This is a genomic window from Flavobacterium hibisci, from assembly GCF_020026925.1.
In the GTDB taxonomy this organism is placed as follows: domain Bacteria; phylum Bacteroidota; class Bacteroidia; order Flavobacteriales; family Flavobacteriaceae; genus Flavobacterium; species Flavobacterium hibisci.
On record NZ_JAIQDW010000002.1, the window covers coordinates 115,343 to 173,013 of the forward strand.

The 57,671-nt window shown below is 34.3% G+C and carries 44 protein-coding genes and 4 tRNA genes (2 of these 48 running past the window's edge); 13 read left to right on the forward strand and 35 right to left on the reverse strand.

All coding sequences use genetic code 11. The features are described 5' to 3' along the window. From tuf to K8B81_RS02980, 9 genes are all read right to left on the reverse strand, one after another. Positions 1-98, reverse strand: the beginning of a protein-coding gene (gene tuf / locus K8B81_RS02940) for an elongation factor Tu (protein ID WP_026730432.1). The gene continues 1,090 nt to the left of window position 1, outside the view; the window shows 98 of its 1,188 coding nt (coding positions 1-98); its start codon is at positions 96-98; its stop codon lies off the left edge, out of view. A 55-nt stretch (positions 99-153) separates the two neighbouring features. Next, positions 154-225: transfer RNA gene (locus K8B81_RS02945), tRNA-Thr, on the reverse strand. Positions 226-305: 80 nt separating this feature from the next. Further along, positions 306-386 (reverse strand) — tRNA-Tyr (locus K8B81_RS02950). Positions 387-446: 60 nt separating this feature from the next. Then, positions 447-520 (reverse strand) — tRNA-Thr (locus K8B81_RS02955). Positions 521-611: 91 nt separating this feature from the next. Continuing rightward, positions 612-914: a ribosome hibernation-promoting factor, HPF/YfiA family gene (gene hpf / locus K8B81_RS02960; protein ID WP_025571150.1), complete on the reverse strand. Its 303-nt coding sequence runs from the start codon at positions 912-914 to the stop codon at positions 612-614. 35 nt (positions 915-949) lie between these two features. Then, positions 950-1,843, reverse strand: coding sequence for a tyrosine-type recombinase/integrase (locus tag K8B81_RS02965; protein ID WP_223678713.1), 894 nt, complete (start codon positions 1,841-1,843; stop codon positions 950-952). A 121-nt stretch (positions 1,844-1,964) separates the two neighbouring features. Next, positions 1,965-2,159: a 30S ribosomal protein S21 gene (gene rpsU / locus K8B81_RS02970; RefSeq protein WP_025571153.1), complete on the reverse strand. Its 195-nt coding sequence runs from the start codon at positions 2,157-2,159 to the stop codon at positions 1,965-1,967. A gap of 134 nt (positions 2,160-2,293) precedes the next feature. Further along, positions 2,294-3,436 carry an acyl-CoA dehydrogenase family protein gene (locus K8B81_RS02975; RefSeq protein ID WP_025571154.1) on the reverse strand — a complete coding sequence of 381 codons (1,143 nt, stop codon included), beginning with the start codon at positions 3,434-3,436 and terminating at the stop codon, positions 2,294-2,296. A gap of 13 nt (positions 3,437-3,449) precedes the next feature. Beyond that, the gene (locus K8B81_RS02980; RefSeq protein ID WP_223678714.1) at positions 3,450-4,337 is read right to left on the reverse strand and encodes a ComEA family DNA-binding protein; all 888 of its coding nucleotides are present in this window, start codon (positions 4,335-4,337) and stop codon (positions 3,450-3,452) included. Positions 4,338-4,586: 249 nt separating this feature from the next. Here K8B81_RS02980 and K8B81_RS02985 point away from each other — a divergent pair, with 249 nt between their 5' ends. Then, positions 4,587-6,035, forward strand: a complete 1,449-nt coding sequence (locus tag K8B81_RS02985) for an amino acid permease (protein ID WP_025571257.1) — start codon at positions 4,587-4,589, stop codon at positions 6,033-6,035. A 76-nt stretch (positions 6,036-6,111) separates the two neighbouring features. On the opposite strand, the gene K8B81_RS02990 is transcribed toward K8B81_RS02985, so the two are convergent. The 6 genes from K8B81_RS02990 to K8B81_RS03015 form a co-directional block, all read right to left on the reverse strand. Next, positions 6,112-6,339 (reverse strand): PspC family transcriptional regulator, encoded by a 228-nt coding sequence (locus tag K8B81_RS02990; RefSeq protein ID WP_025571258.1) that lies wholly within the window; start codon positions 6,337-6,339, stop codon positions 6,112-6,114. Positions 6,340-6,397: 58 nt separating this feature from the next. Then, complete coding sequence (locus tag K8B81_RS02995; protein ID WP_025571259.1) at positions 6,398-7,669, reverse strand: DUF2851 family protein; 1,272 nt, start codon at positions 7,667-7,669, stop codon at positions 6,398-6,400. 200 nt (positions 7,670-7,869) lie between these two features. Further along, positions 7,870-10,188, reverse strand: coding sequence for a translocation and assembly module lipoprotein TamL (gene tamL / locus K8B81_RS03000; protein WP_223678715.1), 2,319 nt, complete (start codon positions 10,186-10,188; stop codon positions 7,870-7,872). Then, a complete protein-coding gene (locus K8B81_RS03005) occupies positions 10,172-15,274 on the reverse strand; it encodes a translocation/assembly module TamB domain-containing protein (protein WP_223678716.1) in 5,103 nt (1,700 codons plus the stop codon). Before K8B81_RS03005 ends, tamL begins: the two co-directional genes overlap by 17 nt. A 207-nt stretch (positions 15,275-15,481) precedes the next feature. After that, positions 15,482-16,432: a GSCFA domain-containing protein gene (locus K8B81_RS03010; RefSeq protein ID WP_223678717.1), complete on the reverse strand. Its 951-nt coding sequence runs from the start codon at positions 16,430-16,432 to the stop codon at positions 15,482-15,484. A 118-nt stretch (positions 16,433-16,550) separates the two neighbouring features. Continuing rightward, on the reverse strand, positions 16,551-17,288 hold the full coding sequence (locus tag K8B81_RS03015) for a hypothetical protein (protein WP_223678718.1): 738 nt from the start codon (positions 17,286-17,288) through the stop codon (positions 16,551-16,553). A gap of 299 nt (positions 17,289-17,587) precedes the next feature. Here K8B81_RS03015 and K8B81_RS03020 point away from each other — a divergent pair, with 299 nt between their 5' ends. Then, on the forward strand, positions 17,588-19,333 hold the full coding sequence (locus K8B81_RS03020; RefSeq protein ID WP_223678719.1) for an ABC transporter ATP-binding protein: 1,746 nt from the start codon (positions 17,588-17,590) through the stop codon (positions 19,331-19,333). A gap of 156 nt (positions 19,334-19,489) precedes the next feature. Here the strand turns inward: K8B81_RS03020 and K8B81_RS03025 are convergent, their stop codons facing one another. Together K8B81_RS03025 and alaS are read right to left on the reverse strand one after the other, a co-directional pair. Further along, on the reverse strand, positions 19,490-19,978 hold the full coding sequence (locus K8B81_RS03025; RefSeq protein ID WP_223678720.1) for a hypothetical protein: 489 nt from the start codon (positions 19,976-19,978) through the stop codon (positions 19,490-19,492). 84 nt (positions 19,979-20,062) lie between these two features. Beyond that, positions 20,063-22,699, reverse strand: a complete 2,637-nt coding sequence (alaS, locus tag K8B81_RS03030) for an alanine--tRNA ligase (protein ID WP_223678721.1) — start codon at positions 22,697-22,699, stop codon at positions 20,063-20,065. Between the two features lie 278 nt (positions 22,700-22,977). Between alaS and K8B81_RS03035 the strand changes: the two genes are divergently transcribed. The 8 genes from K8B81_RS03035 (at position 22,978) to K8B81_RS03070 (ending at position 30,486) form a co-directional block, all read left to right on the forward strand. Continuing rightward, positions 22,978-23,955, forward strand: a complete 978-nt coding sequence (locus K8B81_RS03035; protein WP_223678722.1) for a M23 family metallopeptidase — start codon at positions 22,978-22,980, stop codon at positions 23,953-23,955. Positions 23,956-24,001: 46 nt separating this feature from the next. After that, the gene (locus tag K8B81_RS03040) at positions 24,002-24,334 is read left to right on the forward strand and encodes a MerR family transcriptional regulator (RefSeq protein ID WP_223678723.1); all 333 of its coding nucleotides are present in this window, start codon (positions 24,002-24,004) and stop codon (positions 24,332-24,334) included. A 33-nt stretch (positions 24,335-24,367) separates the two neighbouring features. Further along, entirely contained in the window at positions 24,368-24,952 is a 585-nt protein-coding gene (locus K8B81_RS03045) for a LemA family protein (RefSeq protein WP_223678724.1), read from the forward strand. Between the two features lie 30 nt (positions 24,953-24,982). Continuing rightward, positions 24,983-25,420, forward strand: a complete 438-nt coding sequence (locus K8B81_RS03050) for a TPM domain-containing protein (RefSeq protein ID WP_223678725.1) — start codon at positions 24,983-24,985, stop codon at positions 25,418-25,420. A 3-nt stretch (positions 25,421-25,423) separates the two neighbouring features. Then, positions 25,424-26,257 carry a TPM domain-containing protein gene (locus tag K8B81_RS03055; RefSeq protein WP_223678726.1) on the forward strand — a complete coding sequence of 278 codons (834 nt, stop codon included), beginning with the start codon at positions 25,424-25,426 and terminating at the stop codon, positions 26,255-26,257. Positions 26,258-26,353: 96 nt separating this feature from the next. Next, positions 26,354-26,767 (forward strand): RrF2 family transcriptional regulator, encoded by a 414-nt coding sequence (locus K8B81_RS03060; protein WP_223678727.1) that lies wholly within the window; start codon positions 26,354-26,356, stop codon positions 26,765-26,767. Positions 26,768-27,016: 249 nt separating this feature from the next. Further along, positions 27,017-29,581 carry a TonB-dependent receptor gene (locus K8B81_RS03065; protein ID WP_223678728.1) on the forward strand — a complete coding sequence of 855 codons (2,565 nt, stop codon included), beginning with the start codon at positions 27,017-27,019 and terminating at the stop codon, positions 29,579-29,581. Positions 29,582-29,742: 161 nt separating this feature from the next. Further along, positions 29,743-30,486 carry a DUF2490 domain-containing protein gene (locus K8B81_RS03070; RefSeq protein ID WP_223678729.1) on the forward strand — a complete coding sequence of 248 codons (744 nt, stop codon included), beginning with the start codon at positions 29,743-29,745 and terminating at the stop codon, positions 30,484-30,486. A 162-nt stretch (positions 30,487-30,648) separates the two neighbouring features. On the opposite strand, the gene K8B81_RS03075 is transcribed toward K8B81_RS03070, so the two are convergent. From K8B81_RS03075 to era, 4 genes are all read right to left on the reverse strand, one after another. Further along, entirely contained in the window at positions 30,649-33,450 is a 2,802-nt protein-coding gene (locus K8B81_RS03075; RefSeq protein WP_223678730.1) for an outer membrane beta-barrel protein, read from the reverse strand. A gap of 154 nt (positions 33,451-33,604) precedes the next feature. Then, positions 33,605-34,915 carry a ribosome biogenesis GTPase Der gene (gene der / locus K8B81_RS03080; RefSeq protein ID WP_223678731.1) on the reverse strand — a complete coding sequence of 437 codons (1,311 nt, stop codon included), beginning with the start codon at positions 34,913-34,915 and terminating at the stop codon, positions 33,605-33,607. A 276-nt stretch (positions 34,916-35,191) separates the two neighbouring features. After that, on the reverse strand, positions 35,192-35,782 hold the full coding sequence (locus K8B81_RS03085) for a CHAP domain-containing protein (RefSeq protein ID WP_223678732.1): 591 nt from the start codon (positions 35,780-35,782) through the stop codon (positions 35,192-35,194). 127 nt (positions 35,783-35,909) lie between these two features. After that, positions 35,910-36,791 carry a GTPase Era gene (gene era, locus K8B81_RS03090; RefSeq protein WP_223678733.1) on the reverse strand — a complete coding sequence of 294 codons (882 nt, stop codon included), beginning with the start codon at positions 36,789-36,791 and terminating at the stop codon, positions 35,910-35,912. A gap of 117 nt (positions 36,792-36,908) precedes the next feature. Between era and K8B81_RS03095 the strand changes: the two genes are divergently transcribed. Continuing rightward, positions 36,909-36,981, forward strand: a tRNA-Met gene (locus tag K8B81_RS03095). Here the strand turns inward: K8B81_RS03095 and K8B81_RS21085 are convergent. Then, positions 36,941-38,131 carry a recombinase family protein gene (locus K8B81_RS21085; protein ID WP_394370715.1) on the reverse strand — a complete coding sequence of 397 codons (1,191 nt, stop codon included), beginning with the start codon at positions 38,129-38,131 and terminating at the stop codon, positions 36,941-36,943. The genes K8B81_RS03095 and K8B81_RS21085 overlap by 41 nt on opposite strands. A gap of 1,006 nt (positions 38,132-39,137) precedes the next feature. Between K8B81_RS21085 and K8B81_RS03105 the strand changes: the two genes are divergently transcribed. Next, positions 39,138-40,127, forward strand: a complete 990-nt coding sequence (locus K8B81_RS03105) for a PD-(D/E)XK nuclease family protein (protein WP_223678734.1) — start codon at positions 39,138-39,140, stop codon at positions 40,125-40,127. A gap of 419 nt (positions 40,128-40,546) precedes the next feature. Here the strand turns inward: K8B81_RS03105 and K8B81_RS03110 are convergent, their stop codons facing one another. The 3 genes from K8B81_RS03110 to K8B81_RS03120 form a co-directional block, all read right to left on the reverse strand. Continuing rightward, positions 40,547-41,017 (reverse strand): hypothetical protein, encoded by a 471-nt coding sequence (locus tag K8B81_RS03110; RefSeq protein ID WP_223678735.1) that lies wholly within the window; start codon positions 41,015-41,017, stop codon positions 40,547-40,549. Positions 41,018-41,530: 513 nt separating this feature from the next. Next, positions 41,531-41,722 (reverse strand): cold-shock protein, encoded by a 192-nt coding sequence (locus K8B81_RS03115; RefSeq protein ID WP_223678736.1) that lies wholly within the window; start codon positions 41,720-41,722, stop codon positions 41,531-41,533. Between the two features lie 239 nt (positions 41,723-41,961). Further along, a complete protein-coding gene (locus tag K8B81_RS03120) occupies positions 41,962-42,141 on the reverse strand; it encodes a hypothetical protein (protein ID WP_223678737.1) in 180 nt (59 codons plus the stop codon). 253 nt (positions 42,142-42,394) lie between these two features. Between K8B81_RS03120 and K8B81_RS03125 the strand changes: the two genes are divergently transcribed. Beyond that, positions 42,395-42,796, forward strand: coding sequence for a response regulator (locus tag K8B81_RS03125; RefSeq protein WP_223678738.1), 402 nt, complete (start codon positions 42,395-42,397; stop codon positions 42,794-42,796). 95 nt (positions 42,797-42,891) lie between these two features. Here K8B81_RS03125 and K8B81_RS03130 read toward each other — a convergent pair whose 3' ends face one another. The 10 genes from K8B81_RS03130 to xyl3A form a co-directional block, all read right to left on the reverse strand. Continuing rightward, the gene (locus K8B81_RS03130; RefSeq protein WP_223678739.1) at positions 42,892-43,401 is read right to left on the reverse strand and encodes a response regulator; all 510 of its coding nucleotides are present in this window, start codon (positions 43,399-43,401) and stop codon (positions 42,892-42,894) included. Positions 43,402-43,684: 283 nt separating this feature from the next. Continuing rightward, entirely contained in the window at positions 43,685-44,605 is a 921-nt protein-coding gene (locus K8B81_RS03135) for an alpha/beta hydrolase (RefSeq protein ID WP_223678740.1), read from the reverse strand. 112 nt (positions 44,606-44,717) lie between these two features. Beyond that, complete coding sequence (locus K8B81_RS03140) at positions 44,718-46,271, reverse strand: carboxylesterase/lipase family protein (RefSeq protein ID WP_223678741.1); 1,554 nt, start codon at positions 46,269-46,271, stop codon at positions 44,718-44,720. Positions 46,272-46,417: 146 nt separating this feature from the next. Beyond that, positions 46,418-48,151: a glycoside hydrolase family 43 protein gene (locus K8B81_RS03145; protein ID WP_223678742.1), complete on the reverse strand. Its 1,734-nt coding sequence runs from the start codon at positions 48,149-48,151 to the stop codon at positions 46,418-46,420. A gap of 75 nt (positions 48,152-48,226) precedes the next feature. Continuing rightward, positions 48,227-49,576: a family 43 glycosylhydrolase gene (locus K8B81_RS03150; protein WP_223678743.1), complete on the reverse strand. Its 1,350-nt coding sequence runs from the start codon at positions 49,574-49,576 to the stop codon at positions 48,227-48,229. A 35-nt stretch (positions 49,577-49,611) separates the two neighbouring features. Then, the gene (locus K8B81_RS03155) at positions 49,612-51,579 is read right to left on the reverse strand and encodes a glycoside hydrolase family 97 protein (RefSeq protein ID WP_223678744.1); all 1,968 of its coding nucleotides are present in this window, start codon (positions 51,577-51,579) and stop codon (positions 49,612-49,614) included. 72 nt (positions 51,580-51,651) lie between these two features. Further along, positions 51,652-53,007: a glycoside hydrolase family 43 protein gene (locus K8B81_RS03160; protein WP_223678745.1), complete on the reverse strand. Its 1,356-nt coding sequence runs from the start codon at positions 53,005-53,007 to the stop codon at positions 51,652-51,654. A 40-nt stretch (positions 53,008-53,047) separates the two neighbouring features. Further along, on the reverse strand, positions 53,048-54,379 hold the full coding sequence (locus K8B81_RS03165) for a glycoside hydrolase family 43 protein (RefSeq protein ID WP_223678746.1): 1,332 nt from the start codon (positions 54,377-54,379) through the stop codon (positions 53,048-53,050). A gap of 13 nt (positions 54,380-54,392) precedes the next feature. After that, complete coding sequence (locus K8B81_RS03170) at positions 54,393-56,867, reverse strand: glycoside hydrolase family 31 protein (RefSeq protein ID WP_223678747.1); 2,475 nt, start codon at positions 56,865-56,867, stop codon at positions 54,393-54,395. A gap of 56 nt (positions 56,868-56,923) precedes the next feature. Further along, a protein-coding gene (xyl3A, locus tag K8B81_RS03175; protein ID WP_223678748.1) for a xylan 1,4-beta-xylosidase crosses the window boundary here: on the reverse strand, positions 56,924-57,671 show its 3' portion. The gene runs 1,847 nt beyond the window's last position; the window shows 748 of its 2,595 coding nt (coding positions 1,848-2,595); its start codon lies off the right edge, out of view — the gene reads right to left on this strand; its stop codon occupies positions 56,924-56,926.

A 57,671-nucleotide genomic window follows, 5' to 3' on the forward strand; every position in this document is an offset into this window, starting at 1 on the left:
GTAATTGCAGCCGTTAATGTAGTTTTTCCGTGATCCACGTGTCCAATTGTACCTATGTTTAAGTGCGGTTTGGAACGATTAAAATTCTCCTTTGCCATTTTACTTAATTTTTAATCTTAGTTATATATTAATTTTCAATTTCCTACTTACTTGAGCCAATGTCGGGATTTGAACCCGAGACCTCTTCCTTACCAAGGAAGCACTCTACCCCTGAGCTACACCGGCAGAATCCTTGATTTAAAAGTTTCACTTCAGCATTTTGTTAACTACAATCAAAACGTGAAAAACCATCTAAAATTCATTTGTGGGGAGAGCAGGATTCGAACCTGCGAAGTTCACACAGCAGATTTACAGTCTGCCCTCGTTGGCCGCTTGAGTATCTCCCCTAATTTTTAAAATCTCATTATTTTAAAGAACTAATTTCAAATCGCATTTGAAATTTATTGAGCCGATAGAGGGACTCGAACCCACGACCTGCTGATTACAAATCAGCTGCTCTAGCCAGCTGAGCTACATCGGCGAATACAATAAAAAAGTCCGCTATTTCTAACGGACTGCAAATGTAGCTATTTTATCTTTGTATCAAAACATTTTTCGAAAAAAAATTTCAATTATATATGCGCTCTTATCTTTTCTTTCCTTTTTACCAGTAAACGCTCTAATGATTCTGCCGAAAGCTCAACCGCTTCCTCAAAAGTCTTACATTGCTTTTTAACCAAAAATTCATCTCCAGGAACATTGATCTTAATCTCAACAACTTTATTCTCTTTATCACTTGTTCTTTCAACTTTTAAAAAAACGTCTGCCGAGACAACCCGATCGTAATATTTTTCTAACTTATCCATTCTTTCCTGAATAAAATCTACCAACTTTCTGTCAACAGTAAAGTTAACGGCATGAACATCTACCTTCATAAATACTAATTTTAGGGTTAAACATTTCAGAACTATTATTTACTTCTCGGATGTGCGCCAGCATGTACTTTTTTAAGTTCTGCTAAACTATTATGAGTATAAACCTGCGTAGACGCCAAACTAGAATGCCCTAATAACTCTTTAACTGAATTTAAATCTGCTCCGTTATTCAGTAAATGAGTCGCAAATGTATGCCGAAGCACATGAGGACTCTTTTTTACCTTTTCAGAGACCCTACTAAAGTATGAATTTATTAGACGATACACAAAAGATTCGCTTAATTTTAACCCTTTTTTAGAAATAAAAAAATAATCATCATCTACTATTCCCTCAACAACAGAACGCTCACGGAGGTACGTCTTAAACTGCTCAGCAATGATTGGCAAAACCGGAATAATACGCTCTTTATTTCTCTTACCTAAAACCTTAACCACATTTGAAGACAAATCCACATTAACCATCATTAAATGTATCAATTCCGCCCTTCGCATCCCTGTTGTATAGAAAAGATCCACAATTAACTTATCCCTCACTTCTTCAAAACCAACCGGAACCCCAACTTCCTGTATCAAATCAGTTAATTCTTTTTCAGAAAATGGAATCTGAATAATTTTGGGAGTCTTCAGCGATTTATGCTTCAGCATTGGACTAACCTCTATTTGTTTTGTTTTTAAGAGAAATTTATAAAAAGACTTTAAGGAAGCCATTTTTCTGTTAACAGAAACGTTTGTCACCCCTTCATCCACCAAAGAAACAATCCAGCTTCTGATCTGACTGTAATTCACACCTTCAATACCATCCTGATCAAAGTGAGTTTTATTAAACACCTCAAAAAACGAAATATCATTCAAATAAGCATTAACAGTATGTGCCGAATATTTTTTCTCCAACTGAAGATAATCACGAAAAGCATCTTTATTTGACTTCATAAGAAACAGAATATCTTTTTCAAACAATTACAGAACTTAAAAAATTAAGCATAAAAAACCGTTAGCATCAAAGTTAATTTATTTTGATGACTAACGGTAATTATTTTACAAAAGCTATATACTAACTCTCTAAACTATCTTTCAAGTTTTGAATGTAAGCCGCTTTTTGAATTTGAGCTCTTTTGATAACAGAAGGCTTAATAAAAGCAGTACGTGCTCTTAGTTGACGAACAGTTCCTGTTTTATCAAATTTTCTTTTATAGCGCTTTAATGCTCTATCGATATTTTCTCCGTCTTTAATTGGTATAATTAACATAATATAGACACCTCCTTTCGTTAAGGGTGCAAAAGTATGTATTAATTATTAATTATGAGTTATAAATTATAAATTATTTTAAAAAGAAATAAAGAATACAGCTAAAGACAAAAGACTTTGACTTATCATCATCTTTATCCTTTCAACAAATTTCTGGAAATAACTAATTTTTGAATCTCAGTCGTACCTTCGCCAATAGTACACAACTTAGAATCCCTGTAAAACTTCTCCACTGGAAAGTCTTTGGTATAGCCGTATCCTCCGTGAATCTGAACTGCTTCATTTGCGATTTTCACACAAGCTTCTGAGGCATACATTTTTGCCATCGCTCCTAAGGTCGTAACTGGCTTATGTTTTTGTTTTAAGAAAGCTGCTTTATGCAACAACAATTCAGAAGCTTCAATTTCTGTTGCCATATCAGCAAGTTTGAATGAAATTCCCTGAAAACTACTAATTGGCTGTCCAAACTGATGTCTTTCTTTCGAATATTTAAGAGCGGCTTCGTAAGCCCCTTTTGCAATTCCGAGTGATAAAGCTCCAATTGAAATCCTTCCTCCGTCTAATATTTTCATAGCCTGCACAAATCCCTGCCCTACTTCACCTAATCTATTTGCATCTGGCACCCTACAATTATCAAAAACCAGTTCAGCTGTTTCGCTGGCACGCATTCCTAATTTATTTTCTTTTTTCCCTGAAGTAAATCCCGGCATCCCTTTTTCAAATACAAAAGCAGTCATTCCTTTTGAATCGCCTTTTTCTCCTGTACGAACCACTACAACAGCAATATCGCCTGAAATTGCATGAGTTATAAAGTTTTTTGCTCCGTTTACAATCCAAAAATCCCCATCTTTAACAGCTGTCGTATTCATTCCGCCTGCATCAGAACCTGTATTATGTTCTGTCAGTCCCCATGCGCCAATATGCTCTGCCGTGGCCAGTTTTGGCAACCATTTTTTCTTTTGCTCTTCATTACCAAAAGTCAAAATATGATTCGTACATAAAGAATTATGTGCCGCTACCGACAATCCGATTGAAGGATCAACTTTTGAAATTTCTTCCACTATTGTTACATATTCATGATATCCTAAACCAGATCCTCCATATTCTTCAGGAACCAAAACTCCCATAAATCCCATTTCTCCTAATTTCTTAAACAGTGGAACTGGAAAAACTTGTGCTTCATCCCACTCCATTATATAAGGTCTTATATTTTTTTCGGCAAAATCTTTTATAGACTGCGCAATCATGGATTGCGTTTCATTATAATCAAAATTCATTTGTGATCTGTTTTTAGAACTCCAAATATAAACCAATTATATTTGCTTTTTCAATAGGAAAGCCTTTAATATTTATCAAATCCTCAATATTTTTAATATTTCCGTTCATGCTCCTGTAGGTTACAATCTGTTTTGCCAATGCATATCTAAAGTACGGAAATTGAGCTAATTCTTTTAAAGAAGCATCGTTTACAGGGATTTTTTTAATTGGCGGGAAAGAAGAAACCCTAAAATACTTTTTTAATTCAGTTATAACTTCTGGAGAAAGCCCCCAGACATCATTTATCTGTTCCATAGAAACAAAAGCTTCCAGGCTTTCTTTTTGTTTTAAAATTCGGAGTGATAATGCTTCACCAATTCCCTTAATTTTCATTAAATCTTCCTGACTTGCCTGATTAATATCCAAAACAATTAGTTTTTCTTTTTTAGAGAATGTTTGTGATATAGTTTCTTTACTATTATGAATGAAAGTCTTTTTATTCTGCACCCAATCCGGAAATTTAAAATAAGGCGAAATAACATCTAATAAAGAATCTGAAACTTTAGTCACTTTCTGAAATTCTTCAGCAGAACTGACGTATTTATTTTGTTTTCTAAAAGCTAGAAGCCTGTCAATTTCCGCTAATGACATCCCAAGTTTGTATCCTTTATAATCTGAAATAAAATTTGGATTAAAAGGATAGATTTTAGGTTTATAACATTGCTTAATCTGTTTTAATGAATCAACTTCTGATTGCAAAGCCAGCCAATTCTGTTCTTCTGCATTTACTTTTTCAGGCTGACTGAAATCAGAAAAAAAATAAAACAATTGTAAAACAATAATCAAAATAAAAAGAAAAAAAATCCCTTTTCGTTGTTGGCTTGTATAATTTAACTCTTTTATAATACTTCTAAAGTTCATTTTTATAATATTTTATCAAACAAATATAATTTATAATTTTATAAGAAAAATACGATTATTTTTATTTTATAATAAAAGATTTTATTAATCAATTTGCTAATAATATAAAGCTTTGAAGATTTATAGGAACTTTTTATACAGTTTCTAACTAAAAATTAAATATTTTATAACTTAAAAGAATATAATTGTTTTTATTTTTTATAAAAAACAATACATTTGAAGCTTAATAACAATAAACCAATATTATATATGTCAATTTGGAAAACTAAACCTCTTTCGGTATTGCTTGGTGAAGCATCCGAATCTGAAAAAGGATTAAAAAGAACCTTATCTTCACGTTCGCTTGTTGCACTTGGAGTTGGAGCAATTATTGGAGCAGGGCTATTTTCACTAACAGGTATTGCAGCTGCTGACCATGCAGGTCCGGCGGTAACATTATCATTTATTTTAGCTGCGATAGGATGTGCATTTGCTGGATTGTGTTATGCTGAATTTGCTTCGATGATACCGGTTGCAGGTAGTGCCTATACCTATTCTTATGCCACGATGGGAGAATTTATGGCCTGGATAATTGGGTGGGACTTAGTTTTAGAGTACGCTTTAGGAGCGGCAACCGTAGGCGTTAGCTGGTCGAGATACCTGCTGGAACTATTGGCAAAATTTAACATTCATCTTCCTCCTGACTTAATTTGTTCACCATGGGAAACCCTTACATTAAGTAATGGTACAGTGATTGAAGGAGGAATTGTCAATTTACCCGCCATTTTTATTGTTTCATTACTTTCTTTATTATTAATTAAAGGAACAAAAGAATCAGCCACTTTAAATAATATATTAGTTGTGGTAAAAGTTGCAGTTGTTGTTATATTTATAGTATTAGGATGGAAATTTATTGACACAACTAATTATACTCCTTACATTCCTGAAAATACAGGTGTATTCGGAAAATTTGGATGGTCTGGAATTGCTGCAGGAGCCGGTACAGTTTTCTTTGCTTTTATTGGTTTTGATGCCGTTTCAACTGCTGCGCAAGAGGCTAAAGATCCTCAAAAAGGGATGCCGATTGGTATTTTGGGTTCATTAATAATCTGCACCTTGTTATATGTACTATTCTCTCATGTGATGACCGGACTTGTACCTTATTATAAATTTGCAGGTGATGCCAAACCTGCAGCTACTGCTTTTGCTGTAACTGGATATGACTTTTTGCAGACTGGTTTAATTATCGCTATCCTAGCTGGTTATACTTCTGTAATGTTAGTAATGTTAATGGGACAAAGCCGTGTATTTTACACGATGAGTAAAGACGGTTTACTCCCTCCATTTTTTAGCGAAATCCATTCAAAATTTCGTACTCCATGGAAAACAAATCTTTTCTTTTTAGTATTTGTTAGCTTATTTGCAGGTCTTGTTCCTGTTAGTGATTTGGGTCATATGGTAAGTATCGGAACTTTATTAGCATTCGTATTGGTTTGCATCGGTGTTATGGTTATGCGTAAAAAAATGCCTGATGCACCCAGAGCTTTTAGAACTCCGTGGGTTCCTTTTGTACCTATAGCTGGTATTGTTATTTGTTTTGCCTTAATGTATTCGTTGCCAAACGAAAGCTGGGCGAGGCTTGTCATATGGATGGCACTAGGAATTCTTGTTTACTTTATATATGGTAAGAAAAACAGTAAATTGAATAATCCCGGATAAGAATTATTATTCAGATATAAAAAAAGGATTATAAGCGCTGCTTATAATCCTTTTTTTATATCATAAATTTGATTGTTTATAAATCAAAAACCGATGTTCTTTTTGCTCGAATTAAATCTTTTAGTTTAATCCAGAATGCAAGGGTAAGATAAACTCCAAAGCCCAAACCAGCTGTAACAAACGAGATATAAATAAAAAACAGACGGACATTTGTAACACGCATTCCAAGTTTATCCGCTAATCTGGAAGAGACATGAAAACCGTATTTTTCGAAAAAGAATTTCAGTTTTAAAATCAGTGACATTTTTGAAGTAATAAGTTATGCAAAAATACAAAATTTTACAATTGACATATTTCTTATTCTAATTGCTTTTTAACAATTCCATACCGACAGCACATTTCATACAACCGTTAACATCACAATATTGACTTTTTAGCTGCAATAAAGATTGTGTTTCAAAGGCATTTTGAGATGTGATGCCAAATGAATTAAATTTTTCGATGATGGAATTTTTCTCAGGAGATATGCCATCCAAAATAGAAATTAAATCTTCTGCTACCGATTCATTCAGCGTTTTAGCATAAGCAAACTGTAAAGGAACAATGGTATTTATGACCAATAAATCTATAAATGAGTTAGATAATGATTTTGTTTTCTTCAGACTTTCTTTATCAAATTGATAATGATTTTTCCAGTACAAACTGGTCGAGACATCAAATAATTTATAAATACTATTGATAGATTTCAACTCTATTATTTTAGAGAACAAGTTTTGGTACTGATGGTATAAAGCAGCTAACTGCGAAAGACGAATTGTAGGGAAATTATCTGGCCTGTGCTTAAAAAACTGAACCGGTTCTACATACACTTTTTCGATTTGATATTTATGCAACAGATAAAAATACCTGAATTTCAAATCCTTAAAATAAACATCTTCTTTTTCTATATCCAGCAAACCAGTTGTACCAAAAAATAAAGCTTCAAGATTTTCAAGTTCAAAGCTTTCTTTTCGAATAATTGAAAAAGGAATTGATTTAGCTAATTGCAGAAATGCATTTCCATTTGTATTCAAACCAAAATTCTTCGCTAATAAACAAAACAAGACCGCTTCCCAATCCTGATTTTTTTCTTTGAGCAAATCATAAATAGCTTGTGATTTTCTTTCCAGACGTTCAAAAAACAAGCGTTCCTGCCAGTTTTTAAAAACAAATCCCGGTACATTTCCAATTTGTTTTTCACAATAAATCCAAGATTTCGGAGATTTAAGTTTGTTGTAATTTAAAATAGTTTCGGGAGATACGTAATCCTTTAAAACTAATACCGGGATTTCTGCATTATTTTGTCTGTAAATATCAGCATCATATTCCCAGACAACATGCAATATTACATTTTCATAAGCTTTGTCCTTTTCATGAAGATGCAAATACCAGTCAGAAGCTTTTAAATGTATTTCAACATTTCCAGCCCATTTTTGATCTCCTATTTTTATTTGCGCATTAAAAAAATCAGGCCCTGCAAGTTCTAAGTAATTTCCTGTATTGATAATTGTAACTTCTTCCTCGTTTACCGTTTTTAAATTCAGGGTATCAAATTTTTTAAACCTCCAGAGATAATGAAGAAAATCCTCTTTCATTTTTATTCGACTTTAATATTGTTTTACGATACTCTAAAAATACTAAAAATAGTACTAATATTACAATTTCAAAGTTTATTAAAAGAAAATTATTTCATTAAGCTGATTTTCGAACAAGTTTTTATATTTTTATAATACATTATTCCTTTGTATAAATTTCAATGTAAATAATTGTAAAAGGATCATATCCGATATTTTTATTAAAAAGGATAACCAATAGCAATATTCAAAATTAGGTTGTCTTTTCTCCAGGCACCGCTTCCAAAATCAATATCTTTAATTACCCAACGCTCTCCTTCAGGCAAATAGGGTTTTCTTAATGGAAGTGCCAAATCTGTTCTTAAAATAAAAAATGACACGTCAAATCGAAGACCAACACCTGCTCCTACCGCAATTTCTTTCATAAAATCTTTAGAAAACGCCGCACCTGGTTTATTTGGATCTGCATTGACAAGCCAAATATTTCCAGCATCAACAAATGCCGCTCCTCGCACAATACTAAAAAGCTTAGCACGATATTCTGTGCTAAACTCTAATTTTAAATCTCCTGACTGGTCCGGAAGATAATTATTTGTTGTTACTGTATTCAAATAACTTCCGGGACCAAGCGATCTCGCCCTGAAAGCCTTGATACTATTAGTTCCCCCAACTACAAACTGTTTTGAGGTTGGCAAAATAGTTGAGTTTCCGTATGGCAGTCCAAGCCCAACAATAACACGGCTGGCCAATTCACTTTCTTTACTCAATTTTAAATAATGCCTGAAATCAGCTTTGATTTTCGCATATTGGCTAAACGGAACATCAAAAATTTCTTTCGTATCGTTCTTTTTTGCATTTGCACCTGAAAGCAAACCTGTTATATTACCGGCTAAATCTAATTCTCCGTTAAAGTAAAAAGTATTTTTTTTACGTTTTTGCATCGTATTGGTGTACGTATACGAATAGGTTGGCCCAAAAATCAGTTGCTTTTCAATTACCCTTCCTAATGCTTCATCTTTCTGGATATCATCCAGATATTCCTGTGTTACATGATTTGGACTTACATAAGTAACATCAAGCAGATTTAGCTGATGTTCTTTACGGATGTTTTCTTTCCATAAATAACCAAATGAAGCTTTAAATGAATTCAAAGCATATAATTGCGTCCTGTTTTGATATTCATATCGTAAAGCAGCTTTTGTTCTTGGGATATATTCGCTTGAACCCTGAATAGGAAAGAATGGCACAATAAATCTTGGCCAGGTCAAACTGGTTTCTGTTCCTAATCTGTATATATTTTTACCATTATTAGCTCCGGAAAGCTGAAAATCAGCTCCGCCAAAAACAGAAACAGTCAATAATTCCGCGCCCCGGAATAAATTCCTGTTATTCCAGTTGACATTAATTTCACTTCCGGTATAACTTGCAGAATTTGTTTTTCCTAATACCTCAACACGAATGAATTTTTTTGGTAAAAGTGTTAAATAATAATAAGAGTCCAGAGTCTTTGGCAAACTATCCGAAACTTTAAATTCGTTTTTTACAAAACTAAAAGTTCCCAGATTTACAAATCGGTTTAAAGTAAGATTATGGTCTTTTCGATTGTATAAATCCCCCTTTTTAAATAATATCGTCCGGTCAAAAACCCTCGGTTCAAAAGTACGAGCTGTATCAATAATTGTAAAATCTTTGTACTGCACGATATCTTCAGACTTATATTTGACACTGTCTTTGGAGATAGAAAAATTAGGATAAACAAAAATCTTATCAATTTTATAAGAAGTAAGTGCCTTTGGCGGCGCATCATCTTTTATCACTAATCTGATTTTTACTTCGTGATCTCCTTTACTGCTGTCTACTTTAGCCAGGATATAATCCGGATTAAAATAATAATATCCTCGTTCTTTAAGCCTTGCATCGATTCGTTCTCTTTCTGCTTTTATAACATCCAGATCATATGGATTCCCAACTTTCAATAAACTTCTTCGGCTTGATCTTCCAATGATTCTTGACATTGGTAAAGAATCATCAGGAAAAGTAACACTTTTAATTATATATCTTTTTTTTGGGACTACAATATATTCTGCAGTAGCTCTTTTATTTCGAACCGTAGAATCTGCACTTACCCGGGTTTTGAAATAGCCTTTATTTTCAGCAAAATTTCTTAAAACTGAAGCATTGTAATCCAAATCTACTTTACTAAAAAGTACAGGTTCTTCCCCGACTTTTGTTCGAAGCCAATATCTAAACCCTTTCTCTTTTTTAGGTTCTCCTGCAATATTGTAGAGCCATAGTTTAGGTCGAAGGCCCAGCAATTGCTTGTTGGGTTTTGGACGAAGCAATCCTTCTAACTCCTTTTCTAATGCTTTTCTGTCTTTCTTTTTAATAACAGAATCTTTTACTTTCACAGAACCGCCTGTGTACAACAATTCGCCTTCCGGCAGATATTTGGTGTTGCTGCATCCGAAAACAAAAAACAGGGACAACACAACAAAATATTCCGCATACCTGTTCCGCATATTTTTATGTTTTAATTTCATTCCCTTCAATTTTATTTTCTTCGTCCAGATTCTCTTTTTCTTTTGCTTCTTGGTCTTTTTGCTTTTTTCTTTCCTTACGAATTCTTTCTTCCTGTATTATTTCCTTCTCCTTAGCACTTCTGTGAAAAAGTTCACGGAATTTATTGTAGCTCATCGTAATGATAAAAGCAATTCCTGTTTCAACCACCTGCCCTTCAACCGCTACCTGATATTCGTTTTTTCGATAAGCCCTGAGCATATACCGCCCATCTTTAGTAAGCTGATAATCCAAAGCAACGTCTCCGGCAATATTGGTACTTTCTTCGTTGGCACGTTCCTTTCCTTCAACGGCAAAACTACTGCCAACGGTAACTTTCAATCGGTCATCTAATAGTTTTTTAGAAACTCCAACATTCAGGTCAGTTCTGTTTTCCATACTTCCCGTTGTGTAATCTTCTGTAGATTCCAAATCAAATTCCAATTGAACACCACTGATTAATTCTCCGGCAAAATCATTTAATTGCTGCGAAAGGATTTTACTCACACTCTGTCTGGCTAATGATTCTGCATTTGTACCTCCACTTTCACTTGCAAACGGATTTTCACCAATAAATCTATTTAGTAATAAGAGTGCAAAAACCTGCTTATTTAATTCGGCCGGTTCTTGTCGTAATTGCTCCAGTTTTGCCTGCGAAGCCGTAACAATATCAGCTGATACATCATAATTTCCATCCGGAAGAATAATGTCAAATGTGATTTCCGGTTTCAATAATTCGCCCTTCATTTTCAATAAAGTCTGAAACGGAATTTTCTGTTTGTAGGTATTTTTAACTGTTTGGCTTGCTCCTCCTAACTGATTTCCGAGCAAATCAATTGGAGCTGTATTTACATTATAGATTGCCGTAATATTTAAAGTTGCCATCGTAGGCTCACCGTTCCAAATAATAGAACTTCCTTTTTGAATATTAAATTTTCTACGGATCATATTGAAATTCATTTCGTACGCACCATCGGTAAACTCATATTTCCCTGTTAAAGTTGTTTTTCCTGAAGGGTCAATTCCTCCTGTCAATTGCGCTTCGCCTTTTAAATTCAGATAATCACCGTTTCCTTTGTCAATAACAAGGGTAAGTTCAGCTTCTTTATCAATCGAAATATCAACACTAACATCCATTCCTAGCAATTCTGACTGATTTAGTTTTTGTTCCATTTCAGCAGTTTGTTTCAAATATTGATTGTCTTCATCAACAAACTCCACAATACCTTCTCTGTCAGCAATAGACGGATCTGATTGTGGCAAAACCACCGTAAACTTCGTCTCTTTATTCACTTTAATTGTACCGCCAATTACAGGGTTTTCGAGTGTCCCTTTTACATTCAGCTTTGTATCAAGGAACAAATCCCCGTAGAACAAATCATTGTCAGCAGCTTTAGAATTTATAGCTCTGAAATCATTAGCCGTAATATTTAATGCAAAATTATATTTCCTGAAATCAGGTGATTGGATAGTTCCGTCCAGTGATAATTCATTATCATTTTCGTCCTGAAATGTAAATTTATCAAAAGTGATGGTACCGTTATCAAAAGTGATTTTTTCCCGATCGGTTTTAAAATAAGAATTCAACTGTGTTACACGGAAAGCTGCGTCGTTAAAACTAAGTTCTCCGTTAATTTTAGGAGCAGCTGTAGTACCCTGAACCTTAAAATTTCCTGACAAATATCCTTTCCCTTCAGAAATATTATCCATGCTGAACCCCTGAATACTCTGTATATTAAGTTTGTTTATTGCTACATCAAAATCAAAAGTCCCTCCTTTAATGGCATAATCACCTGTAAGATTTAAATCATTGCCTTCATCACTCAACTGTACATTTGCAGCAAGGACATTAGCCGTTTTATTGTTTACTTTTATTTCTAAATCGCCTACTTTTTCACCTTTGAAAGTAAAATCATCAATTTTTAGATCAGAAGTAAAAATTGGATTTGTCATAACATTTTCGACAATAGCGTTTCCGTTAATAAGACCCTGCATCAGTAATTTGTCCTTTTTAACAATATTCATGATGGTTTCGATTTTGAAATTCACAAAATCAACTTCAATTGGAGCATTATTTTGAGTCCCCTGTGATTGAATCTTCAATTCATTTCCGGCATTTTCCAGAAAAAATTTATTAACATACAATTGATTTTTTCCAAATTCAATTGCATTTTCCGGATCAATATTCCATTTATCATAATTCAATACAAAATTTTCAGCATCTATTTTAAAGATGTTTTTAGAATTTTCGGCCTTAAATTCACCCCCAACAAAATATTGCTGTTTGTCTTTTGCATCTTTTACTTCAAGTGCATAATCCAGAATATTCTCTTCTACTTTTCCCGATAAACTCGTAAACGGAATTTTTAACGATCCGCTTTCTATCGTAGCTACAGAGACCGAATATTCTAAAGCATTTTCTTTTGCTTCAATATTTATTTTTCCGCCAGAAATAGTATTCTCTGCATAAACAATTCTCGGTATAGCTCCTTTAACCTGAAGGGAATCTGTTTGGTTATTGTAGTTTCCAGTAATGGTTAAAGGCTCTAAACCTGTAAGTTTCGGAATTAGTTTAAATAATACAGGATCATTATCTACTTTTAAGGTAAAAGCAAGACGTTGTTCGTCAGATTCTGCATTTACTTTCGGATTTTTAAGATCAATATATTTAGAAATTGACTTTTTAATTGCCGTAGTCAGGGTTGTCAGTTTATATTTTCCCACTACTTCGGCTTTTAAAAACTGGGATGAAATTTTTATCGAATTACTGTCTTTATCGGCAAAAGCCAAAACTCTGATGGAATCTAAAACAATTGGTTCCTCTTTTTGTAAGATCTGAATATTGGAAAGAAACACTTTCCCGTTTAGATAATCAGGATTGCTATTGGCAATATCAGCATCCACATTTCCACGGAGCTTCATCGGTCCGGCATGAAGATTCAGTTTTTCCAGATCGGCAATATCGAGATTAAGTTTTAGTTTTATGGTTGGGTATTTTTGTTTTGTATCACCGCTTGCTGTTAAATCAAAATTCAGATTTGGATCTTTCATGCCAGATTTCACAGCAAAAGATCCGTTTTCAACATTTCCTTTTAAAGCTAAATCTCTGTAAGTATATCTGTTAAAAACTGCTTTCTGTACTAAACCATCAATCGCTGCATTTGCTGTTTTTGGATTTAATCCATTACCTTTAACTTTTGCTTTAAGCGTAATTTTTCCGACAGAATCATTTTGGATTAATCTCCCCAAGTCAAATTCTGTAAGGCTTACAAAAGCATCGTATCGCTCTCGGTTTTTTACACGCTGATCAAACATACCGTCAACTTTTGCATTTCCGAAACTGCTGTTTAAAGCTAAATTGGTTTTGAAGTTCTGAACCGAACCTTTAAATTTTCCTTTTAAATTAATTTGTGATGGCAGCTGAATGTTTTTCGGAATTGTCCCGGCTGGTACAAACGTATTGATATCTTTTGATGTACTTGAAAGATTTTTAATATCCAAATCATAATACGATTTCTTAGCATCTGGAAGTCCTTTTATTTTCCCCGAAAGAGAAACTCTTGTAGTTCCGATTCCGCTCATTTCGAACTTTGGAATGTTCAGGTCTTTTATTTTTCCGTTTATATGTGTGTTCAGATACAAGATTGCATTTGGATTGCTTTTAAACGGATTTTGTTTTTGAAGATCCGGTACAAACAGTAAAATATCCTTAAATCCAATTTTGGACTGGCTTAAATTAGCGTCAACTGAAAGGTTTCCAAGGTCTTTTTTCAGCGAGGCAATTGATTTGTACTCCACTTTAATTTTATCTTTTACAAGGGTCTGCGGGGTTCTTACATATAAATTATTGAGGGAAGCATTTTTTGGACCGTAAAAGAAGTCTGTTTTTAAAGACTGAATAATTAAGCCACTTTTTTCTGTAACGGCCAATGCTTTAATATTTCCCGAAACCGTATCGTTTGCATAATATAATTTATCGGCTTTCAAACTGAATTTATCCAAATCCAAATGGCTGTAATCAATCCCTTTTTCAACAGGTTTTGACTGCATATCATCAAATTTAAAATCTATATTCTGTATGTCAACATCGGCCAGTTTTACTTTCCAGCCTGCTTGTTTTATTGCGGTTGTGTCGAGGCTTGGTGCCTGAATCTGCTTATCCTTTGCACCCAGTCGTAAATTTCCTTTAAGATTTTTAATTTCAAAAGCATCAAAATCCAAAAGCTGTTTATTAAGATCGATTTCATTAACTGTTAAATTTAAGGTTCCTAATCGGATTCCGGAATTTAATCTGGAATCTTTATTATCGTATAAAATATCAATTTTGGACAAACTGATTTTATCTAATTTTAATTTGAAATCTTTTCGTTTGGAAATCGTTTCAGCCGTCTTCACCGAAACTTCAGCCGCTTTTTCAACCGCTTCCTGATTTAAAACCAATTTTAATCCATTGAGATTAATTTTGGGAATATCAAAATTCATTTTGTCTAAATCGAAGGCATTGAATTTTGTGTCAAAATGTGAAACGTTTACCGCAATATAATTTTTTGAAAAATCATCTTTAAAGTTGAATTTCACATGATCCAAATTGACTTTTACAACAGATATCTGAAAAGGTTTTGCATCCGGATCATCCACTTTTGGCTCTTTTGATTCAAAAGCTTTAATGATGTAATCGAAGTTAAAAACACCATCCTTATTCCTGGTAATATTTGCTTTTACATTTTCAAGTGAAACCGAATTTATTTCGAGTTCGCTGTTGACCAGTTTGAACAAATCAACGTCAACTTCCAGACGTTTTCCTGCTAATAAAGTATCCTTCTTCTGGTCTTCAAAATAAAAACTTTCCAGCACTACATCTTTTGGAAATTTTATCGAAATGTGATCTAACGAAACTTTGGTGTTAATCTTATTATGGAGGTAAGTAATGGCCTTATCCTTAACAAAATTCTGGACTGACGGAACCTGGATTAAAATAATAAGAAGTAATAAAAGGGCAACTATAGAACCCACGCACCATAAGAGAATACGTAGTGTTTTTTTTAAATAATGAATGTTCTTTTTATTCATATGTCAATAAAACACATTAAGATTGAAGTTGCACTATTGTAAGACTGTATCTGTACAGTTTACAAAATTGTAATTTTTAAGTCTTAACAATTTACATAATTACAGTCAATTATTCTAAAATTACACTGTAAATTAGTTAATTTTCTTACCTGAAAAAAGATTCAGAAAATGAAATGGTTTTATTATACACCTAAAATTTCAAAAATTTTAGAACCTTATATTCGGTGATTTTTTATTCAGCAATTTTATCTTTTGCTGTAACTTTTCCAGAAATTTTTTGTGTTGCTCTGACTCTGGATTAAAGCTTCTGTGGCGAAGGCTTTTTTGAATTTCATCGACTTCTTTCATAATAGAAAAACTGGTTTCTGAAATATAGCTTTCGCTGAAAAGCTTCCAGATATAATCAATAGCAATTTGGTTAGGATGCAGCATGTCTTCGGTATAAAAGCGATAATCACGAAGTTCATCCATCATGATTTCATAAGATGGAAAATAGCTGATGGCTGATGGTTGATGACTAATGGTTTTATGGAGAGCCGAAAACAAATGCGATTTGCTTAGTTGATTTTCTACAAAACCATCTTTGATGTGGCGCACCGGAGAAACGGTAAAGATGAAATTTATATCCGGATTTAAATTCTGAATTAATTCAATTGTACTTTGAATGCTCTTTTTAATTATTTCTATATCCAATAATTCTTTTGTGAATTGTTTTTGCGGAACTTTATGACAATTGGCAACAATTTGGTCACTTTCTGTATTTCTGTAAATCCAGGAAGTTCCATAGGTAATAATAATGTGTGTTGTTTGTTTTAACCATTTATGAGTTTCGGTAATCGTTTTATTTAATGTTTCAAGCAATTCTTCCCTATCCGAATTGCTTAAATCTGAATGTACATCAAAACAATGCCAGCGTTCGTTGTGAAAAAAAACATCTTTTTCCTCAAATAATTTCTGTTCACAAATTCTCTTGAATAATTTTTCAATCGAAACCGGATTAAAAATTATCCCAAATGGATTTGTTATATTCTGAAACTTAAAATAATCAAATTTCGCTGCCATGTTTTCTGCAAAACAGGAACCAATAGAAAGTACTTTCGAATTATAATCGATTGGATTGTTACTTTTTGAAACTGGAATTTGTGTTCTGAATTGCATGATTTTAGTTTTAAACAAATTTCACCAATTATTTATAAACAAAAAACCAAATACAGAAGTATTTGGTTTTAAAATTTAAATCAAATTTGACTTTGAATATTTTTTATATTTAACTTAATTAGTAGAAATACTCAACTGTTGCCGTTTCTCCTTCTTCACTCTCTGTAACTTTTGTTGGATAGTTAGCAGCATTATAAGTAAAAACATAGCTGGATGTTACTTCATTATTATCTAAATCTTTTTCAGAAACAATGTTATGTACTATACCTGATGCCTCACCTTCAACGAAAGAAATTTTATCATATCCTAAAATATTTTTAAAAGGATTATTCTTGTCATCATAAGTGTAACTTCTGCTTGGACTATCTGTTGAAGTAATTTTAGTAATTTCTCCTGCTGTAAAAGTTATTTTTCTTGTACCATTAGCAGTAGTTTGTGCTACATCATCTCCTCTAAAAGTAGTTACTGTAATAGAACCATCTGTTTCATATTTGTAAACTTCTTTAAAACCATATTCTTCCAATGGCTCAGTCATTACAAAGCTTATTAAGAGATTATTTGAATCATACTCATATTTATTAATTTGTTCAACGTCACCATCATACTTAAACTCCATTTTGGTTATTAAATTTCCAGTGTAAGTAAAATATACTCCATCGGTAGAACCGTCCACTGTTATTTTTACTATTTTGTTTCCATCATAAGCATAATTAGTAATCACCTTGTCTCCATCAGAATCAGTTGAAATTTCTTTTTTCAATAATACTAAATCTGAAGAACCTGAAGAATCATCATCACTTGAACAAGAAGTTAATGCAAAAGCCAATGCACCAAATAAGAATAAAATTTTTTTCATTTAATTGATTTTAATCATTAATAATTCCTACAAATGAAATAAAATCAAATTTAAAAACCTAACTTGTTTTAATAATAAAAAACCGAAAATAATTAATTAATAAAAATTATTAATATGCAATAATCACAACTTTCTAAAGGACAGACTTGTAAGCAATTCATTATTCGATAAAAAAAATTACTGTTTTTTATAATTTAAATTATGGTTTAAAAATTAACTTTTAAATACAACAAAATCCGCCAAATGATGCCTGTCTATTTTGTACTTTTGTATTTCTTCTTTTTAATTATAAATCTCTTATGAAATTATTATACTCCTATATAATCAAACATAAAATGCTTTTATTTTTTGCTTTGATTATGGCTACTATAAACATTTGTTTTAGTTTATCAGACTCCATTATTACAGGTAAATTAATGCAGGACTGCGGCGTTGGTTTGCATAAATATGACGGAAATGTAAATGGTTTTATAAAATCATTGTCTTTTTGGTTGGGACTTTCCCTTGGCGCGGCAATGATTTCAAGAGTTACCAAAAATTTTCAGGATTATTTTACCAATGTTGTAATTCAGCGAACCGGTGCACAAATGTATACTGATGGAATTAAAAAATCACTTGATTTGCCTTATGCCGAATTTGAAGATCAGCGAAGTGGTGAAACGTTAAGCAAACTGACCAAAGTACGTTCTGATTCTGAAAAATTAATTACACTTTCAATTTCACTTATCTTTCAGACTATCATCGGTTTTGTATTCGTTATCGTTTATATTGCCCGAATCGATTATCGCATTTCGCTTATCTTTTTAGTTACAGCTCCCATTATTGCTTTGGTAAGTTCTTATCTTGGGAAAAAAATAAAAATCGTTTCCAGAAAAATTGTGAATCAAACTAATGCACTGGCTGGTTCAACAACCGAAAGTTTAAGAAATATAGAATTGGTAAAAAGTCTTGGATTAACGTATCAGGAAGAAAAGCGTCTGAACCTGAATACTTTTAAGATTCTGCAGCTTGAATTAGAAAAGGTTCGCTTTATCAGAAGTTTAAGTTTTATTCAGGGTACAACGGTTCACTTTTTAAGGACCTGCGTTGTTTTTACATTATATTATTTCCTTTTTGGAGGAAAAATTATTGTAGGTGATTTACTTACTATGGTATTTTTTACCTTTTTTATTTTTGGCCCTTTACAGGAATTGGGAAACTTTATAATCGTGCTTAACGAAACTAAAGTTTCAATGGAAAATTTCAGGATCCTTTTAAATGCTCCAAAAGAATTTCGCCCGAAAACGCCAAAACATGTTGGAGCAATTCAGTCTTTACTATTCTCTAATGTAAGTTTCCAGCACAAAACGGCTAAATTTAAAGCCGTTGAAAATATTAATTTCGAAATCAAACAAGGACAGACTGTTGCCTTCGTTGGTCCATCTGGTTCCGGAAAAACAACTTTGGTAAAATTATTAGTCGGATTATATACTCCTGCAGAAGGTCAGGTTTTTTATAATGATATTGATTCGACAGAAATTGACCTGCTCGATTTAAGAAAACAACTCGGATTTGTAACTCAGGATGCCCAATTATTCTCGGGAACAATCCGGGAAAATTTATTGTTTGTAAAACCAAATGCTACTGATGAGGATTTACACAATGCCTTAAAAAAAGCCAGTTGCGAAAAATTATTAGTTCGTGCCGAAGACGGTTTAAATACCACTATAGGAGAAGGCGGAATAAAAGTTTCAGGAGGAGAAAAGCAAAGATTATCAATCGCAAGAGCTATTTTAAGAAATCCGAATTTATTGATTTTTGATGAAGCAACTTCTGCTTTGGATTCTATTACGGAAGAAGAAATCAATGCTACGATTAGAAGTATCTCGGATCAAAACAGAATCACGGTTTTAATCGCCCACCGTTTGTCTACGGTAATGCATGCTGACAGAATTTTTGTTCTGGAACAAGGTAAAATAATTGAGCAGGGAAAACATGATGATTTAATTGCCGAAAGAGGATTGTATTACGCTATGTGGCGCCAGCAGATTGGAGAGCGCAAGTAACCACTTGTAAAAGAATCTCGCAAAGACGCAGAGTCGCAAAGTTTTATTTTTATAAACTTTGTGGCTTTTTTATTCTATGTTTTTTTAAGTTTTAAAGATTTGAAACTACTCTTTTTATTCCAAACTTAATTATTGGAATATTGATGTTAATTAACACTAATAATCATTCATCAATATAGATTTATTCTCTAAATATAATTTATCTATACCAAAATCTTTAACTACTAATTTTATAATAGTATAATATTTATCCCCAAATTTATCGTAACATTCCCTTAGAACTTTACTATCAGAATTATCAAAGTGATTTGAAAATTCATCCAAAATAACTAAAATCTCTTTCCAGAAATTAAAAATTTTTGTAGGCAATAAATGAGTATTCGAATAAAGAATATTATCTATTTCTAATACTTTCATTTCAATTTCATTATAACTAATTTTTTTTCTAGCCTTTAAAGATCTAATTAAAAGTGTATTAAGAATATGGAATTCAGAATTTATTTTTCCAACTATATTAAGTTGTTCTTTATAAATTAATTCTCTCAGAAAATTTCTTCTATTTTTTATTGACACAAGATAATTTAAAAAACCAATAATAAATGTCAACAAAATACCTACGGTATAACATACATCTTTAATTTCCATAATAAATATTTAAAAACCCGACAAGTTTAATACCTATCGGGTTTGTTTTATAAAAAATTCTTCGTCTTTGCGAGATTAAAAAATCTACTTCATGAAATCCACTGCTTTCGAAAGCGCCTCAGCAACTCCAGCTGCATTTTTTCCTTTTCCAGAAGCGAAGAAAGGCTGTCCTCCTCCGTTTCCATCAATATATTTCCCTAATTCTTTAATAACTGCATTAGCATTTAAGCTTTTAGCCGCTGCCAATTCCTTAGAAATATAACAATGAATATTTGGTAAACCATCTTCAACAGAAGCTAAAAACACAAACGAATCTGCTTTTGAACTTCCTAAAGCCTGAGCTAAATCTTTTGTTGAAGCCATGCTTAAATCTACTTGTTTTGCAAGGAAATTAACACCGTTTACTACTTCAAAATCTTTTTCTAATTCCGTTTTTAACGAACCTACTTTTTCTTTAAGCAATTGTTCCACTTGTTTTTTCAGTTTCGCATTGTCATTCTGAAGTGAAGCAACCGATTTTAAAATATCCTGCGGATTTTTAAGTGTTTCTTTTATTTCTGCTAAAGTATTTTCCTGATTTAAGTAGAAGTTTTTCACCGCATCACCAGTGATTGCTTCAATACGACGAATTCCAGCTGCAACAGCACCTTCAGAAATAATCTTGAAATGCCAGATATCAGCAGTATTTTTTACGTGAATACCTCCACAAAGTTCTTTACTTTCTCCAAACTCGATCATACGAACTGTATCACCGTATTTTTCACCGAACAAAGCCATTGCGCCTTTATCTAAAGCTTCTTTGATCGGAATGTTTCTGTGCTCTACTAATTGCAATTGTGCCTCAATTTGAGCATTTACAGAAGCTTCAACCTGTTTAATTTCTTCATCAGAAACTTTACTGAAATGAGAGAAGTCAAAACGCAGGTAATTTGGATTTACCAACGATCCTTTCTGCTCCACATGCGTTCCTAAAATATTTCTCAAAGCTAAGTGCATCAAATGTGTAGCCGAGTGATTTTTTGAAGTTGATGTTCTTAAATCAGTATTTACTTTTGCCACGAAACCTGCTTCAACATTTTCCGGAAGCTGTTTTGCAAAATGCAGAATCAGATTATTTTCTTTTTTTGTATCGATAATTTCGATTGTTTCGTTTGCAGAAACAAGCGTTCCTTTATCACCAACTTGTCCTCCTCCTTCCGGATAAAACGGTGTATTGTCTAAAACGATTTGGTATAAAATACCATCTTTTTTAGAATCCACTTTTCTGATACGTGTAATTTTAACTTCGTTCTCCGTTTTGTCGTAACCTACAAATGTTTCCACATTTCCAGGAATCAAAACATTCCAGTCTTCTGTAGAAACTTCAGAAGCGGCGCGAGAACGCGCTTTTTGTTTTTGTAATTCAGATTCGAATTCTTCTTCATTATAAGAGAATCCTTTTTCTTTCAGAATCAAAGCCGTTAAATCTTTCGGAAAACCGAAAGTATCGTACAATTCAAAAACCTTTGCACCAGAAACCTCTTTTCCAGATGTTTCAGCAACAACATTTTCTAACAATTGTAAGCCCTGATCTAAAGTTCTTAAGAAAGAAGCTTCTTCTTCACGAATTACATTGGTAACCAATTGTTGCTGCGATTTGATTTCAGGGAAAAATTCTCCCATTTGGTCCGCTAGAACTTCAACCAATTTATTGATAAAAGGCTCTTTTGTACCCAAAAATGTAAATCCGTAGCGAATAGCACGACGCAAAATACGACGGATTACATAACCTGCACCCGTGTTAGACGGCAATTGTCCATCTGCAATTGCAAAAGCAACCGCACGAACGTGATCTACCACTACACGAATCGCGATGTTCGTTTTATTTTGTTCTTCACTGATGTTTTTAATTTCATCAGAAGTATATTTTAAACCTGTAATTTGCTCTACTTTCTCAATAAGCGGTGTAAAAACATCCGTATCATAATTAGAAGTTTTTCCCTGCAACGCCATACACAAACGTTCAAATCCCATTCCGGTATCAACGTGCTGTGCAGGAAGTTTTTCTAGAGAACCATCTGCTTTACGGTTGAATTCCATAAATACATTATTCCAGATTTCAACTACCTGTGGATGGTCATTATTTACAAGACTTTTTCCTGTAACCAAAGCTTTTTCAGATTCCGGACGTAAATCAACGTGAATTTCAGAACATGGCCCGCATGGTCCCTGATCTCCCATTTCCCAGAAATTGTCTTTTTTATTTCCAAGAATAATTCGGTCTTCATCAATTAATGTTTTCCAGATATCCCAAGCTTCCTGATCAAACGGAACATTATCTTCTTTACTTCCTTCAAAGACAGAAACATAAAGATTCTCTTTTGGGATTTTATAGACTTCTGTCAATAACTGCCAAGCCCAGTTAATAGCCTCTTTTTTGAAATAATCACCAAAAGACCAGTTTCCTAACATCTCAAACATGGTATGGTGATACGTATCAAAACCTACATCTTCAAGATCGTTATGTTTTCCTGAAACGCGAAGACATTTTTGCGTATCGGCTATTCTAGGACTTTTTGGAGTTCCGTTTCCTAAGAAAAATTCTTTAAACTGGGCCATTCCCGAGTTATTGAACATAAGGGTTGGGTCGTCTTTTAGCACGATTGGAGCAGATGGAACAATTAAATGTCCGTTGCTCTTAAAAAAGTCCAGAAATTGTTTACGTACGTCTTGTGATTTCATATTTTAATTAGAAAATGTGTCTGTTTTAATGTGTCAATTTGAAAATTAGACAATTAGATAATTTGTGAATTTTGATAATGTATTAATTTCGAAATCGATAATAAAAAACTAATCGTTTAAAACAATAAATTCCTTATTTTGCGCATTATCTAATTATCTAATTCCCCAATTATCTAATTAATTTTGTTCTTGAAAAAAAGCCACGAACAACTGAAACATTTACTAATTTTGTTCGTCTGACTAATTTTACAAGCTGCAAAAATAGGGTATTTTAAAATATGGCGAAAGTAAAATATTATTACGACTCAGAAAATCTGGCGTATACGAAAATAAAAACAAAAAAGAGAATCAAAATTGGTTACGGATTCTTGTTTTTACTGGCTTCAGCATTGTTTGGTTTTTTAATATTTGTCCTTTTAATCAATACTCCCTATTTTGAAACGCCAAAAGACCGGTTACAGGCCCGGGAAATTGAGAATTTAAAAATACAATATGCGATTTTAAATAAAAGAATGGATGAAATTGATGCTGTAGCTGAAGCTTTGGAAGACAGGGACAATAATATTTACAGAACTTACTTTAACAAAACCGAAATTCCGGATTCTATCAGAAAAGCAGGATTTAAAGATAGCAAAAGATATAAAGATTTAGAAGGCTATAATAATTCTCAATTGGTCCTAAACACTACTAAACGCATTGATCAACTTTCGAAAGAACTGGCTATCCAGTCAAAATCATTAGATGACATTTTAAAGCTGGCCAGTACAAAAAAGAATTTACTGGCAGCAATTCCTGCCATTCAGCCAGTACAAAACGAAAATTTAAAACGAGTAGCATCCGGTTTTGGATACAGAATCGATCCTTTCACGAAAGTACGAAAAATGCATAACGGAATGGATTTCACGGCTAATACTGGAGCTCCGGTGTATGCAACCGGTGATGGCATTGTGGCAAGGGCTGACAATACGGCATCAGGGTTTGGTAACCACGTAGTCATCAGGCACGGTTTTGGATACGAAAGTTTGTATGCCCATTTGAGCAAATACAACTGCCGTCCGGGTCAAAGAGTAAAACGTGGTGATGTGATTGGCTACGTTGGCAGCACAGGAAGATCAGAAGGTCCACATTGTCATTATGAGGTACATAAAGATGGGAAAGTTGTAAATCCGCTGAATTTTTATTACGGAAACATTTCGGCTGTAGAATACGTGGCGATTTCGCATTTGGCAAATCAGGAAAACCAATCATTAGATTAATACTGCAAAAAGTAGTAAGTTTGAATAAAATAGAAAAACAAAGATCATGCATATTGAGCTTTCTAAAGATAAAAGATATTTCAGCATTGGCGAAGTAGCCAAAGCATTTAATGTCAATGCCTCTTTGATACGGTTTTGGGACAGCGAATTTGACATTCTCAAACCTAAAAAGAATGCCAAAGGCAACAGAATGTTTACACATGAAGATATTACAAATTTACAATTGATTTATCATTTGGTCAAAGAGCGCGGTTTTACACTTGAAGGAGCCAAAACACATTTGAAGGAAGGCCAGAAGAAAACATTAGATAAATTCGAAATAATACGTAAATTAGAGTCCATAAAAACACAACTAACAGATATAAAAAACGAATTGTAATTAAAAATTGAATAAACTTAAATTAAAAAAAATATGAAAAAGTGGTTAATCCCCGTAGGAATTATTGTAGCGCTTATTGCAATTATCGCATTTTGGTCAATTGGAATTAAAAATACTGCTTTACAGCATAGCCAGGCTGTAAATAAAGACTGGGGAAATGTACAAACAGCTTACCAGAGACGTAATGACCTTATTGGGAACTTAGTAAATACCGTAAAAGGTGCGGCTAATTTTGAAAAAGAGACATTAACAGCTGTAATTGAAGCAAGAGCAAAAGCTACTTCAGTAACGGTTGACCCAAGCAATGTAACTCCGGAACAATTAGCACAATTCAATCAGGCACAAAGCGGGGTAAGCTCGTCTTTATCAAGATTATTAGTATCTGTTGAGCAATATCCAACATTAAAAGCAAATGAAAACTTCCTGAAATTACAAGATGAGCTTGCTAGTACCGAAAACCAGATTTTAACTGCAAGAACACGTTTTAATGAATCTGTACAGGTTTACAACGGTTATATTTTAAAAATCCCAAATAACTGGTTCCTGAGCGAATATAAAGAAAAACCATATTTTGAAGCTTCTACCGGAGCAGATAAACCTGTTGAAGTAAAATTCTAAATAAAAAATCGTAACTCTAAAATAATTCAAATGTCAAAAGTAGAAGATTTTTTAACCAGGGAAGAAGAGCAGGAAATAGTTGAAGCTATTCGCATGGCTGAAGAAAACACTTCTGGCGAGATTAGAGTTCATATAGAAAAAACGACTTCTAAAGTTCCTTTTGACAGGGCTTTAGAAGTTTTTTATGAATTACGAATGAATGAAACCCAGCTTCAGAATGGTGTTTTGTTTTATTTTGCTGTTGATGATAAAAATTTTGTCATTTGCGGTGATAAGGGTATAAACGATCTTGTAACCAATGATTTTTGGGACTGCACTAAAGACGTTATGACAAATCACTTTAAAGCAGGAAACTTTAAGCAGGGAATTGTTGACGGAATTTTAAATGCCGGCGAACAATTAAAAAAATATTTCCCGTCATCAGAAGACGATAAAAATGAATTATCTAACGAAATCTCAAAAGGATAAATAATGAAAAATTCTAAAAATAAAACATCAAATTCCAATGGAATTTTTCTGTTTACCTTTTTGTTAGCGCTTTTTATTTCTAATAGTATCTTTGCGCAATTTGAAATACCTAAAATACCCCAAAAACAAACATCAGTTTACGATTATGCTAATATTTTAAGTGCTTCAGAAAAAACACAATTAGAAGAGAAACTAATTCGGTATTCAGATTCAACAACAACTCAAATTGTAGTTATAACAATCGAAAGTTTAAAAGGAGAAGATGTAAGTCAGTTGGCAACTAAATGGGGGCAAACCTGGGGAATTGGAGGAACAAAACAAGATGATAATGGTGTAATTATTTTATTGGCTAAAAACGAAAAGAAAATTGCAATTAATCCCGGTTATGGTTTAGAAGACCGCTTAACTGCCGGAATAGGCGGAACCATAATTCGAAATATTATTATTCCAGAGTTTAAAGCTGGAAGTTTTTATAATGGCCTTGATAAAGGAACAGATGCTATAATTGATGTTTTCAAAGGAAAATTCAAAGGTGAAAGAAAACAGAGTAAAGGAAAAGATTTTCCAATACTCCCTTTTATAGTTATTATCGTGATTGTATTAATTTTGGTGTCCCGAAATAAAAGAGGAGGCGGAGGAAATTCAGGCAATAATAGCGGCGGAGGTCCAAGTTTGATGGATGTTATTCTTTTAAGCAGTCTAGGCAGAAGCAGCGGAGGCGGATTTGGAGGTTTCGGTGGCGGATCATCCGGAGGTGGTTTTGGCGGAGGCGGTGGCTTCGGTGGCGGATTTGGAGGTGGAGGTTTCTCAGGAGGAGGCTCTAGCGGTGGCTGGTAAAGTAAAATTTGTTTGATGTTTCAAGTTAGGAGAGTTATCTTTGAAAATATTTTACTCTAAAATTTAATTCATATTTTATAATTCATATTAAAAAAAATGTTATCACATAAAGCAAAATATGCTCTTAAAGCCTTACTTTATCTAGCAGAACAAGAGGAAGATCACATTTCTAAAACTATAGAAATTGCTGAAGGTGCTAATATTCCTAAAAAGTTTTTGGAACAAATTTTATTAGACCTGAAACGAGGACGTTTTGTGAGTAGTAAACAGGGAAAATTTGGCGGATATTATCTGATAAAATCCAAAAATGATATCACTCTTGCAGAAATTCATCGTTTATTTGATGGGGCAATTGCACTTTTGCCTTGTGCTTCTTTAAATTTTTATGAGCGTTGTTTAGATTGTAAAACTGAGGAAGAATGCAGTCTGAGACACGGTTTGATGATTATTCGTGATGAAACTTTAAAAGCAATGCAGAACATCACAATAGCTTCATTGATAAAAAAATAAAAAATATTTTTTAAAACCCTACTAAACTGATAGATTTTATATATATTTGCCAAAAAATAATTAACAAATCATTACAATTTTTTGAACAATGAAAGTAAAATTTAGCAAGTCTTATGTCTCGAAAAATCTTTTGGAAAAAAGTAGCAATATAATTTTCACAGCAGTGAAAAATAATTCTTCTATGATGTGTATGTGCTGGTAAAAAAATTTAAAAATAAATTCTACTAATTACATATACATAATATAAAAATGAAAAATTCTATAAAAAATATATTTACACTACTTTCAATTATAACTTTCTCCGTTTCATTTGCACAAAACATTGAAGGTAAAATTACAGACTCACAAAAAAATCCTCTAGGTGCAGCCAATGTAGTTATCAAAGGAACAATCATAAGTACTATTGCTGATGAAAATGGAAAATTTAGCCTTGACACAAATGGCAAAAATCTCCCTTTTACACTTTTAGTGCAATATGTAGGTTATAAAACTATAGAAGTAGAGGTTACAACCTTACCTGTTCCTGTATTAGAAGTCGCATTAAAAGAAGAAAATGAACTTATCGAAGTTGTGGTTTCTTCCAGACGAAGAATAGAAAAAGTTCAGGATATTCCAATTGCAGTTTCAGTTGTAACTGGAAAACAAGCTGAACAAGCCGGAGCTTTTAATGTAAATCGTATTAAAGAACTGGTTCCGTCTGTTCAATTATATTCATCCAATCCAAGAAATACAGGTATCAATATTCGTGGTTTAGGTTCTCCATACGGACTTACTAATGATGGTATTGATCCGGGTGTTGGTTTCTATGTTGATGGTGTTTATTATGCACGTCCGGCAGCAACAACCTTAGATTTTGTAGATGTAGAACGAATTGAAGTTTTACGTGGACCACAAGGATCACTGTTTGGAAAAAACACCACATCAGGAGCCTTTAACATTACAACCCGCAAACCAAGTTTTACATCAGGTGCAGATTTTGAAGTGAGTTACGGAAACTATGCATTTCTTCAGGCTAAAGCTTCTGTTACAGGTGCTTTAAGCAAAAAAATTGCCGGACGCCTTTCTTTTTCTGGTACACAACGCGATGGTCTGGTTGATAATATTGCAACAGGAAGAGCAACAAACACCCTTAACAACCAGGGAATCAGAGGACAGTTGCTTTATACTCCTTCAGAAAATACCAATATTATATTAGCTGCAGATATCACAACACAGCGTCCTGACGGATATGCACAAGTAATTGCAGGTGTTGCGCCAACAAACAGAGCTGCTTATCGTCAATTTGATGCTATTATTGCCGATTTAAATTATCAACTCCCAAGCAGAAATGCATTTGACCGTAAAATCGATCAGGATACACCCTGGAGATCAGGACAGGACATGGGAGGCATATCCTTAAATATTGACACTAAAATTGGTGGCGGAACATTAACATCAACAACTGCATGGCGTTTTTGGAACTGGGATCCATCAAATGACAGGGATTTTACAGGATTACAGGTTTTGGCAAAATCACAAAACCCTACAAGACAAACTCAAATTACACAGGAAGTTCGATATGCTGGTCAGCTTTCGTCGAAAATTAGTGGTGTTGCAGGTGTATTCTTTATCGACCAGACATCACAAACAGATGGTACAGAAGAATCAGGAAGTGCACAATGGAGATTTTCTCAAAGTACAACAAGTAATTTATGGAAAACACCCGGCCTTTTTGAAGGTTACGGAATTAAAACTGATGCAAGAATCAGAGCATCGAGTGCTGCAGTATTTGGTCAGTTAGACTGGGCCATAACAGATCGTCTGCATGTATTACCTGGTTTGCGATATAACTTTGATAAAAAAGAAGCAAACTATAAACGTACCACATACGGCGGTCTTCAGACAAATGACCCAGCATTAATTGCTCTGAAAAAATTAGTCTATACAGATCAGGCTTTTGACTCAAGTACAGACGATACCGATTTTTCAGGAAATTTGACTTTGACATATAAATTTAGCGATAAAATCAATGCTTATGCTACTTATGCAAAAAGCTACAAACCAGTTGGTGTAAATGTTGCCGGGCTTCCTACACCGCCAGCTGGCCAAACATTAAGTGATCTTGCAGTAATTAAACCTGAAGATGTTAATCATTATGAAGCAGGTATTAAAACTTCTCCATTCAGAAATTCCATCCTGAATCTTACAGTATTCAATACTGATATTAAAGATTTTCAGACAAACGTTCAGGCCGCTGAATTGGGTGTGAATCGTGGATACCTTGCCAATGCTGATAAAGTAAGAGTAAGAGGAGCAGAATTAGACGCAAGTTTTGTAATCAACAGACAGTTTAGTGTTTACGGAGCTGCAACTTATAGCGACGGTAAATACATTAAATTTACAAATGCGCCACTACCTTTGGAAGAAACTGGTCTTGTTGTGGATGGAAAAGCCGTAAATTATAAAGATGTTTCAGGATCTGATTTGCCTGGTGTTTCAAAATGGGCAGGAAGCTTAGGAGGTGAATATACTAAAAACGCAAGATTCTTCGGGAACTCGAGTAAATTTTTTATAGCCCTTGATAGCTATGCCAGATCTGAATTCTCATCAAGCCCATCAGCTTCAAAATATTTAATAGTTCCGGGTTATGCTATTTTTAATGCCCGTTTAGGTTTCCGTGCAACAGATGGTTTATCTGTTCACTTCTGGGGACGTAATATTTTAAACAAGGATTATTATGAGCAATTATTGCCAGCTGGCGGAAATGCAGGACATTACGCGGCTGTATTAGGTGACCAAAGAACATATGGAATTACTCTAAAATATTCGCTGTAATAAAATTAAAGAAAGTTAGTTTGGTTAAAACGAGATGCATTTATTAAGTGTATCTCGTTTTTTTGCTTTAAATTCACAAAACAGCATTCAAAACAATTTTTATTCTGCCCAAAATCATCACTCATTTGTATATATTCGCAGCTTGAATTTATATAATGTAGATGAAATTTTTCAGATTCTTTCTTTTTTGGGCATTTTTAGGTCAATTCTCTTTAGCGCAAAGCACAAAAAACGTAGAACACCAAACTCTGACATGGATTAGATATTACAATATTTTTCCTTTATCAAAAAAATGGTCACTACATTCTGAACTTGACAACCGGAGCTTTATAAATCCGGTTCATGAAAATGTATTTGTTTTCAGGACACAGGGAAGATATCGTGCCAGTGAGCATATTGACACTGGTGCAGGATTTGCTTATTTTAGCGTTAACACCCAAACACCTTTGTCTGATCCTGAGTTCTCAATTCCCGAATATCGTATTCAACAGGATATCACTCTTATTCATGACCTCGTAAAAATTACTTTCCATAATCGTTTTCAGTTAGAAGAACGTTTTATAGAAAAATCGACTAAAACGGAACTGTTAAATGATTTTTCTTTTTCTTTCCGATTCAGATACCGTTTACAATCTACGTTTACACTTTGGGAAAAAGAAAAACGAAGTTTAAAAGGCACCATTTCCGATGAAATTTTATTTAATCACGGAAAAGACAATAAGAAAAATACTTTTGACCAAAACCGGTTCTATACAGCCCTGCGATATCATTTCAACCCAAATATTGGTTTGGAATTAGGCTATTTAAAAAACTTTCAGAGGCGGTCCAGCGGTGTCGATTTCTACGATCGTGATATTATTCGTCTTACCGTTTATCACCGAATTAACAGAAAAATTAAATCGTAAAACTGAATTCTAATTATTGGAAATTCTAAACTCTAATTATCTTAAGTGACTTTTTAACAAACAAAAAACTCCAGCTAAGCCAGAGTTTTTATTATTATATGATTTTATTTTATTTGAAATTAACCTTTACAAATAAAAACTTTGTATCTCAGAGCTTTTAGATTATATATCTCTTTCTCTTCCTCCGCGATCTCCTCTTTCACCACCATCGCCTCGCTCTCCTCCTCTTCTTTTCGAACCTTTTTCAGACGCAAAATTCCCAATTTTATATGCTACAGAAAACATCACATAACGCTTTAAAACAGTATTTTGTTCATCTCTTACCGAGGTAGCAGAAATTGTTCTTGTAGCACTTAGGTTCTGATTCAGCACATCATAAACTTTTATTTTAGCATATAATGTTTTCTGTAAAAAACCATACGATAAACTCGCATTCCATAAGTAAAAATCTTTTTTGAAATCATCCGAAATATTAGAATTGTAAGTATATCCAAAATCATTTCCAAAAATTAAATTCGCCGGCCAGTATGTTGTGGTTTGTAAACCGGCCCTGTGCACAACTGCTGAAGTCGAATTTGCAGAAGTATTTTCGTAATGTGTTTCATTAAATGATAATCCGTAAGATGGGGAAATAGTCAGCAACTCACCATATTCATAAGTAAAATACAATTTAGGCGAAATTGCTGTTGATTTTGCATTATATAAAACCTCATTTGTATATCCTTTGTCAAAAGTATAACTTCCATTTAAGCCAATTCCATATCGTAAAACATGTGCATCCCTTTTAATCGACTGATTCCAGTTTGCTCCGGCAGAAAGGGAATAATTACCTGAAATATTTACATACGTTGTTGTTCTTCTACCATTTGCATCAAAGACAGAAGTCGATACTATATCATTATTAAAATAATCTCCTTTTAGCGAAAAAGCGTAGCCCGAACGGGTGCGGAAATCAAAATTCCTGAAATTAAAATTTATCGAATTTTTCTCAATAAGATCTAAATCAGGATTACCAACAATGCTATTTAATGGATTATTTAAATTAACGACTGGCATTAAATAATTGGCTGAAGGTATTGCATTTGAGTAATCGTACTTGAATGTCAAATTCTTAGATTTACTAAATTTATATCGCAGCTGGGCAGAAGCAAAAGGCAGGACATATTTTTTATTTAACTGCGTTTCGTTCCCCATATACAACGAATAGTTGTCAAAATTAACAATAGTCGTTTTCGAATCCAGATTTAAGGTGTAATTGCTTTTTCGCAGTGTTATTCCAACTTTTGGCGCCACCGAATTTTGTGAAGATGTCGTATAGGTTGTTAATGAAGAATTCAAATCTAAAATTTCCTCTGTCGAACGGTCGACATCGTAAGTTTTCTGGTCATTTGAAGAACTCTGCCAATCCAAATCGGAACCAAAACGGACCCTTAAAGAATCTGTAATCGGTTCTGTATATTCAAGATCCAGCGAGTAGGAATCGGAAATATTCTTACCACTTGTTTTTTGGTATCTGTCAACATTTTTGTCTGGCTCCAGATTAAAAATGGTCTTAATATCATTAAACCCATCTGAATCATTTTTGGTATTATTATTCGAAAAAACAAAGCTCATATTTCGGTTTTTTTTCTCGAAAGCTTTATTAAAATTGATTGTATTGGCAAAATTCGTTGCGGTTGTTTCTTTGTTCGATACTGATGTACCATCGTTTAAAAGCTGGCCGTTTTCATCATCCTGCCAAGTTTTACTCGAGGAATCAGATTTTCCATTTGAACGTGTTTGCCCTACATTTGGAGTAATAACAAGGCGTGTGGTTGGGTCAATTTTGTATTCTAATTCAAAGTTTGCTGTATTTCCAGTACTTTCATTTCGGTTTTTAGAATCTGCCTTAGTATAATTATTCCCCGTAGGTAAAATACTCAGTTCATTAGAGTTGCTATCGTTTTTATTAATTGTATTCGAAAAATTGTAACTCCCGGATGCCATGAGTTTTTCTGTCCAGTCATCAGAATAATTAACACCCAACAAGTTAGACTGTGTAATTCCTTTTCCTCCTCCAGAGTTTCTGCCTCCCCTGGCTGTTCTTCCGCCTCCCATACTGTCAAATACTTCATCCTGTGTAAAACCCGTTGAATTAATATTGTTTGAAGCTCCAAGAATACTGATTTTTTGTTTGTTATTGAAGAAATTCATGATCAGACTGCTCTCATAACGGTCATCAGAACCATAACCTCCCAAAATTTTCCCGAAATACCCTTTATTTTTCTTTTCATCAATCGTCAGGTTGATACTCGAATAATCTGATATGGATTCTTGTTTCGCTAATTCTTCTTTTTTGGTTTTAAAATCAGAAACCTGTACTTTTTGTATGATTTCGGCAGGTAAATTTTTTAAAGCCATTGCACCATCCCTGTCAAAAAATGGCTTTCCATTCACTAACAGCTGATTTACTTCCCTTCCGTTAACCGTGATTTTTCCAGCATCATCCACATCAAAACCAGGCAGTTGTTTTAATAATGCTTCTACATTTGCATCGGGACGGACTTTATAAGAAGCTGCATTGTATTCTAAGGTATCCTGTTTCATGCGAATTGGCGGAGCCTCACTTTTAACAATTACCTCATTTAAAGCATTAACACTTTCGATCAAATATAATTTTCCAAAGTCTTTGCTTTCCAAAAGACCATTTTGTTCTTCTGTGTAAGTTTGGTACCCTAAATAATTTATTTTAAGGAAAACCGGTTTATCCAGTTTTTTGGTGTTCAATCTAAAAAAACCGTTTTTATCTGTCGTTGCATAATCAATAACCGTAGAATCTTTAACAGTCGTAAAATAAACGGTAGCCAATTCTACCGGCAGCTGTGTATTAATATCAAGCACAGTACCTTTAAGAACAATATCATTCTGGGCATTAGCAGAATAAGCAAAAACAAAAAGTAGTAAAAAGTAATAAATTCTAGTCATAAAATGTTTGGTTAGAACCATAAGACTTCAAAAGAATAAAATGGTTTAATTGTAAATTCCACATTTATTCAAATAGTATGCCATTTCCTAAATACAAAGCTGTTTTCAATTGAAAAAAGACATAAAAAAAGTCCCAAAAATGAGACTTAAAAATTTATTTTTCTCTGATATAAATATCAATCGGAACTCCTGCAAAATCCCAATTTTCTCTAATCTTATTTTCCAGATAACGTTTATATGGTTCTTTCACATATTGTGGCATATTGGCAAAAAATACAAACTGAGGTGTTGGAGTTGGCAATTGCATACAATATTTAATTTTCACATATTTACCTTTTGTTGCCGGTGGCGGATAAGCCTCGATAACTTTCAACATATATTCGTTGAATTTTGAAGTAGCAATTCTTTGTTTTCTATTTTCAAAAACCTGAACCGTCGCTTCAAGCGCTTTCAATAAACGTTGTTTTGTCAATGCCGAAACAAAAAGAATTGGCACGTCTGTAAAAGGCATTAATTCTTTTTTGATTTTCTCTTCGTAATCACGTGTTGACATGGTATCTTTTTCTACCAAATCCCACTTGTTTACCAAGATCACAACACCCTTACGGTTTTTCTCTGCCAGCCAGAAAATACTCTGATCCTGCCCTTCAAATCCGCGGGTTGCATCGATAACTAAAATACAAATATCGGCATGCTCAATTGCCCTAACCGAGCGCATTACCGAATAAAATTCTAAATCTTCCTTTACTTTTGCCTTACGACGAATTCCCGCTGTATCAACGAGATTAAATTCGAAACCAAAACGGTCAAATTTAGTATCAATGGCATCACGGGTTGTTCCTGCAATGTCAGTTACGATATAACGATCCTGACCAATCAAAGCGTTGATAAAACTGGATTTCCCTGCATTTGGGCGTCCTACAACAGCAAAACGAGGCAAATCTTCCTTAACCTCAACTTCTGGTTTCTCCGGAAATGCATCAATTAAAGCATCTAATAAATCTCCTGTTCCGCTTCCTGAAATACTTGCGAAAGTAAAATAATCTCCTAATCCAAGATTATAAAACTCAATCGCATCTTTCTCACGCATTGCGTTATCTACTTTATTTACAGCCAATAAAACCGGTTTTGTTACTTTACGCAACAATTTAGCCACCGTTTCATCCATTGGTGTAATCCCTTCTTCAACATCAACTACAAAAATAATAACATCAGCTTCGTCGATAGCAAGCTCTACCTGTTTACGGATTTCTCCTTCGAATACGTCATCACTTCCGCGAACGTATCCTCCGGTATCAATGACAGAAAACTCTTTTCCGTTCCACTCGCTTTTACCATAGTTTCTATCACGGGTAACCCCAGATACTGAATCTACAATAGCTTCTCTTCTTTGTATCAGCCTATTAAACAGGGTCGATTTCCCTACGTTAGGTCTTCCTACTATCGCAACAATGTTATTATTCATTTTTTTGAATTTTACATCTCAGATCTCAGATTTAGATTCTGTTTTGAGCAAAATCAGATAAATCGTTAATCCAAAATACTGTGTTTTAATTTTTTGCAAAGGTAGTTAAAAAAAGCTCCTAAGCTAATAAGTTTCTAAGTACCTAAGTTTTTCTTGTTATTTTCAGGAGCATATTCCAGCTATTCGCTATATCTTTTCCTGGCTAAAGAAGCCAGAAAAAGGATGCCGCTTCTATCTGGGCTAGGCCTTTAGGTCACAAGAATATTTTTGTCATTATTATTTTCTCAACCAGCCCAGCAATCTGTCATTTTCGATTTTATAATTTCCTTCCTGATTTTTTAGAACAAAAACTTCTCTGGAACTGCTAAATGGCCCCGGGTTTTGCTGAATAATTTCAACTTCATTTTCAAAAACTTGAGAAATTATGGCAACGTGTCCAAACCTATTTAAAACCGATCCTGAAAAAATTACCAAATCGCCTATTTGCGGTTTTGTTTTCCCGGGATTTGCGTATTGAATTAAATCCCGTTTCAAATTCAATTCGCCGTCTTTTACTTTAGGATCAAAAAAATCCTTTGCGTGACCGTATGCATCCGGCATTTTATGATTGTAATGTTCGTAATAATATCGTTTTACAAACTCTACACACTGGTATTTTAGCCCTAAATTGTAATTGTCTTTTGTAACGTTTCTTTCCAAAACATGATCAACACCGCCATTGTAATACACTTTGACTCCGTTTAAACTATCAAGTGGCTGCCCGATTTTATAATCGCTGTTTAGATTTACTTTTTTTACGACTTTTAAACCAGCGTAACCCAAAACTAAAACTGAAATAATCAGGAGCTTAATCTTTTTAATTTTCATTTCTCTGTTTAAGAATAATGTTCTTTAGTTCTATTGCGTGAGGGATGGAAACGACATCCTTTTGTGGCGGGGTTCGCCACAAAAGATATAGTGTACAGCCCGGTCCTTGGGACACGCCCAAACAATTTTACTGATTATATCCGAATCGTTTCAGCATATTCGCATTACTTCTCCAGTTTTTGTTCACTTTTACGTAAAGCTCAATGTGAATTTGTTTTCCGAAGAATTTCTCTAAATCAGCTCGGGCATCGGTTCCGACTTTTTTGAGCGCTGCACCTTTGTGGCCGATGATGATTCCTTTTTGCGTATCGCGCTCCACCATAATTACCGAACGGATTCTGATAATATTTTCATCTTCGTGAAATTCTTCTGTTACGATTTCAACCGCATAGGGAATTTCTTTGCTGTAATTCAATAAGATTTTCTCGCGAATCGTTTCATTTACAAAAAAACGCTCTGGCTTGTCTGTTAATTGGTCTTTTGGGTAATAAGCCGGTGATTCCGGCAATAATTCTATAATTCTTCCAAAAACTTCCGGGACATTAAAATTCTGCAAAGCCGAGATTGGGAAAATCTCTGCATTTGGCACTTTTTCTTTCCAGAAAGCGACCTGCTGCTCTAATTGATCCTGGTTCGAATTATCAATTTTATTTAAAAGCAGTAAAACCGGAATTTTAGCGTGAATAATTTTCCTGAAAAAATCTTCATCTTTTAAGTCCTGCTCACCAATTTCGACCATGTAAACTAAAATGTCAGCATCTTCAAAAGCCGATTTTACGAAGTTCATCATTGATTCCTGCATTTCGTAAGCGGGTTTGATGATCCCGGGAGTATCAGAAAGGACCAACTGGAAATCTTCTCCGTTTACGATTCCTAAAATTCTATGACGTGTAGTTTGTGCTTTTGAGGTAATGATCGATAACCGTTCTCCAACGAAGGCGTTCATCAGGGTTGATTTTCCAACATTTGGATTTCCGATAATGTTTACGAATCCTGCTTTATGTGACATTTGTGTATTATTTTAAGCTGCAAAGGTAGTCATATCAACTCAATACAGAAAATAAAACATTTTTTTAAGTTTTCGTTGGAAATCTAAAAAATCGCTGTATCTTTGCACCCGAAACATCGCGGGATAGAGCAGTAGGCAGCTCGTCGGGCTCATAACCCGAAGGTCACAGGTTCGAGTCCTGTTCCCGCTACAGAGAAGAACCCATCAAAATTTTGATGGGTTTTTTGTTTTTTACTACTTATCTCAAGCCTTGTAAATGTTGACACTAAATCAAAAACAACGTTTACTTTATTGGTTAGATATTGCCTGTTTTCAGCCCTAATTGACAATCCTTCTGGAAACACCAAGTTTTGAATTCTTATCTTGGTCTCAATATCTCCCTCTCTCCAGTATTTACTGATATTTGAAACTTTTTCCACTACCTTATCGATATGCTTGCCGTGGTTAGATATTTTTTTTGTGTTGGACAGAATTTGGCTTTCAATCATCTTTAGTTCGGTTTCAAATTCGAGCGCATATCTATTGTATTTTTCATTCCCAAAATTTGGGTTTTCAAAATAGCGTTTATCCAAGTTCTCAATCTTAGCCTCAACATCTTTTTTCTTTGCAAGCAGGCTTTTAGCTTCATGTCTTGCTTCTTCGTTCACAGCATCAAAGAATTTATTTAACTGCATTTTAAAAGGTTCTACAAATTTTGACTTTAATGTATACTTTGACAATAATCTTTCGAAAGAATCATTGAGTCCTTCCATTTTTGATTTTTGGGTTGTCATTGCATTGAAACTCGCATTTTTACATTTTTGGCATTTATAGTAGTGTGTTTTCTTTTTCCTAACCTCATAGCTTGTCAGCAGGCATCCGCACCCGCATCTTAAAAATCCTGTAAGAGGCCTGAACTCATTGACTTTGTTTTTACAGTATTCTTTGACTGCAATGACGTTGTTTTCAGAAAGCATATTATCAACTTTCAGGAAATCTTCCTCACTCACTAAGCCCGCCCAGTTTCCTTTCACCGGCTCATCAATTAGTGAATTGACCAAGATCCCGCAATAAAAAGGGTTTCGCCACATAGAGCTGATCCCCTGCTTTGAAATAATCAAATTCAGTTTTTCAAGTTTCTCTCTGATCACATAATCTCTTTCACCTGCGAGTTTCCATTTCCATGCCTTTTTTAAAACCTCTCCTTCCTGATTAATCGTAATAGACTGCGTGTCCTGCATCAAGGCATAGTCGCCTACTTTTCGTCCCCGCATTGTATAGCCTCGGGGAGCTTTGCCAAGCCAGTTGCCTGATCTGAGCAGTGCTTTCATGCCTGGAATTGTTTTCTCCAATCTGTCCATGTTTTCCCTTCTGGCATCAAGGAGCTTGCCGTAAATATCAAGTTTGCTGTATTCGTCATTGGTACACAGCCCTGATGATGTCTCAATTAGATGAACACCCAGCTTATCCACCAGTTCATGTACAATCGTGATAGCATTGCCTCCTGTTCTGGAGAACCTGCTTATAAATTTGATGGCAATTGCAAAGGGTTTCTGCTTTGAACTTTTAACTTCTTCAAGCAGTTTTGTAAACTCTTTTCTTGTGAAATCTCCCGAGGCGCTCTCATATGTTCCACCGAGTATATTTTTAAGTGTATTTATTTCAGATTCTCAGTTGACCTGTTCCCGTTTTTCAGGGCTATAACTTATGCCATTCCGCCGAAAATTAAGAACCACTTTGCGTTCGGTCCTTCCTTGCTTGTGAGTCCTCCACTTTCTCTATGGCTCGTTTCCTGACAAGTACTATGACCTCTGCTGACTTCTTTACTTAACCAACTCGTGGTTGTAAAGACCTCCCCTGGTAAGAGCTTTTTCCTTCTGTCTATCTCTGGCACATCTACATAGCAATAATCTAATTTTATAGCATGTTCAGAACACTGTTTTGGACTTCGTATTGCTGTGGATACTCATCCTTATTGCTATGCCTCCTATGTACTTTCTGTTCGTCAGTACAGACTTTTGCCGGTTCGCTTCCTTTACTGCATACCTCACGGTAAACCAGCTTGCGACGTGCTAATGGTTCGGGTTGTTGATCCGCCCACAAGGGACTTACACCCTCTGGAAAAATAACACGCTGTAGGATCTGTTTTCTAATCCAAAATTTGTATTTTCGAATTTTTATCAAAGCTTACAGCGTGTGTCCTGCTCATGCAGGGCACACACAGCCGGTTAGACGAAATCGCTGGTATTCGATAACCAGAAGTTGTTCATTCACGAATAGAGTTTATCTTCGGCAGAGAGAACTCAGTTCGCTGACATCGCAACTTCGCTAATCGGCGACACGTTAGGTGAATTTTAAATAACAAAAATGCAACAATTCAATTTTTTTAAAATTTTAGAAAAAGATAATAAGGAATTAATTCATTCTGCTTTTATTTCCTATCTTTTAGATAATAATTCAAAATTTAGAGAGTTTTTAGAATTAGGAAATGAAATTTTTTCTTCTTCTCAATTGGAGAAACAGTATAATCATAAGAAAGAGAAATGTAGAATAGACATTGAACTGATTTCAGAAGACAGAAATCACTTTGTTTTTGTCGAAAATAAGTTTAAATCATTTCCTTATTCAAATCAATTAAATAAGTATGATAGAATATTTAAACATAATGTACACAGTAAAGCTAAACTAACAAAAATACTTTTATGTTTTGATAAAGAAATAATTGGATTTCAAACAGAATGGAAAATTTATGATTATAATGATATTGTTAATTTTTTAGAAGAAAATTTTAATTTGAATGATAGATATGACGAGGCTATTTTTATCAATCATTATCATCAATTCTTAAAGGAATATATTAATACTTACAAGAGTTACCAAAATAATAGTGTTAGCCTGTTTAATGGTAATTTATCGAATGACGAAAAATTTTGGTTAAGGTTAATCAATTCTCAAATAGTTTTATATTTCCAGACTAAGTATAACAATGATTTATTTAACTTTGTTTCTAATCCTGGGAATACTTCAACACCATTACTAAACATAACACCGCTAGGTTGGAAAGCCAAAGTTAAGGAAGATGTTTTGATTCAATTTCAGGGTAGAGATTTGAAATTCTATATACATAGTGTAGATAAAGAAAGAATAAAAAAGGTTATAGATTTTTGCTCAAAGAGATTGTGGGACGAAAAGTTAGAACTTAAAAAACCAACAAAACGAAAGGAAGGATCGTGTTTTATTTTCAAAACTAGAATTAATGATGTGGTAATTAATGATTTTTCTATAGCGAACATTTGTAAAACTATTGAAGGATTTTATGAGAATATAGAAGAGAAAATTATAAAAAACTACACCTAAGTCGGTTTTGCATGATTGCTATTTTTGTTGTAATAGTTCATTCAGTTTTCATAACTTCGTTTTTTACAGCCGAGCGAACTCAGTTTCAATTCCGCAATCAACGCAAAGCCACAGGACGTTAGCTGCAACCCTAAAAAACAGAGAAAAATAAGATATTTAAATGAACGAATATTTAAAAAACATATAAAAAACTAAAAGAAGATGTATTAGCAAAAGCGATTTACGATATTTTAAAATCAATATTAATTGCTTTAATAACTTATTATATTTTAGACGAAACCCCGATCGCGCGGATTTGTAATCCGTGCCCGCAAAGTATATCATAAAAGATAAAAAAAAGAAAATCTAGTTTTATTAATATTGGATCGGGCACGGAAAGAATTTCCGCGCTATCGTTATGCATATCTCAGCGATCAGGATTAAAATTTACTTTTTAATTGGGTAACATATTGACCTTCTGTTAAATTGAAATTATTAGGTTCCAATACCAAAGTAACTGTTATATTATTCAAGGTAATTAAATAGTATATATCTGATGTTAACCATCTTTTATATTGTAGTGGATTGGCTTTTATTGCGGTAAATGCCTTACCAATTATGGTTTTATAATAATCCCCTGCATGACATTGTTCTTTAAAATTCTTTAGCTCTATTAAAAAATCTCTCAAGCCTAAGGTAGGCACTTCATATCTTTCTACTTTGTCAAAGTCTCCGTACCGAGATATTGTAGTATCAGAAGATACATAAAATAAATCTGTACCCAAATTCAAATAATCTAACTGTCCTGCAATAACCGCATTTAATTCGCTTAAAGTTTCTGTTATATGGCTTAAATTCATATCTGACAAAGCTGATGCCTGATTTAAATCTGAAGTACTTACTCCAATCATTACTTCTCTATTTATTGAATATTTTGTTACGAGTATCTGATATTCATATAGCATAATATATTGTTTAAATGTTTAATTAAAATTTCCGCGCCCGTTGGCGTTTATTATCTATTCAAATCATTTCTTCTAGCTTCCATCTCTCTTAAACAATGTATTTTACAGTCCCGATCAAGCCGATTTGTAATCCGTCCTGGCAAAGTATATCTTAACAGATTTAAAAGAAAATCCAGCTTTATATAGAACGGGCACGGAAAGAATTTCCGCTATGGTTGTTAGGAAAAAATATTATCACAACATAAACTCTGGGTTTTTGGTTTTAATCTTTCTTCTCTTTATATTATAAATACGAAGATTAAACTAAAAACTAATTGGCTCTAGTGTTTTTATTTTTTCTCTTCTAATAAAAAAAACATCTAACCATTATTGCAAAATAACATCGTAATCTACATTATATAAACAATAAAGGCATCTGCTTTACAGATGCCTTTATATTAAACTGTGATAGTATATAAGTTATGCTACAACTACGTTTACTGCGTTTGGCCCTTTACGGCCTTCTTCTACGTCATATCTTACTTCATCATTTTGACGAATGGTTTCTGACAAACCTGAAACATGAACAAAAACTTCATCTCCTCCATTATTAGGAGTTATGAATCCAAAACCTTTTTCTTCATTGAAAAATTTTACTGTACCTTCTTGCATTTTTAATGTATTTAATTGTCCAAAGATAGCTTTATTTAATTAGAACTCACTGAAATTGAGATTTTTATTTTCTAAATCCATTAGCATATAATAATCATTGAAATTAAAAAAAAATTAAAAATTTAATTTTAGCCTTTTAAGAAAATCCGATTAACATATCGGAGATCAAACATAAAATCGATAAGTACTAAACAGTTAAATCTAATCCCTGATTTGTAATACCTTTTTCAGAATATTTTTTAAATCTTCAAAATAATAAAGCATTCATTTCCAGTAGTTAATAAAATATTTTCAGCAGCTTCCTTAGAATAAGCAGAATATAAAATGAAAGGAATATCCTTTAATGTTTCGTCAGTGATTTGTGCTATAAAATCCTGTCCGTTTGCATACGACATATTATAATCTAAAAAAGATGACATCTGGCAGTATTTCAGACTTTATGAGATTTTCAAGGGCTTGCATTTTATCTTTCTTATTTTCAATTACATCCCATTCGCGAGTAAGTTCACTGCTTCTCTAAAAATTTTCTATCATCATCGTCATTATCGAGAATTACCTTGTTGTTAAATTACATTAAACCTATTTTTAAAATAAAATAAATTTTTTAAATTAGTCATATTATCTGCCCCAAACTGATATTTTATATACGTTTTTACCTAAAATTAAATTATCATGAATAAGAAAGGAGCCATAATCATTATAGAAGACGACCCGGACGACCAATATATATTTAGTGACGTTTTTAAAGAACTGAACTATAACAATAAAATTATTTTTTTTAATGATGGACAGGAGGCACTTGATCATTTGCGATCAACAGCTGAAGAGCCTTTTATCGTTTTCTCTGATATCAACATGCCAAAACTAAGTGGAATTGAGCTAAGAAAGCAAATATTTGAGAATGAAGGCATACGTTTAAAAACTATACCCTATCTATTCTTTACAACGAGCGCAGATCAGCGCGATGTTATTGAAGCCTATTCAAAATCGGTTCAGGGCTTTTTTGTCAAGCCATCAGATTTTAATGAATTGAAGGATATACTAAGAATAATTGTAGAATACTGGCAGAAATAGTGTCTCTCCTATGTATGTAGCCTAGAAAAATAAAGATATGGGAATCTTATTGCATGTATCTAATACAACAATCGAATAGGGAGAAACAGCAATTACTAATCCTCCCGGGATATATTTTTTTCAGAAATGAAAAACATATTTTTTAAAGGATTTATCAGCGCTTTTGTCCAATACAGAACGAAGACTTTTTTTAAAATGAGAATAAAACCTTTAAAAGAACTGGGCTTTTGGATATAAAGATCTGCTCCCTTATTCAAAGTATCTTCTATATCTTTCTGACTATTGGAAGTCGATAGCATAACTGCAGGAATGTCATTAAGTTCTTTATCGTTCTTTATTTCTGCCAGCGCCTCTTTACCACCTTTAACAGGCATGTTGATATCTATAAAAATAATATCAGGTTTTGGTTCGGAATCATCCTTCAAGGTGTTAACGAGTTCTTCACCGTTTCCAACCGTAATTATTTCAGCGGGAACATTTGTTGCATCTACTGCATCAATAAACAATTCCTGATCATCATTATCATCCTCAGCCAATATAATTTTTAATGGCTCATTTGCTTTTAAGTCTTTATTATTTACGGATGAATTTTCAGAACTTATCATATAGAAATGTTTTTTTTACAATCCAAAAGTACGCATAAATATGTAATAATATTCCATTGAAGTAATTATCTTAAAATCAACAATAATGCTAATATTAAGAAGCAAATCTTCGCCTGATTCATTTGATTTTGCAAGTAACGAAATAACTTTAAATTGTAACTTTTAGATAAGTTCCTTTAAGAAGGTTTGTCATTTTAATATCTCCGGATTTCAAAGCAAACACCACTTATGACAAGTTGGATTTTTGTTTACATGATTTAAAAATATATTTGCCGATGATTATTTATTTTAGCCATGCGTTGCTTTGCAGCCAGCTAAATAGTGGATCCATCCATCCGGGATGCCTGAAAATGAAACCATGATCACCTTTGGGATAAATATGCATTTCAACCGGAACTTTATATTTTCTCAATTTTTCAAAATAAATAATACTGTTATCTACATCTACAGTCTTATCATCAGCAGTATGTGTTAAATAGGCCGGTGGCGTATCCTGCTGAACCTGCAACTCGTTCGAAAACAAATCGACATCTTCATTATTTGGATTTTTGCCCAATAAATTATCCCTTGAGCCAGTATGAGTCAAAGCAGCTGTCATACTGATGACAGGATAGACCAGAATTTGAAAATCAGGACGAAGACTTGTGCTCTCTTTATTATCTATGTAACTTTTGTCAAAATGAGTTGCTGCCGTAGAGGCAAGATGCCCTCCTGCCGAAAATCCCATAATGCCAATTTTATTTTTGTCTAATCCCCATTTCCCGGCATGATCTCTCACTAATTTTATGGCCTGCTGAACATCCTGAAGCGGACCTGTCTTTTTATCTTTCATAATAGCTTCATTTGGCAGTCTGTATTTAAGCACAAATGCGGCAATTCCTTTTTCAGCCAAAGCTTTGGCAGTACTTACCCCTTCCCCATCATAAACGACTACTGAATACCCGCCACCCGGAATGATGATAACCGCTGCTCCTGAAGCTTTTTCAGCATTAGGTCTAAAGTATTCAAGAGTGGGAATTGTTACATCTTTATACATTCCTGTTCCGGACTCTTTTAAAGCCGATGGTTTTGAGTTTGGTATAACAGATGAATATAAAATAATTTTTTCCTGTGCCTGAACAGATACAGATAATATCAGAAAATGAAATACCAGAATTAATCCTGCCTTGCCTCTGTAACGATAAACTTTATTTGTTCTTTCCATCCGTAAAATCTTATTTGGCAGATTAGCTAGTAAAAATCATATTGATTTTTTTATAGCCAAACGTGTCAGATTTGTGCCTTATTTATATACTCCTTTTTGTATTTAATGCAAATTATTTTGCCCAGGCTTCGCCTTCTGGTGTACGTCTCCAAGAAAAATAAGAATCTAAAACCTCAAGTGATTTTAAACTCGGAACTGGCCCCGTGTAAGCGCTATTATTGAAATACAGTAATTTGGGATCTGAATTACTAAAAGCTGGCCAGTTAGGGAGATCTTTGCCATTAGGATCACCGTACTTGGCAAAGTTTGTCCAATAGGTTCCCATCAGATTTGAAATCTCTAAATCTGATTTACTTGTTTGAGGGTTTGATTTATCTAAATTTTCAAAAACATAGGCTACCTCCTGTCCATGGTAAGACCCAAAACCATAATATTGTGAGTCTTTAGGATGGTCGGGATGCTGGTCGAAATAGTAAAAAAACACTTTCGACTTTCCGGTTTTTGCCTGAAGTCTCGCCCAGGACCATGTTTGCCATCCAAAAGCTGCATCACGCGATAAATCACGAGCTGTTTTTGGAACCGAATTTTCACCTACAGGATAAGCTTTTAAAAGGCTTTCAGCAAATTTACCGTACCGTGTTTCTACACTGCTGATAAATTCCTTTGGGTCTTTCGTTCTTGTAAAACTTGCCCCTTCATCTGAATTGTAGCCAATAAGAATTGGAGTGTCATTATATTTTCCCGATTCATATAGCTTATACTGGTCGTCAGGAATTACCCATCCGTCAATAATTGGCCATCCACGTCCTGCAGGCAGTTTATCAGGTTCAATCGACCTTAATTTTTCAATTGAAGCGACACCTGCACTTTTCATATAATCCAATCCTTCGTTTTCAGCAATCTTAAGTGTTTTCAAGTTTTCACCTGGATAAGTAGTAGCCCTTGTAGGCCCAAATGAACCTCCGCTTTGTGATATCGCCCCATTAAAAAGACCTTTTGCCAAAGGCGAAGCGCATAACATGCTTACAGCAATCCCACCTGCTGATTCTCCGAAAATTGTAACTTTATTTGGATCTCCACCAAAAGCAGCAATGTTCTCTTTTACCCATTGCAAGCCTGCAATCATATCTAGTAAACCATAGTTTCCTGAAACTTTTTGTGGGTTTTCAGAACTGAGTTCCGGGTGTGCCAAAAATCCTAATGGCCCCACACGGTAAGCGATACTTACCAGTACAACCCCTTTTTTAGCCAAGTTTTTCCCGTTATATGTCGTTTCTGAGGTTGCACCAGCTCCAAACCCACCTCCATAAATCCACACCAAAACCGGAATTTTTTCTTTGGCAGATTTAGCCGGAGTCCAAACGTTGAGGTAGAGGCAGTCTTCACTTTTCCCAGATGGAGGATTTCCCCCCTGAAATGGACCATGTGCAAATTTATTTGCCTGTAACACGCCATCCCATTTTTTTATCGGTTGAGGAGCGCGCCATCTAAGGTCTCCAACGGGTGGTTTAGCAAAAGGAATTCCTTTAAATACTAATAATCCATCTTCTTCAATTCCTGATAATCTGCCTTGTTTGACCTCTATTTGTGTCGTAAGAGGTTCTTTGGCTCCATCTGTAAAACCAAACAATAGCAAAGCGAGTGCACTAAAAAAAATATTTTTCATATGTAAAGGTTATTTGTTACAGTTATAATATTATTTCGCATTGTGGCAAAGGATATGTAACAGTGTAAGATCCCGAAATCTAAATGATTTCAGGAACTGTACTATAGCAATATCTTCAAAAACATGCTGATGATTTTCTATTATCTTTACTGAGGCTGGGCATCATTAGCAGCTGTTGCATACAAACCTACCAATGCACCTGTAAAACCTCCTGCTACATTAGTTGAAAGAATATCACCAGAAACTGCACCTCCTAAGTTTTTAAAATCTGCTCCATCCGTTGCATAACTAAATTCATAGCTGTCACCTGTTGCTTTCACTTGTAAACGAAGCGGTTTTTTCACCTCTATTTTAGTGCTTGCAATAATTTTAGACTGTCCTTTTTCTGTTCTTTCTAACAAAATATAAGTATCATTTCCTTTTTTAGTAATACCAAAAACATAATTAAAACGCTCATTTTGCAGACAGGTAATACCCGCCAGATCTTTTTCTGAAGCTGGTTTATAATCAACTGTTGTGGCAAAAGTGAAATTATTATGCATCTGTCTGTGGAAAAGTGTTGAAGTAGGTTTCATTTCTTTTATATTCACCTGAAAAGGATTAATCTGCAGTCCTTTTTTAGTTATTGAAATAAAATTTTCACGAGGCCCTCTTAATCCAATCCATCTGTAATCTAATTTACTGGAGGTGAAATTTTCTTCAAAAGTGAAATTGCCATTAGGAAAAAAACCATCCTTGCCGGTTTTGTTTTCAACACCTTTTGGCATTTTTAATTTTGGCTCCATAGGAACTAATCCGTTCTCAAAAACCGGGAATGTTCCAGACCAGTCAACAGGGAGCATGAAAGTCTCACGACCAGCATTTACTCTGTCTTTATCATTAGGGCGAATTCCTAAAAACACTCCGTAATATTTATTATCCGGTCCTAAAACAAGATCTGCATGACCTGCCCAGTCAACTTTATTTGGTCTGTCTTTTGGAAAATGTCTCTGCGTCAGAATTGGGTTGTTTGATGATGGCTTAAAAGGCCCTTTTGGACTATCACTGATAAAAACAACTTCGCTGTGATTTCCCCCTGTACCGCCTTCAGCACACATCAAATAATAATGACCGTCTTTTTTATATAAATGCGGAGCTTCAATCCAGATTGGTTTTTTAGAAAGATCTACTCCCCCATCTACAATGATTTTATCTGTACCAGGAATAACTTTATCATTCACAAGATCATATTCCCATACTTTAATCACACGGTGCCCGTTGTATAATTCTTTTCCTTTATCAGGAGCATCATTATGCACTACGTACCCTTTTCCGTCATCATCAAAGAAAATAGACGGGTCGATTCCTTCGAAAGCTAATTTAACAGGGCTTCCCCATCCCTTCATTGGATCTTTTGTTTTCACAATTATGTTTCCAAGACCGCCAGAAAAAGCAGTTACAATCATATAAAAAGTATCGTTATGCGGATTGTAAGTTATTCCAGGTGCATATACTCCGGCACTGATACCGGTATCGTGCGGATTAAATTCGTTAACGTTATTTAAAACCCCGCCTAAATCGGTCCAGTTTACTAAATCTTTAGAATGAAAAATGGGCACTCCGGGAAACATTGCAAACGAAGAACATACCATATAAAAATCATCACCCTTTCTTGTAATTGCCGGATCCGGATAACATCCCTGTAGAACCGGATTATAAAATTCTCCTTCTTTTAATGGATATTTTTTGTATATCTGGTCATCTCCCTGATAAACTACTTTAGAAAAAACAGGTGGATTTTTGGCTGTTTTTGGTTTAGGTTTATCCTTATCCTCTATGCCTGCAAAGGAAAACAAGCTCATCATTACGACCGAAAGTAAAATTAATTGTTTCTTTTTCATTTCTTATTTATTATTGATTCTATATTTTTTTCTTTGTGTTGTTTTGAATTTTGGAAAGCATTTTTTTTAAATAATCTATTCAAATTTTATCCAGTCAACCTCAACCTGGTTCTCATTTTTCGATATAATAGCCAAGTCCTGAATGCCGGACTCAAATTTTAATAGTGGTGATTTTATTTCTGCCCAATTACTCCCTTTTGGAATAGTCACTTCAGCAATTATAGTCTGTTTTTTACCTTTAGAAGCTATTTGAAGTATCCCTCCTTTATCTGAAGAGGCTTTTACAACTATCGATTTTAATTTCTTTTTCCCAAAATCAACAGCGTTGTATTGAATCCATCCTCCTGATTTATTGAAAGTCGTTTTCCAGCCATTGAAAGTATTCTGGTTATCTAAAAATGAAATCGAAACTCCTTCTTTGCTCATTTCAGAATACCTGTCAATTTGAATCTGATCTGTTAATTTAGTAATTCCAATTCCTCTTAAAGTAGGAATGACTTTTTGAATACTTCCGTCGGGATTAAAATGCAGGTAATCTGCCCTAATCGATCTTGCTTTATCAAACTGAGGTGAAAAGTCATTATGATGATAAAATAAATACCATTCTTTTTTAAATTGTATAATCGAATGATGATTTGTCCAGCAACCGGTTGTGGATTCATCCATAATAACTCCTGCCACTTTGAATGGTCCCAGCGGATTATCACCAATTGCATATTCAAGGCGCTCAATTTTGTTTTCGACATGAGGATACGTCAAATAATAAATTCCGTTTCTCTCAAACACATACGGTCCTTCTTTTAAACCTTTTGCAGGGAGATTTTCGAGTATTTTCACCTCAGAATCTAATTCCGTCATGTTTTGCTTTAGTTTAGCTGCAAAAATATTTCCTCCAGACCAGTACAAATAAGCCTGCCCGTCTTTGTCTATAAAAACATTCGGATCGATTCCGCTGACACCTTTGATAGGATTAGGTTCCGGAACATAAGGCCCTTCTGGCTTATCGGCAATTGCGACACCTATAGTAAACCCTTTTTTATAATTAACAGTGTCTTTTGGAATACTTGGAAAATAAAAATAGTACTTACCGTTTCTTTCGATACAATCCGGAGCCCACATGCTATAACTATCAGGTTTCACCCATGGCACTTTATTTTGATGTACTATCATTCCATGGTCTGTCCAGTTAGTTAAGTCTGATGATGAAAATACGTGATAATCTTCCATACAAAACCAGTCTTTACGACCTTTCCCTTCGGTTGCAAGGATATCATGAGACGGAAATATATAAACTTTATCACCAAATACCCTTGCAGAAGGATCAGCAGTAAACTGATCCCTGATAAGCGGATTTTGTGCGGTACAAACATTGCTGATTAAAATCAATCCTGTCACTATCGCAGAAAAATATCTAAAATTTATCATGGCTTTTTAATTAAATAACACTAAAAATATTTTGTTTAATTGACTAGCAGCAGGCCTCCATTACAAGGTATTATCAATTCAAGCTGTTGGTTTTTACTCATTTTTACAGCGCTCATCTTTCCGTTTAACTGCATATCATCGCTATACATTTTTAATTCATTTCCAGCCTGAATCATTGGTAATTTTAATTTGATTTTCAATGTTTCTTTTTGAGCATTTAAACCTGCTATATACCATTTACTCCCTTTACGGCGTGCAAGGACCACATATTTTCCAGGATATCCGTCTAAAAAACGAACCTCATCCCAGGTTGTCGGGACTTCCTTCATAAAATTGATTGCCCAGTCAGGAGCATCAGTTAAATTATTAGGTGCCAAAGCAAAATGCTGCACCCCACTTTGAAATACTACAGCTGTAGCCAAAGCAAAAACATCAGAAGTTATTCTCTTTGAACCTTTATTAGGTATATTGTCACTATTATAGAACTTGTTTAAAGCACTGCCTCCAAAATCCATACTTCCAACAGTATTTCTAATAAAAGTATGTATAGAAGCATTTTTTGCTTCATTGTCACAGCTTCCCTGACCAAAATGGAGATTTTCACTAGCCAGAACAGCTTCGCTTGACGCATAATTAGGGTACATACGTTCCCAGCCTCTAGGAAGTGTGCAGCCATGAAAAATAACCATAATACCAAAATCATTAGCATCTGTCAAAATATCTTCGTAGAGCTTCATAGTCACTTGTTTGTCACCGCCAAAAAAGTCAACTTTGATTCCTTTAACTCCAATACTTTTCATCCAGGCCATTTCTTTGCGGCGAACGATTGTATTGTCCATGATACCTCTTGGCCCCTGAGGAGCATCGTTCCAATACCCATTAGAGTTGTACCACAGGTAAAGCCCTACCCCTTTACTTTCTCCATATTTCGCCAATTCAGCAATTTTATCTTTACCGATTTGCGTATCCCAAAGGGCATCCACTAATATGGTTTCATATCCCATGGCATTACTAAAATCGATGTATTGTTTTTGAACCGAAAATGTAGTGTTACTATCCATTTTCATAATCCAGCTCCAGCTGCCTTTGGTGTATTGGTATTTTTTTGATGCTTCATACTTTGGCTTGACCAAATCAAACGGAATAGTAGTTTCTACAATAGGTGCCAATGTTTCACCTACAGTAATGGTTCTCCATGGAGTTTCACCAGGCAAAGCAATACCTGGAGAAGTCGTGCCATTACCATTATTTTCACCTGACATCGGGAAACCTATTGTATATAAACCGTTTTCCTTGCCTATAAGCCTGCTTCCGCAATAATAACTATCTACGCCGGTTTCAGAAATTAATACCCAGCCATTTCCATTTACCTTAAATAGACAAGGAAATGTATAACCTTCCCCTGTTCCGTTTTTACCCATTGGAGCATCAAGGGTATAAGAAGTTTCATAACTAGGCATCGTTCTGGCAAAACCTACCATCGATTTACTCTGTGGACACAAAAAAGTAGTTGTTCCCTGAGGAAGTGAAAACCCTGAAGCTTCTTCCTGCACTACACATGAGCGTGATTCTTTTTGAGGATGCACTTCGTACTTAAAAGCAACATTATTATTACTAATCCTGAAAATTACATCAATAGCTTTTTTACCATCTTTGAGAAAAGAAAATATTGCTTCGTTTGCTGTATAATGTACCTTGCTTTGTTTTATATTGGCCAACTCATACGTTTCATCAATTTTATTTTTATTGACTTTTGTTTCTAAAGTCAATCCCGAAGTAAAATCGCCAACATTCGTTTTTAAGCCAAGCGGTGAATTTTCCAGAAATTGCTTTCCGTTAAAAGCAATACTGTAAAAAGCTTTTCCGTTATTTGACGAAACTGAAACTTTTAATTTCCCGTCTGGGCTTTCTACAACCAATTGTGCATTCGAGGTAAAAAAACTGAATAAACAAAGGAATACTATATTTTTAAAGTTCATGATGGTTTGATAGTTAATTGGCATTTTATAATTTATTTTATTGTTAATAATGTTTGGATGAACTTTCAATACATTTAATTTTTTGAACCATTTTTATCATTTTGAAAACATCCAGTAATCGAAAAACATGATTTTGGCCGGGGCTTTTCCTTTAAATACAAAATAAACATCATGTATCCCTATTACTTTCTTCACGTCTGTGGTAACAACTTGCCATCTGTCATTACCTCCGGTCATTGGGACTTTTATAGTGCCAATCAATTCACCTTCCAGGCCATCTAACCTAATTTCCATTGATACGCCACTATTATGGGTAGTACCTAGACGTGCCGTAAACTTTGAAGCTCCCTCTTTTCGGAAATCTACATCCTTGATTTTTGTAAAAGCATCGTTTTTCATGGCTGTGATAAAAACGCCAACCTCATTATTCTGCATTGATTTTACATCTTTTGACCAGGCCATGGTTTCTGCCTCTGACTTAACATAAGGATTGACAGTGGTCAGGCCTTTTTTAATTCCTTCAGTCATATTCATCTGTTTAATGGTCCCATCCGGATTAAAACTCAGTTCTTCTACTGATACTGATCTGTTAAAGCCGCTTCCGCCAGGCAAAGCTCCATTATGATAGAAAAAATAAGTTTTCCCTTTAAAATCAATTACGCCAGGATGGTTGGTAAAACTTCCGCCCTGCGTAGGCATTACAACTCCCTGATATTTCCAGGGACCAACCGGAGTTTTGCTGGTTGAATAGCCTATATGTTCAGAAATAGGACCTCCAGCAAAAAACAGGTAATACAATTTGTTTCTTTTATAAAGCCACGGCCCTTCTTCATAGGTTGTAGGTCTTCGCGGATCTTCTTTTCCTGTTCGCTTTCCAAATGATTCTACAGTATTGGGAAATACTTTTATTTCGTCATTATATGAAATCATATTTTCGTTCAGCTTTACATAATAACATTCCGGATTGCCCCATACCAAGTATGCCTGATTGTCATCATCAATGAAAACCGTTGGATCGATATCAGCATTACTGTTTTGTATTAATGGTTTTCCCAAAGGATCTGTAAAAGGTCCATATGGAGAATTTGCAACCGCGACACCAATACCGTTTTTACCCTGACGATCAGTTATTGGTACATACATATAAAATTTTCCATTTCGTTCTATGCATTGAGGTGCCCAGGCATTCATTTTTGCCCAGCCAAAATTTTTATACGACAACACAGGACCATGGTCGGTCCAGTTTACCATATCTTCTGTAGTGTACAGCTTCCAGTCGTTCATGGTAAACCAGGTTGATTCATCTTCATCATGTGAAGTATATAAATACACTTTCCCATTATAGACCATAGGTGCCGGATCTGCTGTATAATTAGTCTGTATAATTGGATTCTGTGCAAACCCAAACAGCGGAATGATGTAGAGTAAAAATCGAATTTTATTTATATGCATTTTATTACTATAATTTTAAATTGCTTTGTCTTTAAAAAGATTATTCAAATTTCCACCAGTCTAAATTGAACATTTTTTCGTTTCCTTTAAATACAAAAAAAACATTGTGCAAACCCGTTACCTTTTTTACTTTGGATTTAAAAACCTTCCAGGTATCAAGATTTCCTGTATTTTTTATATCACATGTGCCAATAAGTTCGCCGTCTTTGTTATCTAAGCGAATTTCTATTTTACCCCCCGCTACAGAAGCCGCACTTATTTGAAAGCTCTTAGCTGCTTTTTCAAAATTAACAGCACGAACCTCTACAAAGTCATTATTGTCTATTTGGGTTATAAATACTCCGGTTTTATTATTTTTATCCGATTTTACTCCCTCGCTCCATGCCATAGTTTCAGCTTCAACACGTTTAAAAGGATTAATTGTTCCAACTGCTTCTGGTCCGTTTTCAGACCAGTAAGATAAAGTTTTAATAGTTCCGTCTTCATTGTAAATGATTTCGTCCATATCCACTGAACGCCTTTCGTAGAAAGTAGAAGTTTCTCTTTTTATGATGTCATAACTATGTCCGAAAACATATGATTTGCCTTTGTAATCAATGATTCCCGGGTGATTCCCTCTTGTTTTTTCACTGGCTTCAACTATCATTCCTTTATATTCCCATGGCCCTGTAGGAGTTTTGCTCATTGCATATCCAATTCCTTCCGGACAGCATGTGGATGCATACGACATATAGTAATGTCCTTTTCGTTTATATACCCACGGCCCTTCCTGATAATTTTTTGGTTTAGTAGGTTCTTTCACAATTTCTCCTGAAGTTGAAATCATATCTTCATTTAATTTTATATAATATACATCAGGATTTCCCCAGTATAAATAAGCCTGCCCGTCATCATCAATAAATGGGCTCGGATCAATATCATTCCATAGGTGATTGTCTTCAATCAAACGCTTTCCTAATGGATCCTTAAACGGTCCGTAAGGATTATCAGAAACTAACACTCCTATTCCTTGTCCATGCATTGGCGCATACAGATAAAATTTTCCGTTTCTCTCAATACATTGTATTGCCCACGCTCCATTATCATGTTTTACCCAGCTAAAATCCTTCAGGGAAGCAACCGCACCATGATCCGTCCAGTTAACCATATCAGTTGAAGTATAAAGCTGCCAATCAATCATTTTAAAACCTTTTGCATCGTCCTCATCATGTGAGGTATACAAGAAAACTGTGTCTTTGTAAACCATTGGAGCAGGATCTGCTGTGTACTTTGTCTGAATAATAGGCTGCTGCTTAATATTGCTTTGGGCAGTTCCATTGAAAACGGCCATAATAAACATGCAAAGTGCTGTAATGTTAGTTCTTTTATTCATGGTGTATTATATTTTATAATTTAATTGAAACCTCATTCCCTTTATAACTGATAACTTTGCCAACTTGTTCACTTTCCGTATTAGATATTCCTGTTTTTGAAGAAGCTTTTACAACTTTAAACTTTCTTTCTTTTATCATTCCGGCAAAAGATCCTTTTTGCTTACTAACCGTTACTGTTTTCTTCGAATCATCCCACTTAAATGTAATGGTTGCGTACTTTCCTTTTTCATAATTATAATTATCTCCTTCATCTTCATACAGCGTAAATTCGCCATCAACTCCTTCATAAATTCTAATTTCAAGATCATCCCATTTTTTTTCATTAACATATTGCACTTTAGGTCCGAAAGGGATAATACTTCCTGCTTTTACAAACAATGGAATTTTATCTATTGTTGTTTCCTGTTCTATCTCCTGTCCGCCGTTGTACTTGCTATTTGTCCAGAAGTCATACCAGATTGTACCAGCAGGCAAATAGACTTTTTTCGATTTTTTCTGAGTAAAATCAACAGCCAGTGTTTTAGGTTTATCAGAAGTGTCTTTTTTATCCCAGCCAGTATCTTCATTTGTTTTTACAATTGTCTCCTGAGTATATTGTGCATTGATCACCGGAGCTACCAATATCGACTGACCAAATAAATACTCACTATTCATGTCTTTTACTTTATCATCTTCAAAATCCATCATCAAAGCACGCATCATGCTCGATTGTCCGTTGGTTATTTTCCATGCATTTGAATAAATATAAGGCAATAAGGCATATCGTAAATTGATTGACTTTTCGATAGCATCATAGATTGGCTCTCCTTTTTTTCCAAACTGATATATCTCTCTCGGAATATCTGTTCCATGTGAACGCATCATTGGAGTAAAAGCCCCAAATTGTAGCCATCTTACATATAATTCCTGATAAGCAGGATTTTTAGCTCCCGAACCTGCGTATACTCCTTTGTTATAAGCACCTGCAAAAAAACCTCCTATATCACTATTCCAATATGGAATTCCGCATAAAGAAAAGTTTAATCCGGCAGGGATTTGATTGCGTAACATTTCCCAGGACGAATTAACATCTCCAGACCATGTATTGGCACCGTAACGCTGCTGACCTGCAAAGGCTGAACGGGTTAGAATAAACACCCTTTTATCTGATGTTACCTCACGCTGATGATCATAAACGCCGCCAACGGCCATTAATGGAAAAGCATTTCTAACCTTTCTGAATGATCCTAAAAATGTTTTATTATCAAAATCTTTTGGTTTAAAGTCTAAATGATCAGGTTCAGTAGAATCCATCCACCAGCCGTCGATTCCAAAAGAAAACAATCCTTTATTCAGATATTTCCAGTAAATATCCCTTGCTTCGGGATTATAAGGATCGTAAACTTGCACTCCTGAAGGAAAGTTCATATCAGGTGGCCAGACATCTTTTCCTGACTGTGGCCAGGTTTGAAAATCCATCAGCATATTTTTTTCTTTCAGCTCCTGAAATTGAGGTGTTTTGGGTCCAAAAGATGACCAGATTGATATAATCAGGTGTGCATTTAGATTATGAATATCATCGACCATTTGCTGTGGCTTCGAAAATTCAGGATTTAAAAAATTCATTCCATTCCAATGATAATTATCGCCCCAATACTGCCAATCCTGAATAATACCATCTAATGGAACTCCTAAATCACGGTATTTTTTTACTACCTCAACCGTTTCTTTTTGGCTTTTATAGCGCTCGCGGCTTTGCCAGAAACCAAAAGTCCATTTGGGAAACATCGGTACCTGACCTGTCAAATCACGCATATTAGCAATTACTCCGTCAGCATTCCCGCCACTCATAAAATAATAATCTATGCCGTCTCCAACTTCTGATTTAAAAGAAGTTTCTTCCGGATTATCGCTAAAATCAGTAGGTGAATAATTATCCCAAAACAATCCGTATCCTTTGTCAGACTGAAAAAAAGTCACAAAATCCCACGTATTATTCTGTACCATGTGGACTTTTTGATTTCGTTGGGACATTTTTCCATTTTGAAGAATTCCAAGACCATAAACAGATTCTTTTTTGTCCAGAATAAAAGATTGCGTTACTGTATACGTTTTGCTTCCAGTATCATTAAAATCAGTAAAAACTGTACCTGATTCTTTTTCGTTCAACAATGCTTTTCCGGTATGGCTTGTAAATGAAACACTTCCGGTATTACTATTGAGAATAACTTGTAAAGCATCTGTTTTTAATAAAATCTTATCCGCTTTTTTATCAATGCTAAATTTTGTTTTTTCCGGGTTTTTAATTACCGACAAACTTTTTTTCTGAAAATTGTCTTTTTCAGGATATTTGATCACTCTGACAATTTGAGGACTGTAAATCTGAATTTCTACAACTGTTGCATTAATGACTGCTTTTAATCCTAATTGTGTTTTTTGATAAGATTGAGCTTTAGCTGCTAAGCTCATTAAAAATATGGTCAGTAATGTGAAATATACCTTTTTCATAAACAAAAGTTTTTTTAATATTTATAAATTCTTACAATCAGATTAATGATTTGAATTTACTGAATTGAAATTTTTAGTATTTTTAAATCTTTAGCATCTGAACTATTCCCATAAAGAACTTCGTATTCGCCCTGAGCTACATTCATCTGATTGATTTTTGTATCATAGAATTCAAATGAAGATGCCGGCAAATCTATAGTTGCATTCTGCTTTTCACCTGCTTTTAAATTAATTCGTTTAAAAGCTTTTAATGTTTTTAAAGGACCGTCAGTATCATTTACCTTTCTGACATATACCTGAACAATTTCAGTTCCTTCACGCTTACTGATATTTTGTATTGGAAAGCTTAATTGTGTATTTTCAGTTGGTTTTATATTTGTTTTACTCAATTTACCTGCTCCAATATTAAATTTAGAATAGCTTAAACCATAACCAAAATGGAATAAAACATCTGTAGTGTATCTGTAGGTGCGATTCTTCATAGAATAATCTTCAAAATCACCTAGTATGTCTGAATTTTTATAAAATGAAACCGGAAGCTTTCCTGAAGGATTATAATCTCCAAAAAGTACATCGGCAACAGCCTGACCTCCGGATTCTCCCGGATACCATGCCTGCAAAATTGCATCGCAGCTGGAAGTTTCAGGCGTTAAAGCAATAGCAGAACCGGAACAGTTTACAAAAATTACTTTTTTCCCCGCAGCTTTTAATTCTTTCAAACATTTTCTCTGAACAGCCGGAAGTTCAATATTGGTACGGTCACCATCTTTAAAGCCAGGATAAGAAACAGGCATTTCTTCACCT

Excerpts from the sequence above, each read along its gene's own strand:
- hpf (WP_025571150.1), bottom strand. The coding sequence starts at position 914 with ATGAAGGTAGATGTTCATGCCGTTAACTTTACTGTTGACAGAAAGTTG.
- K8B81_RS02965 (WP_223678713.1), bottom strand. The coding sequence starts at position 1,843 with ATGAAGTCAAATAAAGATGCTTTTCGTGATTATCTTCAGTTGGAGAAA.
- rpsU (WP_025571153.1), bottom strand. The coding sequence starts at position 2,159 with ATGTTAATTATACCAATTAAAGACGGAGAAAATATCGATAGAGCATTA.
- K8B81_RS02975 (WP_025571154.1), bottom strand. The coding sequence starts at position 3,436 with ATGAATTTTGATTATAATGAAACGCAATCCATGATTGCGCAGTCTATA.
- K8B81_RS02980 (WP_223678714.1), bottom strand. The coding sequence starts at position 4,337 with ATGAACTTTAGAAGTATTATAAAAGAGTTAAATTATACAAGCCAACAA.
- K8B81_RS02985 (WP_025571257.1), top strand. The coding sequence starts at position 4,587 with ATGTCAATTTGGAAAACTAAACCTCTTTCGGTATTGCTTGGTGAAGCA.
- K8B81_RS02990 (WP_025571258.1), bottom strand. The coding sequence starts at position 6,339 with ATGTCACTGATTTTAAAACTGAAATTCTTTTTCGAAAAATACGGTTTT.
- K8B81_RS02995 (WP_025571259.1), bottom strand. The coding sequence starts at position 7,669 with ATGAAAGAGGATTTTCTTCATTATCTCTGGAGGTTTAAAAAATTTGAT.
- tamL (WP_223678715.1), bottom strand. The coding sequence starts at position 10,188 with ATGAAATTAAAACATAAAAATATGCGGAACAGGTATGCGGAATATTTT.
- K8B81_RS03005 (WP_223678716.1), bottom strand. The coding sequence starts at position 15,274 with ATGAATAAAAAGAACATTCATTATTTAAAAAAAACACTACGTATTCTC.
- K8B81_RS03010 (WP_223678717.1), bottom strand. The coding sequence starts at position 16,432 with ATGCAATTCAGAACACAAATTCCAGTTTCAAAAAGTAACAATCCAATC.
- K8B81_RS03015 (WP_223678718.1), bottom strand. The coding sequence starts at position 17,288 with ATGAAAAAAATTTTATTCTTATTTGGTGCATTGGCTTTTGCATTAACT.
- K8B81_RS03020 (WP_223678719.1), top strand. The coding sequence starts at position 17,588 with ATGAAATTATTATACTCCTATATAATCAAACATAAAATGCTTTTATTT.
- K8B81_RS03025 (WP_223678720.1), bottom strand. The coding sequence starts at position 19,978 with ATGGAAATTAAAGATGTATGTTATACCGTAGGTATTTTGTTGACATTT.
- alaS (WP_223678721.1), bottom strand. The coding sequence starts at position 22,699 with ATGAAATCACAAGACGTACGTAAACAATTTCTGGACTTTTTTAAGAGC.
- K8B81_RS03035 (WP_223678722.1), top strand. The coding sequence starts at position 22,978 with ATGGCGAAAGTAAAATATTATTACGACTCAGAAAATCTGGCGTATACG.
- K8B81_RS03040 (WP_223678723.1), top strand. The coding sequence starts at position 24,002 with ATGCATATTGAGCTTTCTAAAGATAAAAGATATTTCAGCATTGGCGAA.
- K8B81_RS03045 (WP_223678724.1), top strand. The coding sequence starts at position 24,368 with ATGAAAAAGTGGTTAATCCCCGTAGGAATTATTGTAGCGCTTATTGCA.
- K8B81_RS03050 (WP_223678725.1), top strand. The coding sequence starts at position 24,983 with ATGTCAAAAGTAGAAGATTTTTTAACCAGGGAAGAAGAGCAGGAAATA.
- K8B81_RS03055 (WP_223678726.1), top strand. The coding sequence starts at position 25,424 with ATGAAAAATTCTAAAAATAAAACATCAAATTCCAATGGAATTTTTCTG.
- K8B81_RS03060 (WP_223678727.1), top strand. The coding sequence starts at position 26,354 with ATGTTATCACATAAAGCAAAATATGCTCTTAAAGCCTTACTTTATCTA.
- K8B81_RS03065 (WP_223678728.1), top strand. The coding sequence starts at position 27,017 with ATGAAAAATTCTATAAAAAATATATTTACACTACTTTCAATTATAACT.
- K8B81_RS03070 (WP_223678729.1), top strand. The coding sequence starts at position 29,743 with ATGAAATTTTTCAGATTCTTTCTTTTTTGGGCATTTTTAGGTCAATTC.
- K8B81_RS03075 (WP_223678730.1), bottom strand. The coding sequence starts at position 33,450 with ATGACTAGAATTTATTACTTTTTACTACTTTTTGTTTTTGCTTATTCT.
- der (WP_223678731.1), bottom strand. The coding sequence starts at position 34,915 with ATGAATAATAACATTGTTGCGATAGTAGGAAGACCTAACGTAGGGAAA.
- K8B81_RS03085 (WP_223678732.1), bottom strand. The coding sequence starts at position 35,782 with ATGAAAATTAAAAAGATTAAGCTCCTGATTATTTCAGTTTTAGTTTTG.
- era (WP_223678733.1), bottom strand. The coding sequence starts at position 36,791 with ATGTCACATAAAGCAGGATTCGTAAACATTATCGGAAATCCAAATGTT.
- K8B81_RS21085 (WP_394370715.1), bottom strand. The coding sequence starts at position 38,131 with ATGGACAGATTGGAGAAAACAATTCCAGGCATGAAAGCACTGCTCAGA.
- K8B81_RS03105 (WP_223678734.1), top strand. The coding sequence starts at position 39,138 with ATGCAACAATTCAATTTTTTTAAAATTTTAGAAAAAGATAATAAGGAA.
- K8B81_RS03110 (WP_223678735.1), bottom strand. The coding sequence starts at position 41,017 with ATGATTGGAGTAAGTACTTCAGATTTAAATCAGGCATCAGCTTTGTCA.
- K8B81_RS03115 (WP_223678736.1), bottom strand. The coding sequence starts at position 41,722 with ATGCAAGAAGGTACAGTAAAATTTTTCAATGAAGAAAAAGGTTTTGGA.
- K8B81_RS03120 (WP_223678737.1), bottom strand. The coding sequence starts at position 42,141 with ATGTCATCTTTTTTAGATTATAATATGTCGTATGCAAACGGACAGGAT.
- K8B81_RS03125 (WP_223678738.1), top strand. The coding sequence starts at position 42,395 with ATGAATAAGAAAGGAGCCATAATCATTATAGAAGACGACCCGGACGAC.
- K8B81_RS03130 (WP_223678739.1), bottom strand. The coding sequence starts at position 43,401 with ATGATAAGTTCTGAAAATTCATCCGTAAATAATAAAGACTTAAAAGCA.
- K8B81_RS03135 (WP_223678740.1), bottom strand. The coding sequence starts at position 44,605 with ATGGAAAGAACAAATAAAGTTTATCGTTACAGAGGCAAGGCAGGATTA.
- K8B81_RS03140 (WP_223678741.1), bottom strand. The coding sequence starts at position 46,271 with ATGAAAAATATTTTTTTTAGTGCACTCGCTTTGCTATTGTTTGGTTTT.
- K8B81_RS03145 (WP_223678742.1), bottom strand. The coding sequence starts at position 48,151 with ATGAAAAAGAAACAATTAATTTTACTTTCGGTCGTAATGATGAGCTTG.
- K8B81_RS03150 (WP_223678743.1), bottom strand. The coding sequence starts at position 49,576 with ATGATAAATTTTAGATATTTTTCTGCGATAGTGACAGGATTGATTTTA.
- K8B81_RS03155 (WP_223678744.1), bottom strand. The coding sequence starts at position 51,579 with ATGCCAATTAACTATCAAACCATCATGAACTTTAAAAATATAGTATTC.
- K8B81_RS03160 (WP_223678745.1), bottom strand. The coding sequence starts at position 53,007 with ATGCATATAAATAAAATTCGATTTTTACTCTACATCATTCCGCTGTTT.
- K8B81_RS03165 (WP_223678746.1), bottom strand. The coding sequence starts at position 54,379 with ATGAATAAAAGAACTAACATTACAGCACTTTGCATGTTTATTATGGCC.
- K8B81_RS03170 (WP_223678747.1), bottom strand. The coding sequence starts at position 56,867 with ATGAAAAAGGTATATTTCACATTACTGACCATATTTTTAATGAGCTTA.